Below are 44,743 nucleotides of genomic sequence, written 5' to 3' on the forward strand. Positions count from 1 at the left end.
CGCCCTTCGAGTAACCGGGGATTCTCGGGCACGCCTGGTACTTGTGAGGATTGATCTTGAAGTCATCTTTCGCCGCGAGCCAGCCCTTCCAGGCGTCGCCGACTATCTGCGTCATCCGTTGAGCCCCCGCCGAAGGGAGTAGCTGATAAACGTCCTTGTGCTCTTTCTTCAGCAGCTTGTCGGCCTGGCTGGCACTGATCGGTGCCTCGGCGAACAGCGCCTGACGCATGTGATAGAGCGTGGCGTTAGCCACTTTTCTCGCGGCCGAACAATACCGATGGCAGGCCAGGTAGTTGGCGTGGCCGGGACGGATCATGATGCGTTCGACGCGACGGACAGGCATGGATTGCTCCCCTGTGACGATTGAACTAACATTAGTGGCAAAAGAGATTAGTGTCAATGTCTAAGACTACGTTAAGATCAAACCCACATTGTGTTTTTAATCTAAAGTGCCATTTAGTGTTAGTGACCGCTTATCGGCGAGAGGTGATTACATCGGCGATCATGGAGGACCTGGAAATACACATCCGCCGCGTTTGCAAGATGTCCGACGTGGGTGTGCTGGAATTTTCGGGTGAAACGGATCATGTCCATATCCTGCTGGAACTTCACCCCTCCGTCATGCCGGCCAAGCGGGTCAACAGCATCAAGACCGTGACGAGCCGGCGGATCAGGAAAGACCATTGGGAAACCATTAAGACACAGCTCTGGGGCGAGCGCTTCTGGTCCAGGTCGTACTGCATGCTCAGCGTGGGCGATGGTGCGAACACGGAGATCATCAAGCGCTACATCCAGAACCAGACCAGGCCGTCCTGACGGACGGCGCGCTATCCATCCACGCCCAATGCGTGGCTTGGACGTGGAATTCCGCGCGAAATGTTAAAAGCGTTCAGCAGCAAAGCCTGGCTCTCCTATTTATTGGAGGACGCTATAGTAACGCTCATTAGGGTTCAGCGGCCTGCAGGCCCAAGGAGTCACTTCATGTCTTTTGCAACGTCTTCTCACGCAACGCCTTCTTCGGCGGCAACTATCCAACCGGTACTGTTTATACCGCACGGCGCCGGCCCCTGCTTCTTCATGGAGTGGAATCCACAGGACACTTGGCGTGGTATGGCGGACTTCCTCGAGAACGTTGCCGGTACCCTAGCGGCCCGCCCCCGTGCAATCCTGATGGTTTCCGCCCACTGGCAAACACCAGGCTTCAGCGTCACCGCCGGTGAAGCCCCTGAGTTGATCTACGACTATTATGGTTTTCCAGCGCCCACCTACGCCCTCACCTACCCAGCACCCGGTGCGCCGGCACTTTCCGAGAGGGTTGCCGGATTGCTGTCCCAGGCCGGCCTTTCCAGCCGCCTGGATGCCGAGCGGGGCTTCGACCATGGCATGTTCATACCGCTGAAACTGATGTTCCCCAAGGCGGATATCCCCGTGGTGCAACTGTCACTGCGCAACGATCTCGACCCTACAGCGCATCTCGCTGCCGGTGAGGCCTTGGCGCCGCTGCGTGATGAAGGCGTGTTGATCGTCGGCAGCGGCATGAGCTTCCACAACATGCGTGGCTATGGTGATGCACACTTTACCGCGCCCTCGGAAGCCTTCGATGAATGGCTGACCCACGCCGTAGAATCTGCACCAGAGCAGCGCCGCGCCAGCCTGAGCCAATGGCCACAAGCCCCTTATGCGCACCAGTGTCATCCTCCTGGTGACGAGGAGCACCTTATTCCGCTGATGGTCGCCGCAGGCGCGGCAGGCCAAGACCACGGCCGAAAGATCTATTCGGAACAGGTGCTCAAGACGCAACTTTCGGCCTATCGCTTCGGTTGAAGTGAAACAACCACACTTTTTTACTTCCACCATTATAACTAAGCCCGTGCTGCGACGGTGCGGTACTGCGCATGGAAGGCGGCATCGTCGAAAGCCTTGCCAGCTAGGCTTTTATAGCCCAAGAATCTCGCGCGCCTGCTGCCAGGTCGCCACCGGGCGTTCGTACTTCTCGCACAATGCCACGGTGCGCTCGACCAGCGCGGCATTGGAAGGGGCTAGTGTATCGCGATCTAAACGCACGTTATCCTCAAGCCCGGTGCGAGTGTGGCCTCCGGCGGCAATCGACCATTCGTTGAGCCGGTATTGGTTGGCACCGATGCCCGCACCGCACCACTGGGCATCCGGGGCGAGGCGCTTGAGGGTTTCGATATAGAAATCAAAGGTCGGTTTATCCGCCGGCATGGCGTTTTTTACACCCATCACAAACTGCACATACAGCGGTGCTTTAAGCTTGCCCTGCTTCGAGAGATTCACCGCCTGATGGATGTGCGACAGGTCGAACGCCTCGATCTCGGGCTTGATATCGTACTTAATCATCTCGTCGGCGAGCCACTCAACCAGCTTTGGCGGGTTTTCGTAGACGCGGTTGGGGAAGTTGTTGGAGCCCACCGAGAGACTGGCCATATCGGGTTTGAGCGGCAACATGCCGCCACGCTCCTCGCCTGCGCCGGAGCGTCCACCGGTGGAGAGCTGGATGATCATCCCCGGACAATGCTTTTTCAATCCCTCGACAAGGCGGGCAAATTTCTCCGGATCTGAAGAAGGCGTCTGATCAGCGTTGCGCACATGGCAATGGGCAATGCTGGCCCCAGCCTCGAAAGCCGCCTGAGTACTTTCGATCTGCTCTTCGAGCGTGATGGGTACGGCGGGATTGTTTTCTTTGCGTGGCAGGCTGCCGGTAATCGCGACACAAATAATGCAGGGGTTAGACATGTTGCCTTTCCTTGTACCGAGACGCTACATCGGCGTTGATAGACAAGCGTTTCCGACTCGTTGATGACCACCAGGAACCCCACCCACAGGCAGAGTTCGTGGTTAGAATCTGATTCGATCCTTTCTGGTCAAAAATCGAAGAAGACCGTCTCGCCCTCGCCTTGCAGACGGATATCGAGGCGATAGATCACCTTGCCATCGGCCTCTTCGCGTTTGGCGATCAGCGTCTGACGCCGGGTTGGGGATTCAATACGCGTGAGTACCGGGCACTTGGCGTTGGCATCAGCCTCGTCGTCGAAGTAGAGGCGCGTCTGCAGCTGAATATTGATCCCGCGGGCGAAGATTGACAGGTTGATGTGCGGTGCCATCGACTGACCGCTGGCGTGTGCCACCGGGCCGGGCTTGATGGTTTTCAACGACCACTCGCTACCGTTGTCAAACGTCGTCGCGGTACGCCCGAAGCTGTTGAACGGCTTTTGCTGGTCATATTCAAGCTGATACTTGCCATCGCTATCGGCCTGCCACGCTTCGATAAAGGCGTCACGCACTAGATCGCCATTGCCGTCAATCACGGTGCCGACTACTTCGATCAACTTGCCTTCGGCATCATCCCTGGCCATCTCGTTCCAGATTTCTTCATCGCGGGTCGGGTTACCGGCTGCCGCCAAGGCCAGGCCGATATGCACGTAAGGCCCTGCCGTCTGGGAGGCGGTTTCACGCAACATTAGCTCGCTGCTGGGTACGGAATTTGGTTGTTTCATGCTATTTACCCCTGTGCTGTCGCTGATTTTCGAATTGATCACTGTTTTCGAACTGATCACTGATTTTCGAAAAAGGTCTGCAGCTCGCCACGCACCACCAGATCGAAGCGATAGGCCAGGCAATCCATGGGATTGCTGCGGGCCAGGTCCAGACGGCCAATCATGGTCTCGACGGCGTCGGGATCCTTGAGGGTGTTGACGATAGGGCACAGCGGGATCAGCGGATCGCCCTCGAAGTACATCTGAGTAATCAGGCGAGTGGAGATCGATGGACCCATTACCGAGACGTGAATGTGCGAGGGACGCCAGCTGTTCATGTCGTTGGGCCAAGGGTAAGGGCCGGGTTTGATGGTACGAAAGCGATACCAGCCCTGATCATCGGTCAGGCAACGACCTACACCGCCGAAGTTGGGGTCCAGCGGGGCCAGGTAGTTATCGTTCTTGTGGCGATAACGGCCACCCGCGTTGGCCTGCCACATCTCCACCAGTGTGTGGGGCACCGGCTTGCCGAATTGATCGACCACACGACCGAACATGATGATGCGCTCGCCCTGGGGAAGACCTTGGCCTTGACTCTGATCTTGGCGAAAATTGAGCAAGAGGTCATTGTCATGAGGCCCCATGCGCAGTGCGCGAAAATCCGGGCCGGAAAGCTCCGAGACGCTAGGCTTTTGCATACTTACCAGCGCCTGCTGCGGCGAACGCGCCACGGATGTCTTATAGCCGGGCGCATAGGCCGGGGGATGCCAGTTACGGTCACGAGCTACGAAGCGTTTGTTGTCGTCCTGCATAGTGATTGTCTCTGTAATGAGGGGAATCTCAGTGAGTGTGGCGGCGTGTCGCAGGCCTGCCTATTGACGTCTTCAGCGCCCGACATAACCCTGGGGTTATGTCGTACTTCTCTCCAGCATCATGCCTGCCGCCACCTCTCGAAGAACCTCACAGAATTCCTCCAGCGCCAGCGAGGACTGCATGCTGGCATTGAAACAGAGCCCAACGGAGCCGCCCTGGGATTCCAGATCTACGCTGAGACGGCACAGCCGCCCCGCTGCCAGGTCCTCGGCGATGGCTTCCTCGGGTGCGACCCAGATCGCGTCGCTTTCCAGGGTGTAGCCTCGGCTGACGGGCAACGAAAGCGTCTCCAACCGCTGGCTCATCAGCACCAGCGAATGGCGCACGCAGAAGCTGTCGACCTGCTGGCGCAGGGTGGTCTGGGGCGGCGGCAGCACCCAGGGGAAGTCGCCCAGCCGGGCAGGGTCGAGGGGGGAGATGGCGGCCAGCGGATGGCCGCTGCGCACGCTGAGCAGCAACGGCTCGTAGTAGAGATGCTCGAAGGTCAGGTCGCGAATCTCGCGGGCCTCGGTCATGCGTCCCACCACCAGGTCCAGTTCGCCGCGACGCAAACGCGAGAGCAGGAAGGCGCTGGAGCCGGAAACCACGTGTACGCCCACGTCGTTCTGCCCGCCGGGTTCGGCGTGCCAGCGCCGAATGGCCTCGGGCAGCAGCCGGCTCTCCACCGTGGAGAGCGCGCCTACACGCAGCCTGCGGACGCCGCGGTGGGCGTCGCCAACCGCAGCCACGCCCTCCTCCAGGGCGCGCATGGCCGGCCCGGCGTGGCGCAGCAGGGTCAGGCCCGCCTGGGTCAGCGCCACGCCCTTGGGAGTGCGTTCGAAGAGCGAGGCGCCGAGGCTCTCTTCGAGTTCGCGAATCGTCTTGGACATGCCCGGCTGGGTAATTGCCAGACGCTCGGCGGCACGAGCAAAGCTGCGATGGCGGGCCACCTCGAGGAAGGCCTGCAGGTGGCGAAGTTTGATGCGGGCGTTGAGCATTCAGGCCTCCCGCTGCCGAGAGGCAAGCAGTCGGCGGGTGCTCGCCATGGCCGCCAGGCTAATCGCCAGAGTCGGCAAGAAGGCCAGCGCCACGACGCCCGAAAGATCGTAGAGCCCGCCACCCACTACTGTAATGACGAAGACCAGTAGATAGCCGAAGAACAGCATCCCACCCATCAACCGCGGCAACGCCTCGACACGCACCAACCAGGCGGGCAGCGCCAGCACGAAGATGAACAGCGCACTGGTAAAGAAGCCGAACAACCCGGCGGCCCAGACTACGTGGCGTCCCGGCAGCCACAGCATCAGCGGCAGCGCCAGCAAGGCCAGTGCCGTAATGGCAACCAGCGGACGGTAATGCCCCATCAGCCGATCGGCATAGAGAATCAACAGCGTCGAGGAAAGCATTTGGGCACCGTTGAGGGCCGTCAGGCTGGGCGAAAGCAGCGTCAGGCGCCCGCTGTCTTCGAGCAACGGCGGCAGGAAGACGTTACCGGTGAAGTAGAGCGCCGCGGCGGCACCGAGCAGCGTCACCAGACGCCACATGCGAGCATCGTGACGATCCGGCAACACCAGCGAGGCCGTGGAGGAGCCCCGCCCGGTCGCCGGAAGCCGACGACTCCCCGCAGCCAGAGCCAGCATCAACAGCGGCACCGGCGCCACCCATAGAGCGAAGGCCCACTGCCACTGCTCGCCCAGCCAGACCGCTACCAAGGGGCCGGTGGCCCCCGCAGCCAACAGTTCACCCAACAGCAGGCCGTTGGTATAGACCGCGGAGGCTCGGCCAACACGCCCCGGCGACCAGAGTTTGGCCAGCACCGGCATGGCCGCCTGCATGAAGGCAATGCCCACGCCCATGATCACGGTAGCCACCATCATCGCCAGAAAACCTTCTGGTAGGCTACGCAGTGCGCTGCCCCCTGCCATTATCGCCAGCCCCAACAACATGCTGGAAAGCACACCGACCCTGGCCAGCAACCAGCCGGCGGCCAGGCCGCCCAGGGCCAGCGTCACCAGCGGCAGGCTGGTGGCAATGGCCACCTCACCGCTGGTGAACCCCAGTACCGCCTTGAGTTGGGGGATCAGAGGCGGTACCACCAACACCGTCAGGCGCAGGTAGAGCCCCAGGCCCCACAACAGGCCATAGATCAGTAGTGCTTGCCGCCACTGACCCGGCGCATCCAGGGTCGCTGTCTCACCGCGCATTCTGTTCCTCCCGGCCTGCCATCAATGGTTGTCGCCCCACCCCAGTTCCTTGGCCATGGCAAACGCATGATTGGCCGCCGGCACACCGCCGTAGATGGCCACATGCATCAGCACCTGGCGCAGCTCGGCCTCGGAAAGGCCAATACGCTTAGCGGTCTTGAGGTGCAATTTAAGCTCCTCGCGACCCAGGGCGGCAAGAATGCCGGTGGTGATCATGCTGCGTTCGCGCCGAGTGAGATCGTCGTTGCTCCAAAGCTCTCCCCAGGCCAGGCGGGTGATCATCTGCTGGAATGGCGCATCCAGGCTGTTGGCGTTCTCGGTCGAGCGCGCCACATGCTCTTCGCCCAGTACCTCCTTGCGGGTTTCCAGGCCGGTGGCGTATGCCACGCCTTGATTGCCTACATCGCCGAGGTCCACCGCCAGCCCCAGCAGCTTCTCGGCGAACAGCCCCGGTGCTTCTACCGAAGGCACATGGCCGATGCCGTCGAAAATCTCCAGCGGCGCACCGTCGCATTCGGCACTGAGAGCCTCGAGAGTAGCAGGCGGCGTTGCCATGTCTTCGGTACCGCCCAGCAGCCGTACCTTGACCTGCTTGCCGGAGAGCTTGCCGGTGAAGGTATGGCTCCCCAGCATTTCACACAGCCTGGCATAGGACTCATCGTCGCCACGGCCCATCTGGATGCACCAACCCGCTTTGAGTGCGGGGCTGGCTTCAAACGCCTTTGGTGCAAACCAGCGCGGCACGATCTCCTCGGACATCGCCGCCAAGCCCTCTTCGCGCACCCGGCCGGCACGGGTATTCCACAGCTCGGGATTGCCGATCACCGCCCCCGTGTTGGTCAACGTCGCGGAAAGTAGGCGATCGCCATGCTCAGCAATCAGCTGCTGGCCAACCACACCGCCGATGGACGTGCCGACAAAATGAAAGCGCCTAGCGCCCGCATGGTCGGCCAGCGCCAAGGCTTCACCGGCAAGATCCTCAGGGGTGATCGCTCCGCCATCCTCGGGCCAGGCCTGGCTTGCGCCATGACCGGGAAGATCCCAGGTCAGCACCCGATAACGCGGCAGCAGCGCGGGAAGCATGTCATCCCACACCGCCTGGCTCATGCCCAGGGGATGCGCCAGAATCACCAGCGGCAGTGCCTCGGCACCCAGCAAGCGATAGGCGACGCTGCGACCATTAACCGTAAAAAATGCCATCTTCGTGCCTCCTCAAGCCCGTTCGATCAGTGTGGCGATACCCTGGCCCACGCCAATGCACATGGTACACAGCGCATAGCGCTTGCCGGTTTTCTGCAACTCGTGGGCGGCGGTCAGCAGCAGGCGAGCGCCGGACATGCCCAGCGGATGGCCCAGGGCGATACCGCCGCCGTTGGGGTTGACCCTGGGGTCGTCGTCGGCAATCCCCAGGTCTCGCAGGCAGGCCAGGGCCTGGGCGGCGAAGGCTTCGTTGAGTTCGATCACGTCGATCTCGTCCAGCGACACCCCACTGCGTTCCAGCAATTTCTTGACCGCGGGAACCGGGCCATAGCCCATGATGCGTGGCTCGACACCGGCGGTGGCCATGCCGATAATCTTCGCCATCGGCGTCAAGCCATGCTGTTTTACCGCCGCTTCGCTGGCTACCAGCATCGCCGCGGCGCCGTCGTTGACGCCTGATGCATTGCCCGCAGTGACACTGCCGCCATCACGAAACGGCGTGGGTAGCGCGGCAAGCTTTTCAAGGGTTGTTTCGCGCAGGTGCTCGTCGGCATCGAAGACCAACGGCGCTTTCTTGCGCTGAGGTATTTCGATGGCGGTGATTTCCTCGGCAAAGCGTCCGGCCTTCTGGGCCGCAGCGGCTTTCTGCTGAGAACGCAGCGCAAAGGCGTCCTGGTCTTCCCGGGAAATATTGAACTGCTCGGCGACGTTTTCGGCGGTTTCCGGCATGGAATCGACGCCGTAGGCCTTCTTCATCAAGGGGTTGATGAAACGCCAGCCGATGGTGGTGTCTTCGATTTTCTGGCTACGCGAGAAGGCGCTGTCGGCCTTGCCCATGACGAAAGGCGCCCGGGACATGGATTCCACACCGCCAGCCAGGGCCAGCGCCATCTCGCCGGCCTTGATGGCGCGAAACGCCGTGCCCACCGCGTCCATGCCCGAACCGCACAGACGGTTCAGGGTCGTGCCGGGAATGGAGGTGGGCATACCCGCCAGCAGCGTCGACATCCGCGCCACGTTGCGGTTGTCTTCACCGGCCTGGTTGGCGCAGCCCATGAAGACTTCCTCGATCGCCGCCGGGTCGAGCGCCGGGGCTTCGGCGAGTACCGCCTTGAAAATGGTCGCGGCGAAATCGTCGGGACGTACGCTTGCCAGGGTGCCGCCGAAGCGACCCACGGCGGTGCGTCGGGGGTGACAGATATAGACGTTGCTCATGCAGCTCTCCTTTAGGCGCCAGCGTGTTTGCGGTCGGTGCGTGCCTTGAGCTCACGCAGGATTTCCAGTTCGTTGGCCTCGGGTACCGGGGTGCTTTCCAGCGTCTCGGCAAAACGAATTTCCCAGCCGGTGGCCTGGATCACGTCGTCACGGGTCACGCCGGGATGCAGCGATACCACGGTAAGCTCCTTGGTCGCGGGGTCGGGCTTCATCACACACAGGTCGGTGATCACCCGGGTCGGCCCCTTGCCGATATTGGGCACACCGTCACGGCCCTTGCCGTCGCGGCCGAAGCCCAGGGTGGTGACGAAATCCACGTCCTTCACGAAGGCGCGCTTGGAGTGTTTCAGGGTGATGAAGACTTCGCCCGCGTTGGTGGCAATCTCCGGCGCCCCGCCGCCGCCCGGCAGGCGTACCTTGGGTGACTGGTAATCGCCGATCAGGGTGGTATTGAGATTGGCGAAGCGATCGATTTGCGCGGTCCCAAGAAAGCCTACATTGACCTTGCCGCCCTGCAGCCAGTAACGGAACATTTCCGGCACCGCCACGGTGGTCAGCGCCGATTCGCACAGCTCGCCGTCACCGATGGAGAGCGGCAACACTTCCGGCTTGGTCTGGAGGGTGCCGGATTCATAGATCAGCACCACGTCCGGGGCATGGGTCAGGCGTGCCAAATTGGCCGCCTCACTGGGCAAGCCGATACCCACGAAACAGGTCATGCCGTTTTCCAGCGCGCGGGCGGCGGTGACCGTCATCATTTCCGCAGAGGTGTAATCAGTCATCAGGCGTCTCCTTCTGCGCTGGATGAAGCGTTGTAAACGTTAGCGTCGAGCCAGGCGGTGAAGGTATCGCGGTCACGGGCGATGACATCCCACTCCTTGTAGAAGCGGTTGTCGCGATCGTAATAACCATGGGTATAGGAGGGATAGGCGCCCTTCACGGCCACCACCACGGCGCTGATCGCCCAGCCCGGAATGATGCAGGTGTTGGGGTGATAGTCCGGCTGCGTGGTCAGATCGTCGACGATTTCCTCGACAGTGACGATGCTGTGCCTGGCCGCCAGGACGGCTTCCTTCTGTACCCCGACGATCCCCTCCACCAGGACATTGCCTTTGCGGTCCGCCTTCTGGGCATGAACGATGGAAACGTCCGGACGTACCGAAGGCACTGCCGCCAGGCGTTCGCCGGTAAAGGGGCATTCGATGAACTTGATCTGGTCGTTGACGTTGGGCAGTTCACTGCCGACATAACCGCGCAAGACGGCCAGCGGCAGGCCGGCGGCACCGGCTTCGAAGGCACAGGCCATGGCCGCGTGGCTGTGTTCGAGAATCTCGATCTTGTGCGGCCAGCCTTTCTCGACGGCATCGCGCAACCGGTGCAGCGACCCGACACCCGGGTTGCCTCCCCAGGAGAAAATCACCTTCTTGGCGCAGCCCGCGCCGATCAGTTGATCGTAGATCAGATCCGGCGTCAGGCGGATCAGGGTCAGGTCACGCTTTTTCTGGCGGATCACTTCGTGACCCGCAGCAAAAGGGATCAAATGGGTAAAGCCTTCCATGGCCACGGTGGCGCCGTCTTCGACGTAGCGCGCCACTGCGTCATGCAAGCTGAGGAACTCGGCCATCTGGATTTTTCTCCTGGTAATTCGAGCCGATCTCGATGGTCACGCCAGGTGGACACCAAAGAGCTTGCAAAGAGTTCGGCCAGTGAACATAGGTTTGTTATACGAACAAATTAATCCTCCAGATCCCCAGCGTCAAATCCCGTTTACTCACCCAACAGGTTTGGTCATTTCAGGCATTCGAAATAAAAATATTCAAAACAAAAACTTAAACACTCATCAGCCAGTCAGTGGCACGTTTCACCTGGGCTTCACTACTACCAAGGTATAAAGCCGGATCACTGGCACGCTCAAGCTCGGCCAGCGATAAAGCGCTGGCAGTGGGGATTTTCAGCCAAATGGCAGGTAGGATTCAGCGTAAGGTGCGCTGCTGAAGGGCGAGGCAACATGCTAGAATAGTCAACTATTTTTTGATGGTATGAGCCCATGGCCGACAAGGATGCACTTTCCCCTTCCTTCTTTCCCCTCTCGGAAGAGTTTCGCTCCAAGGACTTTCCTTTCTACTGGGTCGCTCGCCTGAGTGCTAAATACAGCGCAGATATGGACAGCTTGCTCAAGCCTAAGGGACTAAGCTCCTCCAAGTGGCGCGTACTAATGATTCTTTACGAACATGGGCGGCTCAGCATGTCGGATATCGCCATCCATGCCGTGGCAAAGCTCTCTACTATCACCAAGATCGTGTATAAGATGCAAGAGGCCGAACTGGTTGTAACCGCTCATTCCAACGATGATCGTCGCGTCACGGAGGTCGAGCTGACCGAACAGGGAGAGGCTCAGCTTGTGGTGGCTCGTGAACTTACCCACCGGCTGGTGGAAAAGGCTTTCGATGGATTGACTACGGAGGAAATTGTGGCTCTCAACCGATGCTTGAGCAAGATGCTTACCAACCTTGGGAAACTTTGACACCATCAATTATCGAAGTTGCCTACGCGATTTTTTATCGTATATCGATGATGAATGAGAGCTGTAATGATTTCCTGTACGAGGGCTGATTTGGCTTCACCTTTACGGCGGCTGCAGATGACAGGCGTGGTGATGCTGTTATCAGCCAGACGAACATAGCTTATTCCCGTACGCTGAACATTTTGGACTTGCTCCGGTACCAAGGTAATACCGAGTCCCGAAGACACTAATCCTAGAGCCGTCTGTAACTCGTTAGTCTCCTGAACGATCTGGATTTTTATGCCACGGCGGTGAAAAAGCCCCTGCACCATGTCGGCCAGACTAGGCCGGGGCTTAGCAGGAAACAAGATCAGTGGAAACCGAGCTAGATCTTCCAGAGACGGCGTCTTTTTTTCCAAGAAGTGGCCTTCGGGCAAGGCAGCCAGCAACGGTTCGTCGAAGAGTAATTCCTGTTCTATTTCCGGATCGTCAATCCGCAACCGACCGAAACCTATATCGATGCGTCCGGTTTTCAGTGCCTGTACCTGTTGCACGGTCGTTAACTCGGCTAACGTTAACTCAACCTCATCCTTTCGTCGCAAATCTCTCGCTAACATTGGTAACTGGTCATAGAACACCGATGGAACAAAACCAATGCTGAGTAGTGGTTTGTTATGGCCTTCCAGACGTCGAATAGCCATCTTTGTGGCTTCCACCTTGTCCAAGAGCTGACAGGCTTGCTCGTAGAGCAAATGGCCGGTGGCGGTTAGCGCTAATCCTTGAGAACTTCTTACAAACAAGTTTGAACCCAGCTCATTCTCGAGAGATTTGATCTTACGGGAAAGCGGTGGCTGAGTTATATGCAATCGCTCAGCCGCTCGAGTCAAGTTGAGCTCTTCGGCAACAATGCAGAAGGTACGTAACTGACGTAGTTCCATGATACCTCCCAAGGTATAGCAAGGTGTCCAAACAATATTGGTTTCGTCTTCTAAACGCAATCAAACTGCGAGCCAGTAAAAAAGATTGCCTGACGCCGGAGAAACCATGTCAACCATCATCCAACACATTGAGACGCTGTTGGTCGATTTACCGACCATCCGTCCACACAAGCTTTCCATGACCACCATGGCCTGCCAAACCATGGTCATTGTGCGCATGCGCCACTCCGACGGTATCGAGGGTTTGGGCGAAGGGACCACCATCGGTGGCTTAGCCTATGGGCCGGAAAGCCCGGAGAGCATTAAACGCAATATTGACACCTACCTGGCACCGCTATTGATTGGCCAGCCGTCGAGCAATATTAATGCGTTACGTGCCCGCCTAAACCGTCATGTGCGCGGCAATATGATCGCGAAATCCGCGCTGGAAACGGCGCTTCTCGATGCCCAGGGCAAACGCCAGGGCTTAAGCGTAGCGGCACTTCTGGGCGGGGCACGCCGAGAGCATCTGCCGGTGCTGTGGACGCTGGCCAGCGGTGATACCACAAAAGACATCGACGAAGCGCTGCTGCGGTTGGAGCAGCGCCGTCACTGCGACTTCAAGCTCAAAATCGGTGCCAACCCGGTCGATCAAGACGTGCGCCACGTCGCGGTGATCAAAGAGGCGCTCGGCGAGCGTGCCAGCGTGCGCGTCGACGTCAACCAGGCATGGGATGAATCCACCGCCGTGCGCGGCATACAAATGCTACAAGATGCCGGTATCGAGCTGATCGAGCAGGCCATTCCCGCCCGTGAACACGCCGGGCTGATTCGTCTGGCGAAGCGTTTCAACGTCCCGATGCTCGCTGATGAAGCGGTGCAGGACGCGCGCGACGGGCTCGATCTGGTATGCGGCGGCTTTAACGGCGCTTTCGCACTGAAGATTGCCAAATCCGGTGGGATTTACGGCGTGTTGGAGCTTGCCCATGTGGCGCAAGCGGCCGGCGTGGGCCTTTATGGCGGCACGCTTCTCGAAGGCAGCATCGGCACCGCGGCTTCGCTGCATGCCTGGGCGACACTGCCGGAGATGGCCTGGGGCACGGAGATGTTCGGACCCCTGCTACTCAAAGATGACATTGTCGTCAAACCGCTAAACTACACCGAATTCGGGGTGGACCTGCCCCAAGGGCCGGGGCTTGGCCTCACCCTGGATGAAGACAAGCTGGCCCACTATTCACGCAAGTAGATACCCGACTATTTCTTTCGCGCCAAGCGCGATTGCTGAGGAGAAATTTATGCTGTTTCAGGTAGAGATGACCGTCAAGTTGCCACCCGACATGCCCGCAGAGCTAGCGGCCGAAATTAAAGCCACCGAGAAGGCGTATGCCCAAGAGCTACAGCGCCGAGGCAAGTGGCGCCACCTGTGGCGGGTTGCGGGTAGCTACGCCAACGTCAGTATCTTTGACGTCAAAGACAACGCCGAGCTGCAAGAGCTGGTCAGCAACTTGCCGCTGTTCCCTTACATGGACATCAGCGTGAAACCGTTGTGCCGTCACCCATCCTCCATTCGCGAGGATGATTCCTGAAGCGATGGTAAAGCACGCCAGCTCCCGCTTACATAGAGATAGATAACGCCTTGTAATCGCTTCTCCATTGACCGTCACGAAATCGGTCAATGGAGAAATCAGCGTTGATTAAGTTTGCTGCACCGTTTTGGAAAATCGCTGTTAGGTTTACTTCATCAACACTGAGGTCTTGACGAAATCCTCCGCCCAACCTTCGGTAAGGGGTGCCACGAAGACATTCTCGGTGCGAGTCCTGGTAATTTTCCAACTACCATTGGGCTCCCGGCGGAAGGCATTGTTTAGCCGCGACGAACGCAAAAGTGATTTGCCATTGGAAAATATCCATGGCTGGCAGTGCACCCACTGGCCCTCTGCTATATCACCATGCACATGGATCTGCTCGGAAGTCAGGTAGTGCACGTTTAGCAGCAGCTCGGGGTCACGCTTCTCGCCCCAGAAGTTCTCAAAATGGCTGCGGATAGCAGCTGCGCCCTCAAGTCGTCCAAACTGATTATCGTAATAATCGCCGACACCTTCCCAAATGGCGTCTTCAGTGTAGAGCTCCATGATCATGTCAATACGCTCAGCATCATCCTTCACGCCATACTCGGGAAGCGGCGTATCACAAAGAAACATGTAGCGCGCCTGGAGTCGGCGTATATCAGCCTCAGCTTCCAACGCCTCAATGCGTTTTACCAAAAGATTGAGTTCAGCACTCGATACTTCAGACATTTTTCTCTCCGGTTTAACTCTTACCACCGCTCTTGGTAGTTTTATTTTATCCGATGCGTTTTTAAGCCAGCTCAGTGTTAAACCGAGGCGCCAAGACGTTCGACTACTCGGCTCAACCCTGATTTAAGCGCTTTAACTTCCTCGGTTTCCAGAGACTCAAGCAAGCGTTTTTCGTAATCGTCAGCCATGGCCAATAACCTTAGTGCCAGCACTTGCCCTTCTTCACTAAGCATGACCCGGCGATCGCTGTCTAAATAAATCAGGTTGCGATCTTGAAGCCCGCTCAACGTATCCCCGATATCCTTCAAAGGCTGAGCCACACTCCTGGCTAAGACATCGACCTCCAAAGCCCCGCGATCCGCCAGCAGAGTCATGATTCGCCACTCTTTGTCGTTGACTTCCAAACTGCTGAGGCGTGGATAAAAATCGCTGCGATAAGCGGCAAGGGCCTGGCGCATTAGATAAAGCAAATGCTTGCCAAGGCGGCCATCCAGGGCACTGTGTTCATTTACGGGAAGCATCATGGGATGCGGCTCGGGCACTGCGTAGCGGCCGTTGTGGAACACAAGGGAGCTGCCCTCATCCCGGCATCCGTAATTCATTACTTCGCCGACAATAATCAGGTGGTCGCCACCCTCATAGATGTTCCAGGTCTTGCACTCGAAATATGCTGCCGAATCCCTCACTTTGGCGGCACCACCAAGGCCTTCCTCGATGGCAATACCGGCAAATTTATCCTCACCGCGGCTCGCAAAACGATTGGATATATCAACCTGGTCATTCCCCAGCACATTGACCACGAAATACTCGGCATCCCGATAAGTGGCCAAGCTGTGGGCGCCCTTATCAAGGCTCCACAGAATCAGCGGCGGGTCCATCGACACGGTGTTAAAACTACTCGCGGTAACGCCAAAATGCTCGCCTTCACTACTACGGGTGGTAACCACCGTGATTCCAGTGGCGAACTTGCCCAAGGCGCGGCGAAAATCTCTTTTATCAATACTCATCTAACTTCCTCCAGCACAGTTTATTTTTATATTCAGCGACCTAGCTTCTCGCCGGTAGTACCCGCGATGCCATAGTCACTCTTGGGAATCTCGCTGATGATCACCCGCACGTTTTCCTCAGGAGCATCTACGGACGTCGTGACAGCATCGGTCACCCGGCGGATCAAGGTTTCTTTCTGGGTCTGGGTACGACCCGACATCATGTAAACGTGAACGGTGGGCATTTCTTCTTGGCTCCTGTCAGGTTTTGCGAATCAGCCCCAGCCGAGGCCAGGACACACCACACTAAAATTCGGTCAGGTTCTTGTACTCTTCATAGTTCTCGCTGTAGGCACGGAAGGATTCGAGCACTTTGCGGAAATCGCCATCGGCTTGTGCATTCTCCTCAAGCACCTCGCGCGTCGCCTCGCTCAATGCCTCCAACACCTCGTCAGGGAAGCGTTCCACTTCAACCCCTGCCTCGCGGAATTCGTCAAGCACAGCTGATTGAGCCTGCATTTGCTGACCGTACATCTGGATACTCAAATCGCTGCAGGCATGGCGTACAGCTAGACGCTGGCCATCTGTAAGGCCACCCCATACATCAGCATTAACGATGAGTTCATTGAGACTGCCGGGCTGATGCCAGCCGGGGAAGTAGTAGTGTTCAGTCACTTCCTGAAAGCCTGCGCTGACGTCAATGGTCGGGAAGCTCAACTCGGCAGCGCCGATGCGTCCGGTGTCGAGACCTAAGAACGTCTCGCCTGCCGGGATAGAGACTGGCGACACTCCTAAACGGCTCATCACCTCGCCACCGAGTCCACTAATACGCATACTCATGCCGCGCAGGTCCTCAACGCTAGTAATCTCATCGATGAACCAGCCGCCTGCCTCGGAGACCATCGCGCCGCAGGGGATCGGCACAACATTGTGGGAGCGGTAAAGCTCTTCCCAAAGCTCAATCCCACCGCCGCTATATAACCATGCCAAGTATTGGGGTACGTCCGGCCCGAATGGAATACTTTGGAATAATGCCGCGGCAGGGATCTGCCCTGCCCAATAACTCGCCGCTGACCAGCCAGCATCCAAGCTGCCATTACCTACATTTTCGAGGATCTGGAAAGGGGGCGAGAAGGCTCCAGCATCGTAGGGTGTAAAGCTCAGCTCACCCTCCGTAGCGGTCTCGACATCCTGGGCAAAACGATGGATGGAATCATCGATGACCTTCAGGCTGAACGGAAAGGCCGACTGCAATGTCAGGGTCTGGGCCATGGCCCCGGTGGAGGCTAAAGCGGCCCCAGCGAGGATGAGGGAGCGAGTCAATGGCTTGTTCATTATTGGATTCCTTGATGTACTCGGGTTGATTAGAACAGTTGTTAAAGCAGCAATACCGCGGGAAACAGCAGGATGAGCAAGAGCACCAGCAGCTGTATCGCGATAAAGGGCACCACGCCGCGATATATATCGACAGTGGATACCCGATCTCCCATGGCGCCCTTGAGGTAGAACAGCGAGATACCGAAGGGTGGGGTCAGGAAGGAGGTCTGCAGGTTGATGGCAAAGAGCACAGCGAACCACACCATGAGTGCGCCGCCGGAAAGGCCATTGCCGAGGTCGAGTTGGCTAACGAGGGGAGCAAAAATCGGCATCAGAATTAGCGAGATCTCCAGCCAATCCAGAAAGAAGCCGAGCAGAAAGACCATCACTAGGATCAACAGGATCACGTTCCAGTCACCGGCCCCCATCAGCCCCAGTGTTGCGAGGATCAGGCGATCGCCCCCCACACCCTTGAAGATTAACGAGAAGCAGGTTGCGGTGATCACCAACAGCATGATCATGGCGGTGGCGATGCTGGTCTCCCGGGCCGCTGCCAATACTGAGACCAGTTTAGCTTTGCCGGTCAGCCCGGCGAACAGCAATACCGCCAGCACCCCGATACCGCTTGCTTCGGTAGGCGTGGCAACCCCAGTGATAATCGCCCCCAATACTAGGGGAATCAGTACCAGAAAGGGGGCGAGCGCCAGGGCATCCCGCCACGGGCCGGACGAGCCCTCACGCTGTTTTTTCGGTATAGGGACAGATGTATCTTCTTGGCGCGTTCTCCACCAGGCAGTAACTAGCGAGTAAAGGCCATAAAGCAGGATCAGCATGCCGCTTGGCACTAGGGCGGCGCGGAAAAGCTGGCCCACCGGCACCGCCACTAGGCTGGCGAGAACGATCAGCATGACCGAGGGCGGCATCAAGATTGCCAGGGTACCTGAGGCTGAGATCAACCCTGAGGAAGTACGGGCCGAATAGCCAGCCTCGAGCATTCGCGGCAGGGCCAGCACGGACAAGAGTACTACCGAGGCCCCGACAACGCCCGTGGTAGCTGCCAGTAGTCCACCAACAAACAAGACTGTCAGCGAGAGGTGGCCTGGTAAGCGATGCAACAGCCGCTCACTAACCCGGAAAGCATTCCGGGCCAGACCAGTGCGCTCCAAAAGTAAGCCCATCAGAATAAACATCGGTATTGCGATATACAGCCAGTTGTTCAAGGCATTGGCATATATGCGCGTCAACATCAGGTTAGAGAAAGCCAAGGGCAGATCAGAGGTTACTAGGAATAGCGTCGAGACTCCTCCCAGTACCAGCGCTACGGGATAACCGGAAAGTATTCCCGCGAATAGCAGTGCCACCATCAACAGTGGTATCCAATGCTCAACCATGGTTGTCCTCCTCTGGGGAACGCCCACGAAACAAGGTGACGATCACAATCAATACCGCCAACAGGAACATGGTGATCCCGATGGGAAGCATTGCTTTGATCACGTATATATCGTTTAGTCCGCCATCTGCAGATCGTTCACCTGTAAGGAAGGCACGCTCGACGAACCGCCAGGAGGGCAACAACAGAAACCCGAAGAAGGGGAGCGCGAAGCAAAGATGACCGACCAGATCGAGCCAGCGCCGTCCACGCTGCGAAAGCCGTGCGTTCAGGATATCCACCCGTACATGGCGATCCAGCAACAGTACCGGTGCAATAGCCAACATGATGGCCATGGAAAATAACAACACCTGAAGCCCCATGAGACTGTTGAAGGTGATTGATTCGCCCACCAGCCAATAGGAACGCTCGAAGTCGATCAGTCGGGACAGACCCAGCAGGTGCATCAACACGCCGACGCCAATAATAAAGGCGATGGCCAGTAGACACAGACCGCAGAAGTTCAACAACCTCTCGCACCAGCGAACAGATCGGACACCCATACCCTTCTCCTCAATCGCTCAGATATCGATAACTAGCCGAGGGGTTTTGGCCCGGGAGCAGCACACCGCAATCTGATCGTTGTCTTCTTTCTCTTCATCGCTGAGGAAGTGATCCCGGTGGTCGGGAACCCCCTCTAGTACCTCGGAGATACAGGTACCGCAAACACCCTCCTCGCAGGAAACGTTCACCTTGACACCGGCCGCCTTGAGCGCCTGAGCAATGGACATGCCCTCTTCCACCTGGACGGTAACACCGCTGGCCACCGCCTCTACCTCAAAGGCAGCGCCACTGGTGTCGACCTCGGCGGTGAAGTATTCCGAATGGACACGGGGCTTCGGCCAGTCAACCTTCTGAGTCACCCCGATGACCCAATCCATGAAACCTGTTGGGCCGCAAACATAGAGGTGTGTGTCAGCCGGCTGCGCAGCGAGCACGGTTTCTATATGCAGGTGCTGAGATGGCTCGCCGTCATCGAAGTGCAACACGAGCGCGTCACCGAAGGTACTTTCCAGCTCATCGATGAAGGCCGCCTTTTCCCGGGAGCGGCAGCAGTAGTGCAATTCGAAGGAGCGACCCTCCGCTTGCAGCGCGTACGCCATGGCGATCATCGGCGTAATACCGATACCACCGCCCAGCAACAAACTGTGTGGTGCCGACTCATCCAGCGGGAAAAGATTGCGTGGCACGCTAACCTTGACCTCGGTTCCTTCGTGCAGGCGTTCGTGTACTGCCTGAGAACCGCCCCGCGAAGCGGGATCGAGCAGAACACCGAGACGATAACGATGACGTTCGCCAGGGGGGTTACTTAGCGAATACTGGCGTATCATTCCGTCATCAAGGTGGATATCGATATGAGAACCTGCTTCAAACGCCGGCAGCTCACCGCCATCCACAGCCGCCAGGTCGATCACCGCGATCTCATTGGTGTGGGCGTCGCGGCGCACAACTCGTAGCGTTATGATGTCATCTTGCATGGTCATCTCCAGTGTTTCAGCGCATGTAAATGCCGCCGTTGACATCCCAGCAGGCGCCGTTTACGAAGGCGGCTTGAGGGCTTGCCAAAAAAGCCACCATCTGACCAACCAGGTCGGGCGATCCCAGTTGTCCAACGGGGATATTGGCCAACGCCTTCTCCAGATTGTCGCCAAGCACGCCACGCACCATTGGCGTGTCCAACGGCCCCGGCGCAATGGCGTTACAGGTCACCCCGTCAGCCGCCAGATCGCGAGCGAATATCTTGGTCAACGTCAGAATGGCCCCCTTGGAAGCCGCGTAATGCGCACCCGTGGCTGTGCCACCGTTCTGCCCTGCCAGCGATGCCAGGTTCACCAATCGACCATAGCCACGTTCTTTGAAGTGACGGCCGAATATCTGACAGCCGGCGAAGACACCGCCGGCGTTGATTGCCATGACCTCGTTGAAAAAGGCCGGGTCGATATCGAATAGGTCTTGAACCGCCGTGCGGGCAGCATTGTTGACCAGCACTTCGCAACTGCCCCAGCGCTCGACGACCCTGTCCAGGACACACTGGAAGTCGTCGGGGTTAGCAATATCCAGTGTCGCCGTCACCGCGGTCTCACCTGCCAGGTCTAGCTCAGACGCCAGTGCTTCGGCCGGTTCAGGGTCGACATCAGTAATGACGACGCGAAACCCCGCCTTGTGAAGCGCGCGCACTATATGGACACCGAGCCCACGTGCCCCGCCGGTAATCACCGCGGTCTGAAGCTTGTCGGGTAGTGGTTTAGTCATCAGTGCAAATAGCTGAACGAATTCAGCACTCCATCCGAGTTGAGTAGACGAACCACTTTCTCCTGAATCTTGAAGCCGGAATCGGTGGACTGGAGGGTGTAGCGCACGTTTGCCGCCCAGAGCCGCTGGCGCCCGAACTTGTCTTCGACCAGATGCTGGCCGCAGGAGACAACGACACTGTCACCGTCGACAACGTCGATAACGAAGCGCGACAAAGTGCGTACGGTGACCGCCGCCGGCGCTGAAGATATCGAGAATCCTTCCTGGAATCGTTTGATTCGGTCACGTCGCATCTTGTCGTCGTCGTAACAGAGATTCAGCACCTCCGCGTAATCTTCGGCGTCCTCGATAGGTATGATGTACAGGCCCTCCGGCTGCCAGAGATCGAGCCAGGCGTCGTACTGCCTCGCGTCCAGAAGCGCGGCTTCGTTCCAGAGGAACTGCGTGACCTGCCACAGTTGGTTATCGGTGTCGGTCTTGTTCATGTCATTCACTCCTGCATCATCCGTTTCCACATGGCATAGGCAGCACGCATCCCCGTTTCATCCGAAACGTGCCCTCTTGGACCCGCTTCACCGGGAACTTCCTTTTCTATGCCGCGATTGACCAGAATCGGCAGTTCGGGGCCACCGTCCACGCCACGCTGGATACGCTCCCAAACCTCGGCATCATCGGGAGAGCCAAAACCCATGGGACCCTGGAAATGCTCGTGCAGACGCATGCGCATCTGATTGGCGGCTTCCGGCCCACCCTCCATGCCAATAGCGATATGACGAATTTCGGTCTTGTCGACGGCAGCCGGCGTGAGTACCCGGAAGAAAGCCATCGAGCAGGCCACGTTGGGGAACAGGTTGAGGTTGAACCCCGAGCCCCCCACCGCACGCACGATCCGGCGTACCTGATCTTCGGGATAGTTCTCATTGCGCAACTTCTGGGCCAGTGCCTCGAAACGCTCGGGGATCTTGCGATCGAGATCCTCCTCGAGATCGACCAACTCGGGAATCATGACCATGACGGAGTGACCGTTACCCAGATCCTCGACGAACCCTTCGCCGTCGAGGAAACTGAAGGTCTCTTCGGCTTCCTCATCCAGGGACTGTATGAAGGATTTGTGGACGATCGGAAAATGATAGGCATCGGTGGTGTTTTCGAGTTGAACCTTCCAGTTCATCGGCACCGCGAACTGATGCTCGCCGAGAGTTTTCACCGGGAAACCGCCGCCCTGCTTCATGAACAGGTCGATCCATTTCTTGGCGGCGCCCAGGAATTCTTCCAGAGGCTCAATGTCTTCATTGAACGTAGCGAAGATCATGCCCTGATAACTTTCCGTGCGCAGCTTGAGCAGCCCATGCTGTGACTTGTCGAAATCGTCCCCGTACTGCTCGGGATACGGCAAGGCGCGCAGGCTGCCATCGAGCCCGTAGCCCCAGCCGTGGTAGGGGCACTGGAAGGACGATGTCTTACCCTTGTGAATCTCGCACACCGTCGAAGCCCGGTGGCGGCAACGGTTGACCATCACATGGATGTTACTTTTACGGTCACGTACCACGATGACCGGCTCAAGGCCCACTTTGGACAGCTTGAACGACCCCTTGTCGGGAACCTCGCTCGCATGCGCTACCCACACCCAGGTCTTGCGGAAAATCTTCTCCTGCTCTTTCTCAAAAAGCTCTGAGCTGGTGTACATCGGAGTCGCAATTCTATCTTTTCTCACCAGTTCGTCTGGATCGAGCGTAATGTTCTTGGCGTCAATAAGTTGATTCATCTTGTTATCCTCATGCATTGACCGGCGGATGCTGTCTTTATTATTCAGGGACCACCAGCTCGCGGCCGATGCGGGCCTCGACACGGGCGTATTTCCACAGCTTGTAGGTACCATCGCCCACCGGGGTGGTGCGGAAGAAGTTGCAGGCCGCCACGACGGTCTCGTAGTCCGGAACGTCGGCCATGATGTAGGCAGTCCAGGGAGCCGTAGCGGATGGACCGACCATGATGCGGTCATCGTCCATGATCCCCAGGATGTTGACCCCGGGCAGCTCGTCGATGCCTTTCATCATCTGGCTGAATGCCTGCCAGACCTGCTTGCCCTCGTCGGCGGTAGCATTCATGAAATTCTGGTTGATACCGATGCAAAACAGTACGCGATTCATAATGGTGATCTCCGCTAGTTCGTTTGGAACAGTTCGTTTAGGTCAGTTCGTTTGTGAATGGCCGGTCACAGGTAGCCCGGCAGGGGGTCATGGCCGAAGAAGATGGCTCCGGCGTTCTTCCAGGTAATCTCGCCCATGAAGGCATGCTGGGTGCACAGCTGGGAATCGCGCAGGATTCGCGACAGGGGGTGGCTGTTGTCGGCCCCGGTCATGCCGCTGATCTGGTATACGCTGCGAATCGAGTCGGCGCATTCATGGGTCAGATGGGTAGTGGATAGGCGCAGCAGGTTGATCTGCTCGCGGCTTGGCTCGCCACCGGCCTGAATGCTTGCCCAGGCGTCCTCGGTACTCTCGTAGAAGAAGGCACGGGCGGCGCGGACCCTGGCCTCGGCCTTGCCGAGGGCAATCTGGGCATACTCTCGCTCACCCAGGTTGGGGGCTCCGGTGACTGACTTGCGCCCACCCGCCATCGCACGGACGATATCCAGTGCCTCCCGGGCCAGTCCCAGAGTGGTCACCGCCAGTACCTGAGCGGCGAAGGAGAGCGAGGGGTAGCGAAAGAAGGGAGCATCGATATTGGGCTTGCCGCCGCGCACGAAGGTCCAGGCTTCCGGAACATAGGCGTCCTTGACCACGAGGTCGTGACTGCCGGTGGCCACCATGCCCAGCATGTCCCAGGTCGGGTCGATCTCCACCTGGTCGCGGGGCAGCACCGCCATGCGCGGCAGAGCGCCCTCTTCGTCGGGAAGAATGCCCACGCCACACAGCGAAGCGCCCATGCAACCGCTGGCGAATTTCCAGCGGCCTTTGATACGGAAACCGTTATCGACCCGCTCGGCGGGCTGGGGTGGGAAGATACCGCCGGCGAAGACGACGTCGGGGGAATCCCGCCACACTTCCTTCAGCGTTTCCTCGGGTAACGCGGCCAAATAGGCAGGGTTCATACCGAAGCTGGCCACCCAGCCAGAGGAACCATCCGCCGCCGAGACCGCTTCCACCATTTTCAGAAACTCGGCGGGTGACTTCTCGTCACCGCCGTAGGTGGCGGGCACCATGGCGCGATAGACGCCAATGGCCTGGAACTCCTCGATGATATCCTGAGAAATATGGCGCTGGGCCTCGAACTCCTCGCGGCGTTGGCGAATGGTATCGAGCAGTGCATCGAAGCGGGCTTCCCCGCCCCATTGGGACTTATCGACAGTGCTATGCATAAGTAACTCCTATTGTTTTGTTCAGCGGTGGTCTGTCTCGTTGGCTCCCGCTAGAACACGTGCAGCCCCGCAGAGGCTTGCGTCACCGCCTTTTCGTCCCACTAGCTGCATCGCTACCGGACGCCCCGCGTTGGGCACCAGTGGCATAGTCAGGGCGGGATGCCCAGAGAGGTTGAAAGGACGAAGCAGCGTAGAAATTGTCAGGTCCTGCTGTCCCGCCTCGGCTGCCGCACGGGTCAGTGGGGTGTGCGGCAGGGTCGGCAGGACCAGAACGTCGTGGAATTCGAGCAACCGATCCACTTCAGCGGTGAAGGCAAGACGAACCGCTTCGGCCTCACGAAGTTCTGCATCGGTGGTCTTTCCAGCGGCTTCCAGGCGTCGCTCCACATCGGCGCCCAGGCGCCCGCTGTCCAGCCACTTTGCACAGGCGTTATAGGTCTCGCGGTTAATCACCGCCATGGCCGCCCCATAGGCTTCGTCTATCAAGGACAGCTGGGCTTTCGCGGTAGGAAGCGATGTCATAGAGAGACTTTCTTCTACCGCAGCCTGAATGAAATCCTCCGCATCCACCTGCAGCCAGGCCAACGTCGGCGTCTCACCTTGATGTGCGGATGTGAAACCGTGATCTACCGCCGCCATAAAGGTGATCAACTCCTCCAGGTCGGCGGTGATGGGCCCAACGCAATCCAAGCTGCTGATTGTCGGCATCACGCCCCGACGATCGAGCCGCCCGAAGGTTGGCTTGAATCCATAAAGGCCACAGCATGCCGCGGGCAGGCGGATCGAACCGCCCGTGTCAGTGCCGATGCCGACCTCCGCCAGCCCTGCCGCCACTGCCGCCGCCGAACCGCTGGAAGAACCGCCCGGGATTAACTCGGGGAAGCGCGGGTTCTCCGGGGTGCCTGTCCAGGCATTGAGGCCGGTCATACCGAAGGCCAGCTCGTGGAGGTTGGCCTTGCCGACGATACGGTAGCCCGCCGCCTGGGTGCGCTCGACGATTTCAGCATGGCGCAGCGCCGGCAAGGCATCCGACAATGCCGCTGAACCCGCTTGAGTCGGGTAACCAGCGATATCTATTGTGTCCTTCACAACCACTCGCTTGGGGCCTCGGCCAAGCGCAAGAGATTCGATAAAAGTAGTCATCCGCACACCTTTATTTATTTTTCACATGAAAAATCATGTATATAGTCGTATACAAAGCCCGGCCAGACGGTTCCCTATCCCTACAGGACGAACAAGACCAGTTGGGGAATCAACAGCAACAGCAAGATGCAGGCCATATAGGGCAGTAAGAAATAGCCCACTCCGCGGAAGATATCCCCGAAACCCAGATCAGGATCAAGGCTCTTGACGATAAAGGCGTTGACCCCCACGGGTGGGGTAATCGCGCCCATGCTGGTAACGATGCAGACCATGATGCCGAACCAGATGGGGTCATAGCCCAGCGCAAGAGCTACCGGAAAGAAGATCGGAATCGAGATGATCAAGAAACCCATGGCATCCATCAGCGCCCCCCCGATCACATAGATCAGTAGCACACAGGCCATGATCAAGACGGCCGGTAACGGCAGGGCCGCAGCCCATTCGCCCACCAGATAAGGTAAACGCGTGACGGTGAGAAAACGTCCGAAGATCACGGCTCCGGCCACCAGCATCAAGATCATGGCAGAGGACTTGAGTGCGTTGGCGAGAGCCTTCTGGAGCACGTCCAGGGTCAGTCGCCCTTGTAAGGCAATTATGGCCAAAGCGCCAACGCAGCCCACAGCGGCGGCTTCGGTGGAAGTGAACCATCCGGAGAAGAGCCCCCCGAGTACCAGTGCGAACAGAACGACTATTTCCATCAGCCCCTTCAGGGAGCTGAATCGCACCCGCCACTCTGAGCGTTCACCCACGGGGGCTATCTCAGGCCGACGTGTACAGAGGTAAACGATGGTCATTATGAACAGCGCCACCAGAATCAGCCCTGGAATGATGCTGGCGAGGAACAGATCTCGAATGGCCAGTTCCGCCTGGAGGGCGATGATGATGAGCACCGAGCTAGGTGGAATGATTACCCCAAGGGTGCCTCCAGCGGCCACGCTACCGGCGCTCAAAGCCTTATGATAGCCAAACTTCTTCATCTCCGGCAGAGCGATGGTACCTACAGTGGCTGCGGTGGCGGTATTCGAGCCGCTCACCGCTGCGAAACCGGCACTGCTAAGGATAGTTGTAATGGCCATGGAACCGCGGCGGTGGCCAATCCAGGCATAGGCGGAAGCGAAGATCTTCTCGGTAATGCCCGAGCGAAACAGCAGCTCCCCCATAAAGACAAACAGTGGAATCACGCTCAGTGAATAAGCAGACAGCTGTTCCCATATACCGGAGCTAATGATGTTATAGGCGGCTATCGGGCTGGTCATATGCAGCATGCCGAAGAAACCGACGACAAACATCGCGAAGCTGATTGGCATCTTGAGCAAGATCAGCGCAAAGAGGGCTAGGATGCCGATCATAGCTATCAGAGTCATGCTCATTTCATCACCAATCGTTTCATGCTGCCGAAGACGTCCGTCAACAGCACCAGGCAGAAAGCGGAGAAACCCAAGGCCACCACATAAATCATTGGGTAGATGGCTATTCGCAAGGTCTGAGAAACCATCCCGCGCTGCATGACGCCGTAGCCATATTCCCACAGCTTGACGGCCACCATGGCGAAGAACAGTAGGCTGGCTATCGCCACTAGAGTCTCGAGCAAGGCCTGCAGGCGATCAGGGAAATGCGCCACCAGGATATCCAGTTCCACATGGGCCTTGTTTAGCTGTGCATAGGCCAAAGAAAGGGAGACCACCACTGCGGTGAGCCAACCGACGATCTCAGTGGTGCCACCATAGGAGGATGCCAGCTGTCGCATGAGGATATTGGCCGTAACCAGGAGGACTATGGCCAGCAATGCCAGACCGGCGATACCCAGCAATCCACGGCTGATCAGAAGATTGAGTTTATACATGAGTGGAATGCCTTACTGTGTCAATCACTCCCGGCTGCAGTGTCCTGCAACCGGGACCTAAACCCTATCGTGCTCAGGGTTGGCGATAGTCTTCAATCAGTTCCAGCATGCGTTCGTGAAACTCATGCGCCGGCAGACCCATTTCGGCCACCGCAGCCAGGCGCGATTCGTTGATTGGCTCGAGCTGCTCAGTCCATCGTGCCGCTTCCTGATCGCTCAGCGTCACGGTCTCGACGTCATGTTCCTCGGCGGCCCAGGTCAGCGACTCTTCTATATGGCCATCCAGGTAATCACCGGCGAAATGAGCCATCTCGGCACCCAGTTCATCGATCACCTGCTGGACGTCTTCGGGGAGGGACTCCCAGCGCTGACGGTCCATCACCGCCACGAAGACCACGTTGGTCAGGGGGTAGTCCGTGATGTATTGGACGCTACGCGCATACTGAAGATCCATCAGGGTCTCGCGGGAGCCCACATAGCCATCGACCACCCCCGCCTGCAGGGCCTCGCCGGTCTCGGCCTGTCCCAGGCCCACGGGAACACCGCCCAACGCTTCCACCACTTCGGTCGCGTCACCGGGGACGCGAATCTCTTGTCCCTGGATATCATCGAGGGAATCCACTGGAATCTGGCTATGCAGATAGCCCGGCTCAGAGGTAAAGGCAGTGATGACCTTGAAGCCCTCGAGACCCAGTTGGTCGGCGGGAAATTCCTGGATTAGGTCGTAGACGACTTGGCTGGCCACCGTCGAGTTGACATCAATCCCGGTAAGGCTACCGGCTAGATTGAGCAGTGGAAAACGGGCGGGTTCATAGGAGGTGGCGGAGAGGCCGATATCGGCGACGCCACTTTGCACACCATCATACATGTTGCTGGCGGACAGCAGGGTCCCACCGGGAAAGGTATTCACCGAAACTTGGCCATCGGTGCGGCGATGAAGCTCCTCAGCCCAGCGGTCCATCTGCACCGCTGGGAAGGTCTGAGCCGGGGCGAAGAAGGCATAATTTAATTTGATTTCATTGGCCTGTGCACTCGTCACCATAAGAGCGCTCAAACATGCGGCACCAACGATCTGCTTAGAAAACAGAGACTGGATAGTTTTTTGCTTCGTCATTATAGGTTGCCCTCATGATTATTATTGTGCTGGGCATTACCACAATGCCCAGATGCATCCAATATCACATGAATTTTCCAGCAAATCACGTGAAATAAGATAAGGCTCTATCTTTATCTCGACCATTCATTAATATAAGCAAACATCATTTCATATATGTTTAATACAAAAAACTGCTTAAATATCTCTATATTAAGAATGCGCTTACCCATCTATCATTAACATGCTAAACAAAACTAAGCCCGATAGCATGATAGGTTAAACTTGGGCAGTACCAGCTTGCTGGCTGGATTGGTCTTGTTCGTCTTCTTTGGCGCGCGGACGGGCATGACGCGTCTGCAACTCTGCCGCGTCGGTCTTGTTCAACTCGATGTCGAACACGACTTCGGAGAACGGGCCGTCAAGCTCACGCTTAGCGATGGCGGCTTGATCGTCGATTCGTTCAGCCGGAACGACAAGTTCTTCGCGCGTGGCGAAAGCGAAGTCGTCAAAGGTGTAGGGGTCGCCGGCGAGGTTGATCTGGGTGGTCAAGTGCTGATGACCCGGCGCGGAGACGAAGTAGTGGATGTGCGCCGGGCGTTCGCCGTGGCGGCCCAAAGATTTGAGCACGACATCGGTCGGGGCACCCTCGGGCACGCCATAGCCGGACGGGATGATACTGCGCGCGGTGTAGCGGCCATCGTTGTCGGTGTAGATGGTGCGGCGCAAGTTGTATTCGCTTTGGGTTTTATCAAAGAAGGAATAATTGCCTTTAGAGTTGGCGTGCCAGATCTCGACCTTGGCATTGGCCACCGGGTTGCCTTCGGTATCACGCACCTGGCCGGTGAGCCACATGGTCTCGCCGTCGTTATCCTGGCCATCGTCCATGCGCGCGAAGCCTTCGGCCTCCGGGGCGCCGGCGACGTACAGCGGGCCTTCAATGGTGCGCGGAGTACCACCGGTACGCTTGGCTTGGGCGTCGATAGCGTCTTGGCGCATATCGAGGAAGTGGTCAAAACCCAGCCCCGGCGAGAGCAGACCGAACTGGGTCTGGCTGCCCAAGGCATTGAGCAGGCTGACGGCAGACCAGAACTCTTCTTCGGTGACGTCAAAATCGTCGATCAGCTTGAACAGGTCCGAGACTAGGCGATGCATGATCTTCTTGGCGCGCTCGTTGCCACCATCCTGGTCGAACCCGGCGATCGTGTTGATGAAGTCTTGGACTTCGGGGGTGTCGAAAATCTGTATTGTCATTGTTTTGATCTCTATCGTTGTCATTATTCCCCAGCTACTGGGGAGTGGCCAAAGCTACGAAGCACTCCATGGCAGTTAAAAACTACACTTTTCCAGTATATTGGTACGCCATTTCACTTCATTCCAATACTCTTTCAGCACCTAGGTATACTATTTTCGGTATGCATCGGCCGCAAATAAATTCGCCATAAACAATGAGAAATGACAACAAGCCCGCACACAACATGTGCCAAAAACAAAATAATTTAATAAAATCAATGAATAATAGATATATTTTTTTGAAGGCTATCTAATACCTGAATCCGTGAGACAGCCCCCCTGTAGTACTTCTAACCCCCTGATCTTCATGGCAAGATAGCGGATATCGCCATCGAAAACGTCCGCCGCGACAAGCCCTTCCAACAGCTGCTGACTCTGCAGAAGGTGCCGAGCACGGCAACGTTGCGACAGCGGCTGGATAAACTCGCCGCCAACGACCTGCAGGCGCACACTGCCGCCTGGTCCACTACCCTGCTGTCACTGGTGGAGGCACCGATCACCGCCGAGACGACGCACGTCTGCCTGGATATCGACACCTTCGTCATGGACAACAGCAACTCCAAGAAGGAAGGCGTCTCGCGGACCTACAAGAAGGTCGACGGCTACACTCCGATCGCCGCTTATCTGTGCAACGAATGGCGGTGTCTGGGCCTGGAACTGCGTCCTGGCAAGCAGCACATCATGAAGGAGAGCAACGCCTTCCTGGGGCGGGTGCTGCCCCACGCCCAGGGCCTGACGGAGAACCCCATCTTGCTACGTGAGGACAGCGGCTTCGACAGCCAGGCACACACCTGGCTCTGCTCGAACGGCAGCGGCAGCGGCAGCGGCAGCGGCAGCGGCAGGCCTTTGCTGACATGGGCCGCCAGCTCGACTATCTCGTCAAATGGAACCCGCGTGGCTCGGCCACGGCCGATCAGGACACCTGGCGGGCAGTGGCGGCGGACTATTGGGAAGAGTGCGCCCTGGCAAACGCCCGGCGTTGTGGGCACAGACTGTCTCAATCCGCGACGACAACAAGGTCGGCTATGTCGTCAAACGCGTGATGCGTCTGGTGGAACGTACCGCCGATCGCGATGGCCAGCTGCTACTCGAACTGGCGTATGAGCTGGAAGGCGGGTGGACCCGCCTGGACGAGTCGCCGGAGGCGGTGATCAAGCGCTATCAGGCGCATGCCACCCACGAGCAGTTCCATAGCGAGATCAAGACCGATCTTGACCTGGAGCGGCTACCGTCGGGCAAGTTCGCCACCAACGATCTGATCCTGCATCTCGCCAAGCGGCGCAGGCTACGAACGGTGTTGCAGAAATTGGTGCATCGTGCGGCTTTCGTGATTCACAAGGCGCGACAGATCATCCTCGACGTCGGGCAGGATATTGGGCGCATGACGGTGCTGAACAGCCTGCGACGTCGCCTGCGCTATCCGCGTGGGACACCATGCTGATCACCTGGCGGACAACGCCACCCAGCAGAGGAGTGATGGTCACCAGCGGCCAGCATCACCGAGCCTGGCGGATAGAAATGCATGACAAAACGGGGCATTGTCGCCGGCCGACGCAACAATGGTCGGCCGTGGTCAACATGCGTTCGACGATTGAGACGGGATCGGAGGTCAAAAATGCTCGCTGGCGGTGATAGGGAAAGTGGCAGCGCCGGCTTCACGGATTCAGGTAATAGATAGCTCACTCTGTCTTCTTGGCAGCCTCTATGGTGTTCTGGCTAGGGCCTGTTGATGTTTCATCACGAATCGCAGTACCGAGCCTATTAAGGCGTCAGATACGTCATCAAACACCGATAACAGTGAAGCGCCTACTCATTTTTGCAACACTTTACAGCGTTTTGGCGCGCCAAAACGAAGGAAAAGTGCTTTTGGCTTGGCCTTGAGCAAACGTCAACAGGCCCTAGCAATAAATACCTAAATGAGGTTCTAGATAACTGCGACGAAGGAAGAAGGGGGTCATACTCCTCACACGAACAAACAAATCCTCCACGACCCCAGCGTCAATTCCCGTTTACTCACCCAACAAGTTTGGTCATTTCAAACATTCTAAATAAAAAACATTAAAAACAAAAACTTAAACACTCATCAGCCAGTCAGCGGCACGTTTCACCTGGGCTTCACTACTACCAAGGTATGAAGCCGGATCACTGGCACGCTCAAGCTCGGCCAGCGATAAATGCCCCTTTACCTCTGAATGTTCGGCCAGCACCGTGGCATAGTGCCGGCCACTCTGACGAGCGGTTTCCGCTGCCTCGGCACTGATTCGCTTGGCAGTGTCCTGCCCCAGAACGGGAGCCAACAGCCGTGATACGGGCTCGGCCATGATGCCGCCACCGGTGGCCGCCAGGTTGCGTTGCATTGCCTCGGGATGAACCTCCAGACCTTCGAGCACTACCGCCGTTTGCTCCAGCGCACCTTCCAGCAGGAGGGTGCTGTCGATTAAGGGTGCCCATTCGGCGTGCCATTCGCCCAGGCCACGTTCGAGTGGCTGAGCGGCGGTATTCAGCAGCACCGTGGTATGCCCATGTATCTGGCGAGCGGCACCACGGATCAGCGCACAGCGAACCGGATTACGCTTGTGCGGCATTGAAGAGGATTCACCCATCCCCTCCTCCGCGGGCTCAGCGACTTCACCTATTTCGGTCTGGGTCAGCAGGGCCACGTCCAGCGCCAGCTTTTCGGCGGCACCGGCCACGCCGTCCAACGCGGTGCTTAACGCATGGATGGGTTGCCGGTCGGTATGCCAGGGCAACACGGCGGGAGCCAACTCAAGTTTTGCGGCCAAGGCATCCATGAAGTCGAGCCCCAGCGAATCCCAGCCGGAATGCACCCCAACAGCCCCGCCGAATTGCACCGGCAGGCCGTTTTCGGCCAGTGGCGACAAGCGACGACGTCCCTGTTCCAGGCCCAGCGCCCAGTGGGCGACTTTGACCCCGAAGGTAATGGGTAACGCCTGCTGCATCAGGGTGCGCCCCACCATCGGGGTCGCAGCATGCGCCTGCATCAGGGTGTTGGCAGCTGTTCGACAACGCCTCAGCAGCGTATCGATGGCTTTCAAGCGCGGCTTGAGCAGCAACATCAGAGCGCTGTCCACCACATCCTGACTGGTGGCTCCCTGGTGCCAGTAAGGCTTAAGCGCATCAGGCAGAGCAGCGCGCCCTTGCTTGACGAAGGGAATCGCTGCATTACCTCCCTTGGCAATGCCTGCAGCAATCGCCTGAGTGTCAAATACATGCGCTTCGAGATGCTCACGCATCCTTTGGCTAGCGCCTTCAGGCACGGCGCCCAGTGCTTCCTGGACGTCGGCCAACGCGAGTTCAAAGGTCAGCATGGCGTGAACCATGGCCTGGGTGTTAGAAGCATTCAGGGCTGACGGGCTCATGAAGGGGTGCTGGATCAAGGCAGCGGGCATGACACTTCCTTATAATGCGTACTTTAATAGGGCATACAGTTAAAATGCTCGGCCGAGCTGGACGAGCCTTCGACGTGAAACGAAATAGATACAACCAGAGCTACATTCGCACAAGTGTTCGCGAAACGAACGCTATGCTAGATTGTAAACTAGATGTCTTATCATACGACTTGGAGAAACGAACGGATGGATGTGGTAACGCGAGAAGAAACGCTAACGACCGATGACCGTGATTTCGTCACGGCCTTGGCCAGTGGGCTCGAAGTGATCCTGGCGTTTGACGAAACCCACCCACGCATGACATTGAGCGAAGTGGCCGGCCGTACCGGCATGAATCGTGCGCGGGCCCGGCGCTTTCTGCTGACGTTGCATGCCTTGGGTTACGTCAGCAAGCACCAGCGCCACTTCGAGTTGTCGCCCAAGGTGCTGCAACTGGGCTATGCGTTTCTCTCGGCCAACAATTACCGCAGCGTGATTCAGCATATTCTCGAAGATATCACCGCCGAATGCGGTGAGTCCTCGTCCCTGGGGGTGCTGGAAGGCAACGACGTCGTCTATGTGGCCCGCTCCGCCTCGCGCCAGCGGCTGATGGCGATCAGTTTGTCGCTGGGCACTCGGCTCCCCGCCGCCCACACTTCCATGGGGCGGGTGTTGCTGGCCCAACTGCCGGAAGCCGAGCTCGATGCCTACCTGAAGAACCTGGTCTTGGAGCCGCATACCGATAAAAGCATTACTGACAAGACCGAGCTCAAGAAATGCATTCTCCAGGTACGTAGGCAAGGCTATGCGATTGCCGATCAGGAGCTTGATTCCGGGCTGCGCTCTTTGGCGGTGCCCGCCTTCGATGCGCATGGAAAACTGCTCGGTGCCATCAATATCAGCACCAATGCCGCCCGAATCGACCTCGACACCCTCATGAATCAGTACTTGCCGCTACTCCAAGAAAAAGCCCGCCAGATTCGCGACACCGTCAGTTGAATGACCCCCACTTCATGGGCCTTCTTGCGCGAGTTTTCAGTCACAGGAAGGCTTTTCGATGGATTCGTAGGGGAGTCCCACATAATTCTCGGCGATGGTCGTCAGGCCTGCTTCCGAGCTCGTGATGTAATCCAGTTCCGCCTGTTGCATACGGGTATCGAAATCATCTTCTTCCGAGAACTTGTGCAACATGGACGTCATCCACCAGGAAAAGCGTTCGGCTTTCCAAATACGCTTGAGGCAAGTTTCGGAATAACGGGGTATCAGGTCGGTACGCCCTTCTTGATAGACCTTGGCCATCAAGCGGTAAAGGGTATTCACGTCACTTGCCGCCAGATTGAGTCCCTTGGCGCCAGTAGGCGGCACGATATGCGCGGCATCCCCCACCAGAAACAATCGCCCGTACTGCATGGGTTCGACGACGAAACTGCGTAACGGAGCGATACTCTTCTCGATCGACGGCCCGGTCACCAGGGCGGCGGCGACTTCATCCGGCACGCGACGCTTGAGTTCCTCCCAGAACCGTTCATCCGACCAGTCTTCGACTTTTTCGTCGAGCCCCACTTGGATGTAATAACGGCTACGGGTTGCGGAGCGCATGCTGCATAGAGCGAAGCCGCGCTCATGGCGGGCATAGATCAGTTCGTCGGCCACCGGCACGGTGTCCGAAAGCATGCCCAACCAACCGAAGGGATACACGCGCTCGAATTCCTTGATTCTATCGGCGGGGATGGATCGACGCGAGACGCCGTGAAAGCCATCACAACCGGCCACATAATCACATTCCAGGCGATGCGTCTCGCCACCCTTTTCGTAGGTGATATAAGGGTTGTTACTCTCAAGGTCATGCGGTTGAACGTTGTCAGCTTCATACAGGGTGGTCGCGCCGCTGGCGTCGCGCGCTTCCATCAGGTCGCGGGTGACTTCCGTCTGGCCGTAAACCATCACGGTTTTGCCGCCGGTCAGGCCCGCCAGGTCCACTCGCACACGGCGATTGTCGAAGGCCAGCTCGACACCATCATGAGGCATGCCTTCCTCGTCCATCCGCTTATCGACACCCGCTTCACGCAACAGGTCTACCATGCCTTGTTCCAGCACACCGGCACGAATGCGACTTAGGACGTACTCGCCGGTTTTACGCTCTAAAACGACGTTATCAATGCCCTGACGGGTTAACAGCTGTCCCAGCAACAGCCCGGAAGGGCCAGCGCCAATAATCGCGACCTGCGTTTTCATGGTCATCTCCATTATTCTATGTGTCGTCAGCGTCTAATTAAATCGCACAAATGTTCGTTATACGGATTGTATTTTTCACTGAAACACCCGCGCAGATAAGGCACTATTGGTAGACATACTTGGACTATTGGAATATAACACATCGACTTTCGTCGCAACTCCTCTCACCGGAGGCCCTATGGAGCGCGCAACCGTCCCGATATTTAAGCTCTATGGCGAGACCCGGCACTGGCCGACACCGGATTTACTCCATTGTGAGTCGATACCGGAACGCAGCCGCCTGCACAACTGGCACATTCACCCGCACCTTCACGCCGATCTGGTCCACCTGTTGCACCTTTCGGCAGGTGAGGTCACCTTGGAGCTGGAGGGTAACCGGCAGCCCTATAAAGCGCCGCTGTTCATCGTGGTGCCCGCCATGAGCATTCACAGCTTTCACTTCTCTTCGGATACACAGGGCCATATCCTCACGCTGGCGCAGCCGCTGCTCGAACGCCTCGATGTCCAGCTGGGGCCTCAAGCGCAGGCACTTTATCAAGGCGGCGCCCACCCACTGGACGCCTCCACTTGCCGGATCGCCGCGCTGGTGGCGCAGCTCGATGCGGAGTACCGTCACCCAGCACCGGGGCGCGAATCTCTGCTTGACGCCTTGATAACCGCGCTCACCGTGGAGACGTGGCGGTTAACGCTCGACCGGTCATCGCCAAGCACCGCGCCCCGCCATCACGACCGTGCTCACGCCCATTTGTACCGCTATCAAGCGCTGATTGAGGCGCAGTTTCGCCAGCAACCCAGCGTCGAGCAGTTTGCTCACCAGCTGGGCGTTACCAGTGCGCATTTAAACCTGCTCTGCCGTCGTTTGGCCGACCGCAGCGCGCTGCAGGTGCTGCACGAGCGCTTGCTGCTGGAAGCCAAACGCCAGCTGACGTACACCAACATGACCGTGGGGCAGGTGGCCGATAGCCTGGGCTTTTCCGAACCGGCCTACTTCACGCGCTTTTTCAAGCGGCTGACAGGGCTTTCGCCGCGCGATTTTCGCTTACGCCAATCCCAAGAGGAGTAATCGATGCGGAATCGGACGTGAGAAAAGCCGCCACGGCCACTTCCAACTCTCGGGCCTGATCCTCGAGGTCGGCTGCCGCTCGCGCGCTTCTCTGAACACGGATCGAGTTCTGCTGGGTGATCTTGTCCATCTCCATAATCGCCTGATTGATCTGCCCGATGCCATTGCCCTGTTCTTCGGAGGCTCCCGAGATATCGCGTATCAAAAGATTGAAGCGCCAGGTGGCCGCTACCGCGTCTTCAATGACCGCACCTGCCTGTCCGACCACGTCAGTACCGCTGTTAATCTGTTGAGCGGAGTGGTCGATCAACCGGCGAATATCCTTGGCTGCCATTGCACTGCGCCCGGCGAGGTGGCGCACTTCGTTAGCCACCACGGCAAAGCCGCGCCCCTGCTCACCGGCTCTTGCCGCTTCCACTGAGGCGTTTAACGCCAGGATATTGGTCTGAAAGGCAATAGAATCGATGACATCGATGATCTCAGACATTTTTCGCGAACCGGCGGTGATCTGGGCCATGGTAGTCACGACTTCCAGCATCAAGTCCCCGCCTTGTGTGGCTAGGCGAACGTTGTCGTCACTCAGTTTCCCGACTTGATGGGCGTTGTCGGTATTATGCATCACGGTGGTGGTCATCTGCTCCATGCTTGAAGCCGTCTGTTGCAGGGAAGCCGCCTGCTGTTCGGTGCGAGCGGCCAGGTCATCGTTTTCGCCAGCAATCGCCTGGGCCGCCGGGGTCACGACCTGAATGCCCGCGTTGACGTCGCCGACGATGCTACCCAGGCTTTTGCGCATGACATTCAGCGCATCCATCAGCTTGCCTACTTCGTCTCTGCGCGTCACCGGCATACGAGCGGCCAGGTTTCCAGCGGCAATCTGAAGTGTTAAGGCCATGGCTTCGTTCAAGGGACGAATCATTCTGCGCAATGTCAAACCGCCCAACAGCACGAGTAGCATCAGCCCCACTCCCAACACCAGGAGTTGCATCGTCTCAACATCAGGCGCTGGTCATGGCGAGCCGGGGTTGCCATCAGGGCGGCGGCTTGCTGCTTATTTCCGATCAGGTCGTTGGCTCCGGTCGCCAAGCGGTTGGAAGCTTCCATCAGAGCGTCCAATTCATGATGTTCCGAACCGTTTCTTTACGGCACCCAACATCTATTTTCTTCTACTTTTGAACGTTCAAAAAGTAACTTTACTTTCCATTCAGATAACCAACTTCTTTCTTTCTCGAAGATTCAGTTCTTGAGGGCGTTGACACCTCCCTTTCTCCTCCCTAATATCAATCGACAGTTTGCAAAACTGGATACCGCACAGCGAAACACAAGATCCGACCCACAATCACAACAAGGAGCGCCTCATGCGCCGAATCGCTCAGCGTCTCGCTATCACCACTTTGCCTCTCACCCTGCTTGCTGCCTCGCTCAGCCATGCAAGTGAAATCTCTCTACCCAATACCATGGCCTGGACAGCGTATGGCACCAATTCAAGTGGCTATGCTCAAGCGGTTGCGCTTGGCAACATGCTTCAGTCTGAATACGGCACATCGGTGCGTGTATTGCCCGGTGACAATGACGTTTCACGTATGACTCCGCTCAAACAGGGCCGAGTCGATTTGTGTGCCTGCGGGATTTCCAGCTACTACGGCGTGGAAGGGGTCATGATGTTCGCTCACGAAGATTGGGGGCCCCAGCCGCTGCGTGTCATTACCACATCAACGGCTTCATTTGGTTTATCTCTGGCTGTCGCAGGAGATCTTGAGGTTAAAACTCCAGCCGACCTCAAAGGTAAGCGTATCGCTTATATTCGAGGTGATGATGCATTGAATAAGGGAACGGAAGCTTATTTGGCTTTTGGCGGATTGACTTGGGACGATGTTGAGCGAGTGGATTATCCCGGTTATTCACGTTCTTTTGATGGCATCATTGCCGGTAATGTAGATGCCTCTTTCACCACCACTGTCACTCCACCAGCACAGCAACTTGCCAGCAGTCCCCGTGGGATCAGTTGGCCGGAGCTGGACCCTAATGACACAGAGGGCTGGGAGCGTATGAAAACCGTTGCGCCCTACTTCCGTCCTCATGAAGTAACGTCAGGCGCCGGCAATGTGAGCAGTGACAATCCTGTATCTAGTGCCAGCTACCCTTACCCCATCATTGTTGCCAATAGTGATATTGAAGATGACGTGGCTTATGGCTTGATAAAAGCCATGCAGGATAATTACGACCAATATAAAGATTCTGCTCCTGGTGCAGTCGGTTATGCCTTGGAATATCAAGATCTTCAGTGGGTAATCCCATTCCATGACGCAGTGGTCGATTACTACAAGGATATCGGTGTTTGGACCGATAAAATGCAGTTGCATCAAGAGGAGCTCGTCGAACGTCAACTGTTATTACTTGAGACGTGGGAAAGTTTTGTGAGTAGTGCGCCTAGCGATGAAGAAGACTTCAAAAAGGCATGGATGAGTGTCCGCGCCAATGCCTTAACTGAAGCAGGCTTCGATCCTATTTTTCAGTAATAGCCAATGGGGCGGCTAACGTCGCCCTTTCTTGACGCATGGATTTTCACATGACCACAGCGAATGACGTCCCTGATGTTCAGCAAGCCAAAGAGAAAATCAGTCATGTACGCAGGCTACCTCCGTTACTGAGTTGGATTCCAGCTGCCGTTACTGTGGCACTGATGTTGATGACGCTGGATTACCTGTTCAATCTTGGATTGCTGCACTTTGTCACCAATCTAGAAACACGCTTCTATTATGCCGTGGTCGCCCTGTTGCTACCTTTGGTATATCTGCTCTGGCCAATGCGTGCCACTCACCATTCTCGTCCAATTCCCTGGTATGACTATGTGCTCAGTGCCATCACTCTGGGGGTCGGGGGGTATTTTGTTTATAACGCAGAGTCGATTTTAGAGCGAGGCTGGGCGTTTTCCGCTCCTGATACGGCCATCATAGCCAGCTATGCTTACTGGATATTGATTATTGAAGCGGCAAGACGCGCCAGTGGTTGGCCGATTGCGATTATTGTTGCCGCCTTTTCGCTTTATCCCCTGGTGGCCGATGTGATGCCTGGTCCAATTCAGGCATTTCCTTCAACCCTTGAGCAAGCAGCCATGTATCACACCATGAGCACGGAGAGCATCATGGGGGTACCACTGCAGGCCTTTGCCGGCCTCGTCATCGGATTTTTGGTATTCGGTGTGGTGCTGCAAAAAAGTGGTGGCGGCAAATTTTTCATCAATCTCGCCTTTGCCCTGCTGGGTCATGTTCGTGGAGGGCCAGCCAAGGTATCGATTTTCTCCAGCGGTTTGATGGGGTCGATGAGTGGTAGTGTGATCAGCAACGTTCTGACTACCGGCGTTCTCTCAATCCCCGCCATGCGGCGCATTGGCATGAGCCGCTCCTTCTCTGGAGGTGTGGAAGCCTGTGCATCCACCGGTGGTGTCTTGATGCCCCCTGTCATGGGCGCCACAGCCTTTGTGATGGCGATGTTTCTTGATGTTCCCTACTCTGCGGTTGCTTTGGCCGCGGTAATTCCCTCCATCCTTTATTTTCTGGGCCTGTTTATCCAGATTGATGCTTATGCTGCGCGCAATGACATCAAGGGATTGCCCACTATTGAGCTTCCATCGCTATGGACCACCCTTAAAGAAGGTTGGTATTTCATCTTCGTATTTGCACTGCTGGTATGGATGCTTTTAATCATGCAGCGTGAAGCCGTAGCGCCGTTTTATGCCACGGCACTTCTGCTGGTGCTTAATCAACTGTCAAAACACAATCGCTGGGGCTGGAAAGATGTAAGCGAAACGTTGTCATCAGCCGCTAGATTGTTTGCTGAACTGATTGCGATCCTTGCTGGTGTCGGCATGCTGGTGGGTTCTCTGTCGATGACGGGGTTATCCGGCACCATCGCCAACGACTTCATCCATCTAGCAGGAGGTAGTGTGCCGCTACTTCTCCTCATGGGTGCAGCCACTAGCTTCGTGCTGGGCATCGGTATGACCGTGACGGCTGCTTATATCTTTCTTGCCGTGGCACTGGCTCCTGCATTGATCAATGGAGGTGGGCTTGATCCGATGGCAGTTCATATGTTCATTCTCTATTGGGGAATGCTCAGCTTCATCACTCCTCCCGTTGCATTGGGTGCCTTTGCTGCTGCGACCATAGCCGGTGCGCGCCCCATGGCCACCGGATTGCAGGCCATGCGTCTGGGCAGTGTCATCTATTTCATTCCCTTCCTGTTCGTACTGAATCCGGCTTTGATAATGCAAGGAGAGCCACTGCAAATCGCGATGGTCTTCGTTCAGGCTGTAATTGGAATTGTGCTATTCGCTTCCGCCATGCAGGGCTATCTCATTGGTGTTGGACGCTTGGGTCGTGGCATTTTTCAAGAAGCCACCATCCGGACATTAGTACTGCTGTCCGGCCTGACGCTTGCTCTCCCAGGGGGCGGCATGATTCCACTTAGCCAAATTGAACTGCTGGGCATTTCCATTGCCGCCTTGATTCCTGCCGTTATATTTGCCCGTTGGGGACAGCGGCATGCCACTAGAATCACATTACCGGTCAATCCATGAAATGACTGCCGTCCGACAAGGACGGCAGCCTTATTGCCTGAGTGATGCTTTCTCACATTTCTAAATAGTCACTATTTTACCTATCGCATTATCTGGAGATGCCTCCATGTCAGCCCCTGTCCATTATCGACGCATTGATGAGATCGGTGTCATCTGTATTGACAACCCGCCGGTCAATGCACTCAGTCAAGCTGTTCGAGCCGGTCTGCTCGCCACCTTAAAACAAGGCCTGAAAGATACGGATGCAAAGGCCTTGGTTATCATGGCAAAGGGGCGCACCTTTATTGCCGGGGCCGATATCCGGGAATTTGGCAAGCCGGCACAGTCTCCGTTATTGCCCGAAGTGATCACTCAATTGGAAGCCAGCCCGAAGCCGATTATTGCGGTGCTGCATGGCACTGCCTTGGGCGGAGGGCTGGAGGTAGCGCTTGGCTGTCACTTGCGCGTCGCGCTACCGGATACCTTGTTAGGGCTTCCTGAAGTCAAGTTGGGCCTACTGCCCGGTGCAGGTGGAACGCAACGTTTGCCGCGCCTGGTGGGCATTGAAGCAGCGCTTGACATGATTACCAGTGGCCGATTCGTCAATGCCGAGGAAGCTCATGAGTTAGGCATAATCGACATCATCAGCGAGACATCAGAGCCGCTGCAGGCAGGACTTGCCGCAGCAAGTGATGTGTTGGCTGGCAAGCGCGAGACACGGGTCACAGGGCAATTACCTACGCCTGATGCCAATCCCGCAGCAGTGGCTGACTTTCGAGTGCGCCTGGCAGACGAAGCACCCGCGTTATTCTCGCCTTTTCGGTGTATCGATGCCGTTGAGGCAAGCGCTCAAGGTACGCTTGATGAAGGGCTGAAGCGCGAGCGAGAGCTGTTTCTCTTATGCATGGAGTCCCCACAGCGAAACGGTCTGATTCACTCTTTCTTCGCTGCCCGCAATATTCATAAAGTACCTCAAGCCGAAGAGGCTACTCCGCTGCTACAGATTGCCCTGATTGGCAAACACCCGCTGTTTGAGCGGCTGCAGCAACACGCCAAGCGTGCGGGCATCACCTTTTCCACCACGATCACTGCCGATACCCAAGCATGCTTATTAGCGCCAGGTGACACCGTTGATAATGACATACCCGACCACTGCATCACCGTCAGCATCATCGCCGCCGATACGACCGACATGCCTCAGACGCCGTTAGCGTTAGTGCTGTCTCCCAATCTGGCGGTAGCTGAGCTTGTAGCCCTCACTTCCGAGCGGACTCAACAACAAGCTGTTGCCAATGCCCTAAAGGCCTTGCGCCAACCCGTAGTGGTTAGCCAAGGAAACAGCATGCTGTCAGCAATGACACGAGCCATTAAAGGACGACCCGTCAATCAACAAACCAAAGCACTGGAAGCTATCAGTCATTCCATCGCAGAAAATGAACTTTGTTATCGCGTCAGTGATATCGACCTTTTGGCTATCGAAGGACTGGAGTACCCGCGCCATCTGGGTGGGCCTCACTACCAGGCAACACTACCTGCCTCATCAAGAGTGGAGACTTCTTAATGAAACTTAATTTTACTCCGGAGGAGCAGGCGTTTCGCCAAGAGGTTCGACGCTTCCTTGAACACTCGCTACCCGAAGACATCAGAGAGCGGGTCAGGCTCGGCCGGCGATTGAGTGCAAAAGATCATATCCGTTGGCAGAACATTCTCAACGATCAGGGGTGGCTGGCTCCCAACTGGCCGAAGCAACATGGCGGTCCCGGCTGGGGCCCCGTTCAAAGGCATATCTTTGATGAAGAATGTGCTGCCGCCCATGCACCGACAGTGGTGCCTTTCGGCATCAACATGGTTGCTCCGGTGATCATGCATTTCGGCAATGAAGAACAACAACGCCATTACCTGCCACGTATCCTCAACAACCAGGATTGGTGGTGTCAGGGGTATTCCGAACCAGGGGCAGGTTCGGACTTGGCTAGCGTCAAGACGCGAGCCGTACGTGACGGCGAGCATTATGTGGTCACTGGCCAGAAAACCTGGACCACCCTGGGGCAACACGCCAACATGATGTTTTGTCTGGTGCGCACCGATCCCGATGCCAAGAAGCAAGCCGGTATCAGTTTTTTGCTGATTGACATGGATAGTCCAGGCATCACGGTTCGTCCCATCATCACCCTGGATGGAGCACATGAAGTCAATGAGGTATTTCTAGATCAGGTACGTGTGCCGATCGAGAATCGCGTGGGCGAGGAAGGTCAAGGATGGACTTGCGCCAAGTTCCTGCTGACTCATGAGCGCACCAGCATTGCAGGATTGGGGCATGCCAAACAAGCCCTACGCCACCTCAAGTCACTCGCTGCTCGCTTACAGCACCGTGGACGACCTCTCATCGAATCGCCCAGCTTTCGTCAGCGAGTCGTGCGTGCCGAGATCGAATTGATGGCACTCGAAGTCACCAATTTACGGGTAATCGCCGCTACCAGCGAGGGCTGTGCACCCGGTGCGGAAAGCTCACTGCTCAAGGTGCGAGGCTCGGAACTGCGCCAGGAACTCAGTGACCTGACACGCCGAGCGCTGGGCCCTTCCGCTTTGCCATTCCTCGACGACTTTCTGTACGGCAGTGGTGAGTTAAACGATACCCACCAGGCGGACAGTGCTGCTGGTGCCGCGCAGTATTTTAATCGCCGCAAGCTTTCGATCTATGGCGGTGCCAATGAAATCCAAAAGAGCATTGTCGCCAAGACAATCCTCAACATGTAAGGAGTCGCCCCATGGACTTTTCTTTGTCCGACGAGCAACGCATGCTCGCCGACACGTTGAACCGCCTTGGCATTGATCGAGTATCTCCCGAACAACGCCGCCAGATGCTGGAAGCCCCGGCTAAAGGGGCAGCATCCCCGCTGTGGCAAACGTTCGCAGACCTTGGCCTTCTGCATATGCCTTTCAGCGAAGCTGTCGGTGGGCTGGGGGGTGAGGGTACCGATCTAATGCTCATCATGCAGGCATTCGGCCGTTGCTTGTCACCGGAACCCTACTTAGCCGGTTTGGTGCTACCGGGCAAGCTACTGGCCCGCCTGGGTGATGCTGAGCAACAGGCACGCTGGCTTATACCTTTGCTGGAAGGCAAGCATCAGCTGGCCCTGGCCTGGCAGGAAACGTTGGCACGTTACGATGCCCATGGAATCACTACCACGGCGCGCCGCACGAATACTGGCTGGGAAATCGAAGGAAGCAAGCAAGTAGTGCTCAATGCAGCCGCCGCCGCAGGCATACTCGTCACTGCTCGGCTTGATGACGGTCAATTAGGCGTGTTTATCGTGCAGCAAGGTGACGTTGGCGTTAGATACCATGACTACCTCACCATCGATGATCAACCGGCGAGTGACATGACCTTTGATACGGTCAATTTACCGTTTGAGGCTTGCCTGAGTGCCAATGCTGGCGAAGCGCTGGATGCTACCTTAGCGATTGGGCGCGCCGCGCTGTGTGCCGAAGCACTTGGTGCCATGGAGGTTGCTTGTGACCAGACTCTTGAGTACCTCAAGGAGCGTAAGCAGTTCGGTACTCCCTTGGCGAGCTTTCAGAGCCTGCAGCATCGTATGGTCGATATGCATCTGCACCTTGAACAGGCGCGCTCCATGACCATACTGGCTTCCACCTGCCTTGAACAACCGGCTGAGGGACGTGATTACCGAATTGCGGCTGCCAAGGCTTATTGCGGTGAAGCGGCCCGCTTCATTGCCGAACAGGCCATCCAACTGCACGGCGGCATGGGCATGACCGAAGAGTGTTATGTATCACATTATGCCAAACGGTTGATCATGTTTGATCACTACCTTGGAGATACAGACCACCATCTCGAATATGTCAGTGAGCATTTAAGTGCTGTAGCTTGATTACTAACAAAATTTGAACATCTCCCGCCCAATAGACTCAGCCGCAGGTGATGCGACTGAGTCATCTCAATGAACGGCTGTCACAGCTTGCTTTCAAGCTCCGGCAGGATCTCGAACAGATCCCCTACCAGCCCGTAATCCGCCACCTGGAAGATCGGCGCTTCCTCGTCCTTGTTGATCGCCACGATCACCTTGGAGTCCTTCA

General features: G+C 57.1%; 44 protein-coding genes and 2 pseudogenes. 13 read left to right on the forward strand and 33 right to left on the reverse strand.

The genetic code is table 11. The features are described from left to right. On the reverse strand, positions 1 to 343 hold a 343-nt coding region (locus DU506_RS14810; protein ID WP_220254403.1), incomplete at its 3' end, for a hypothetical protein. A gap of 56 nt (positions 344 to 399) precedes the next feature. Here DU506_RS14810 and tnpA point away from each other — a divergent pair. Together tnpA and DU506_RS14820 are read left to right on the forward strand one after the other, a co-directional pair. Further along, positions 400 to 816, forward strand: coding sequence for an IS200/IS605 family transposase (gene tnpA / locus DU506_RS14815; RefSeq protein WP_114487681.1), 417 nt, complete (start codon positions 400 to 402; stop codon positions 814 to 816). Positions 817 to 981: 165 nt separating this feature from the next. Then, the gene (locus DU506_RS14820) at positions 982 to 1,824 is read left to right on the forward strand and encodes a DODA-type extradiol aromatic ring-opening family dioxygenase (protein WP_114487682.1); all 843 of its coding nucleotides are present in this window, start codon (positions 982 to 984) and stop codon (positions 1,822 to 1,824) included. A 111-nt stretch (positions 1,825 to 1,935) separates the two neighbouring features. Here DU506_RS14820 and DU506_RS14825 read toward each other — a convergent pair whose 3' ends face one another. The 9 genes from DU506_RS14825 to DU506_RS14865 all read right to left on the reverse strand — a co-directional run bounded on the left by DU506_RS14825 (position 1,936) and on the right by DU506_RS14865 (position 10,592). Beyond that, positions 1,936 to 2,757, reverse strand: coding sequence for a 3-oxoadipate:acetyl-CoA acetyltransferase (locus tag DU506_RS14825; protein ID WP_114487683.1), 822 nt, complete (start codon positions 2,755 to 2,757; stop codon positions 1,936 to 1,938). Positions 2,758 to 2,885: 128 nt separating this feature from the next. Then, positions 2,886 to 3,518: a protocatechuate 3,4-dioxygenase subunit alpha gene (pcaG, locus tag DU506_RS14830; protein ID WP_114487684.1), complete on the reverse strand. Its 633-nt coding sequence runs from the start codon at positions 3,516 to 3,518 to the stop codon at positions 2,886 to 2,888. A 56-nt stretch (positions 3,519 to 3,574) separates the two neighbouring features. Then, complete coding sequence (gene pcaH, locus DU506_RS14835) at positions 3,575 to 4,309, reverse strand: protocatechuate 3,4-dioxygenase subunit beta (protein ID WP_114487685.1); 735 nt, start codon at positions 4,307 to 4,309, stop codon at positions 3,575 to 3,577. Positions 4,310 to 4,405: 96 nt separating this feature from the next. Next, positions 4,406 to 5,347 carry a pca operon transcription factor PcaQ gene (gene pcaQ, locus DU506_RS14840; protein WP_114487686.1) on the reverse strand — a complete coding sequence of 314 codons (942 nt, stop codon included), beginning with the start codon at positions 5,345 to 5,347 and terminating at the stop codon, positions 4,406 to 4,408. Then, positions 5,348 to 6,553, reverse strand: a complete 1,206-nt coding sequence (locus DU506_RS14845) for an MFS transporter (protein ID WP_114487687.1) — start codon at positions 6,551 to 6,553, stop codon at positions 5,348 to 5,350. 21 nt (positions 6,554 to 6,574) lie between these two features. Then, positions 6,575 to 7,753, reverse strand: coding sequence for an alpha/beta fold hydrolase (locus tag DU506_RS14850; RefSeq protein WP_114487688.1), 1,179 nt, complete (start codon positions 7,751 to 7,753; stop codon positions 6,575 to 6,577). A gap of 12 nt (positions 7,754 to 7,765) precedes the next feature. Continuing rightward, the gene (pcaF, locus tag DU506_RS14855; protein WP_114487689.1) at positions 7,766 to 8,968 is read right to left on the reverse strand and encodes a 3-oxoadipyl-CoA thiolase; all 1,203 of its coding nucleotides are present in this window, start codon (positions 8,966 to 8,968) and stop codon (positions 7,766 to 7,768) included. An 11-nt stretch (positions 8,969 to 8,979) separates the two neighbouring features. After that, positions 8,980 to 9,753: a CoA-transferase subunit beta gene (locus tag DU506_RS14860; protein ID WP_114487690.1), complete on the reverse strand. Its 774-nt coding sequence runs from the start codon at positions 9,751 to 9,753 to the stop codon at positions 8,980 to 8,982. Continuing rightward, complete coding sequence (locus DU506_RS14865) at positions 9,750 to 10,592, reverse strand: CoA transferase subunit A (protein WP_114487691.1); 843 nt, start codon at positions 10,590 to 10,592, stop codon at positions 9,750 to 9,752. Before DU506_RS14865 ends, DU506_RS14860 begins: the two co-directional genes overlap by 4 nt. 423 nt (positions 10,593 to 11,015) lie before the next feature. On the opposite strand from DU506_RS14865, the gene DU506_RS14870 reads away from it, so the two are divergent. Then, positions 11,016 to 11,492 (forward strand): MarR family winged helix-turn-helix transcriptional regulator, encoded by a 477-nt coding sequence (locus DU506_RS14870; protein ID WP_114487692.1) that lies wholly within the window; start codon positions 11,016 to 11,018, stop codon positions 11,490 to 11,492. Between the two features lie 5 nt (positions 11,493 to 11,497). Here the strand turns inward: DU506_RS14870 and DU506_RS14875 are convergent, their stop codons facing one another. Then, entirely contained in the window at positions 11,498 to 12,409 is a 912-nt protein-coding gene (locus tag DU506_RS14875) for a LysR family transcriptional regulator (RefSeq protein WP_114487693.1), read from the reverse strand. A gap of 106 nt (positions 12,410 to 12,515) precedes the next feature. Between DU506_RS14875 and DU506_RS14880 the strand changes: the two genes are divergently transcribed. Continuing rightward, positions 12,516 to 13,634, forward strand: a complete 1,119-nt coding sequence (locus DU506_RS14880; RefSeq protein ID WP_114487694.1) for a muconate/chloromuconate family cycloisomerase — start codon at positions 12,516 to 12,518, stop codon at positions 13,632 to 13,634. A 49-nt stretch (positions 13,635 to 13,683) separates the two neighbouring features. Further along, the gene (gene catC, locus DU506_RS14885) at positions 13,684 to 13,974 is read left to right on the forward strand and encodes a muconolactone Delta-isomerase (RefSeq protein ID WP_114487695.1); all 291 of its coding nucleotides are present in this window, start codon (positions 13,684 to 13,686) and stop codon (positions 13,972 to 13,974) included. Positions 13,975 to 14,121: 147 nt separating this feature from the next. On the opposite strand, the gene DU506_RS14890 is transcribed toward catC, so the two are convergent. From DU506_RS14890 to catA, 17 genes are all read right to left on the reverse strand, one after another. Further along, on the reverse strand, positions 14,122 to 14,685 hold the full coding sequence (locus DU506_RS14890) for a nuclear transport factor 2 family protein (RefSeq protein WP_114487696.1): 564 nt from the start codon (positions 14,683 to 14,685) through the stop codon (positions 14,122 to 14,124). Positions 14,686 to 14,762: 77 nt separating this feature from the next. Then, positions 14,763 to 15,692: a flavin reductase gene (locus DU506_RS14895; protein ID WP_114487697.1), complete on the reverse strand. Its 930-nt coding sequence runs from the start codon at positions 15,690 to 15,692 to the stop codon at positions 14,763 to 14,765. 32 nt (positions 15,693 to 15,724) lie between these two features. Next, on the reverse strand, positions 15,725 to 15,916 hold the full coding sequence (locus DU506_RS14900) for a 2-hydroxymuconate tautomerase (protein ID WP_114487698.1): 192 nt from the start codon (positions 15,914 to 15,916) through the stop codon (positions 15,725 to 15,727). Between the two features lie 61 nt (positions 15,917 to 15,977). Beyond that, entirely contained in the window at positions 15,978 to 17,006 is a 1,029-nt protein-coding gene (locus tag DU506_RS14905) for a TRAP transporter substrate-binding protein (protein ID WP_114487699.1), read from the reverse strand. A 41-nt stretch (positions 17,007 to 17,047) separates the two neighbouring features. Continuing rightward, positions 17,048 to 18,379, reverse strand: a complete 1,332-nt coding sequence (locus tag DU506_RS14910; protein WP_114487700.1) for a TRAP transporter large permease — start codon at positions 18,377 to 18,379, stop codon at positions 17,048 to 17,050. Continuing rightward, a complete protein-coding gene (locus DU506_RS14915) occupies positions 18,372 to 18,920 on the reverse strand; it encodes a TRAP transporter small permease subunit (protein ID WP_114487701.1) in 549 nt (182 codons plus the stop codon). The genes DU506_RS14910 and DU506_RS14915 overlap by 8 nt, the downstream gene beginning before the upstream one ends. Positions 18,921 to 18,938: 18 nt before the next feature. Then, positions 18,939 to 19,895 (reverse strand): PDR/VanB family oxidoreductase, encoded by a 957-nt coding sequence (locus tag DU506_RS14920; protein WP_114487702.1) that lies wholly within the window; start codon positions 19,893 to 19,895, stop codon positions 18,939 to 18,941. Between the two features lie 16 nt (positions 19,896 to 19,911). Next, entirely contained in the window at positions 19,912 to 20,670 is a 759-nt protein-coding gene (locus DU506_RS14925; protein WP_114487703.1) for an SDR family NAD(P)-dependent oxidoreductase, read from the reverse strand. After that, entirely contained in the window at positions 20,670 to 21,155 is a 486-nt protein-coding gene (locus DU506_RS14930; protein ID WP_114487704.1) for an aromatic-ring-hydroxylating dioxygenase subunit beta, read from the reverse strand. Before DU506_RS14930 ends, DU506_RS14925 begins: the two co-directional genes overlap by 1 nt. A gap of 5 nt (positions 21,156 to 21,160) precedes the next feature. After that, positions 21,161 to 22,435, reverse strand: coding sequence for an aromatic ring-hydroxylating oxygenase subunit alpha (locus DU506_RS14935; protein ID WP_114487705.1), 1,275 nt, complete (start codon positions 22,433 to 22,435; stop codon positions 21,161 to 21,163). 40 nt (positions 22,436 to 22,475) lie between these two features. After that, the gene (locus tag DU506_RS14940; RefSeq protein ID WP_114487706.1) at positions 22,476 to 22,820 is read right to left on the reverse strand and encodes an IacB protein; all 345 of its coding nucleotides are present in this window, start codon (positions 22,818 to 22,820) and stop codon (positions 22,476 to 22,478) included. A gap of 65 nt (positions 22,821 to 22,885) precedes the next feature. Beyond that, positions 22,886 to 24,031 carry an acyl-CoA dehydrogenase family protein gene (locus DU506_RS14945; protein WP_114487707.1) on the reverse strand — a complete coding sequence of 382 codons (1,146 nt, stop codon included), beginning with the start codon at positions 24,029 to 24,031 and terminating at the stop codon, positions 22,886 to 22,888. A gap of 21 nt (positions 24,032 to 24,052) precedes the next feature. After that, positions 24,053 to 25,174, reverse strand: coding sequence for an amidase (locus DU506_RS14950; RefSeq protein ID WP_114487708.1), 1,122 nt, complete (start codon positions 25,172 to 25,174; stop codon positions 24,053 to 24,055). 80 nt (positions 25,175 to 25,254) lie between these two features. Continuing rightward, positions 25,255 to 26,538 carry a TRAP transporter large permease gene (locus DU506_RS14955; protein WP_235825660.1) on the reverse strand — a complete coding sequence of 428 codons (1,284 nt, stop codon included), beginning with the start codon at positions 26,536 to 26,538 and terminating at the stop codon, positions 25,255 to 25,257. 2 nt (positions 26,539 to 26,540) lie between these two features. Next, complete coding sequence (locus tag DU506_RS14960; protein WP_114487710.1) at positions 26,541 to 27,017, reverse strand: TRAP transporter small permease; 477 nt, start codon at positions 27,015 to 27,017, stop codon at positions 26,541 to 26,543. Positions 27,018 to 27,090: 73 nt separating this feature from the next. After that, a complete protein-coding gene (locus DU506_RS14965; RefSeq protein ID WP_235825662.1) occupies positions 27,091 to 28,059 on the reverse strand; it encodes a TRAP transporter substrate-binding protein in 969 nt (322 codons plus the stop codon). 330 nt (positions 28,060 to 28,389) lie between these two features. Next, positions 28,390 to 29,364, reverse strand: coding sequence for a catechol 1,2-dioxygenase (gene catA, locus DU506_RS14970; protein ID WP_114487712.1), 975 nt, complete (start codon positions 29,362 to 29,364; stop codon positions 28,390 to 28,392). 366 nt (positions 29,365 to 29,730) lie between these two features. Between catA and DU506_RS22835 the strand changes: the two are divergent. After that, a pseudogene (locus DU506_RS22835) lies at positions 29,731 to 30,844 on the forward strand (IS1380 family transposase); the annotation flags it as partial. A 631-nt stretch (positions 30,845 to 31,475) separates the two neighbouring features. Here the strand turns inward: DU506_RS22835 and DU506_RS14985 are convergent. Beyond that, positions 31,476 to 32,813, reverse strand: a complete 1,338-nt coding sequence (locus DU506_RS14985) for a class-II fumarase/aspartase family protein (protein ID WP_114487715.1) — start codon at positions 32,811 to 32,813, stop codon at positions 31,476 to 31,478. Between the two features lie 186 nt (positions 32,814 to 32,999). Here DU506_RS14985 and DU506_RS14990 point away from each other — a divergent pair, with 186 nt between their 5' ends. After that, positions 33,000 to 33,791: an IclR family transcriptional regulator domain-containing protein gene (locus DU506_RS14990; RefSeq protein WP_114487716.1), complete on the forward strand. Its 792-nt coding sequence runs from the start codon at positions 33,000 to 33,002 to the stop codon at positions 33,789 to 33,791. A 36-nt stretch (positions 33,792 to 33,827) separates the two neighbouring features. Here DU506_RS14990 and pobA read toward each other — a convergent pair whose 3' ends face one another. Continuing rightward, positions 33,828 to 35,027, reverse strand: a complete 1,200-nt coding sequence (gene pobA / locus DU506_RS14995) for a 4-hydroxybenzoate 3-monooxygenase (protein ID WP_114487717.1) — start codon at positions 35,025 to 35,027, stop codon at positions 33,828 to 33,830. A 178-nt stretch (positions 35,028 to 35,205) separates the two neighbouring features. On the opposite strand from pobA, the gene DU506_RS15000 reads away from it, so the two are divergent. Continuing rightward, on the forward strand, positions 35,206 to 36,090 hold the full coding sequence (locus tag DU506_RS15000) for a helix-turn-helix domain-containing protein (protein ID WP_114487718.1): 885 nt from the start codon (positions 35,206 to 35,208) through the stop codon (positions 36,088 to 36,090). On the opposite strand, the gene DU506_RS15005 is transcribed toward DU506_RS15000, so the two are convergent. Both DU506_RS15005 and DU506_RS22255 read right to left on the reverse strand, forming a co-directional pair. Continuing rightward, positions 36,029 to 37,045, reverse strand: a complete 1,017-nt coding sequence (locus DU506_RS15005) for a methyl-accepting chemotaxis protein (RefSeq protein ID WP_235825664.1) — start codon at positions 37,043 to 37,045, stop codon at positions 36,029 to 36,031. The two genes, DU506_RS15000 and DU506_RS15005, sit on opposite strands and share 62 nt — an antisense overlap. Next, complete coding sequence (locus tag DU506_RS22255; protein WP_235825667.1) at positions 37,045 to 37,191, reverse strand: hypothetical protein; 147 nt, start codon at positions 37,189 to 37,191, stop codon at positions 37,045 to 37,047. The genes DU506_RS15005 and DU506_RS22255 overlap by 1 nt, the downstream gene beginning before the upstream one ends. 254 nt (positions 37,192 to 37,445) lie before the next feature. Between DU506_RS22255 and DU506_RS15010 the strand changes: the two genes are divergently transcribed. The 5 genes from DU506_RS15010 (at position 37,446) to DU506_RS15030 (ending at position 44,538) form a co-directional block, all read left to right on the forward strand. Then, entirely contained in the window at positions 37,446 to 38,606 is a 1,161-nt protein-coding gene (locus tag DU506_RS15010) for a TAXI family TRAP transporter solute-binding subunit (RefSeq protein ID WP_114487719.1), read from the forward strand. A 50-nt stretch (positions 38,607 to 38,656) separates the two neighbouring features. Then, positions 38,657 to 40,666: a TRAP transporter permease gene (locus DU506_RS15015; protein WP_114487720.1), complete on the forward strand. Its 2,010-nt coding sequence runs from the start codon at positions 38,657 to 38,659 to the stop codon at positions 40,664 to 40,666. Between the two features lie 106 nt (positions 40,667 to 40,772). Then, the gene (locus DU506_RS15020) at positions 40,773 to 42,206 is read left to right on the forward strand and encodes an enoyl-CoA hydratase/isomerase family protein (RefSeq protein WP_114487721.1); all 1,434 of its coding nucleotides are present in this window, start codon (positions 40,773 to 40,775) and stop codon (positions 42,204 to 42,206) included. Continuing rightward, on the forward strand, positions 42,206 to 43,402 hold the full coding sequence (locus DU506_RS15025) for an acyl-CoA dehydrogenase family protein (protein WP_114487722.1): 1,197 nt from the start codon (positions 42,206 to 42,208) through the stop codon (positions 43,400 to 43,402). Before DU506_RS15020 ends, DU506_RS15025 begins: the two co-directional genes overlap by 1 nt. An 11-nt stretch (positions 43,403 to 43,413) precedes the next feature. Then, a complete protein-coding gene (locus DU506_RS15030; protein ID WP_114487723.1) occupies positions 43,414 to 44,538 on the forward strand; it encodes an acyl-CoA dehydrogenase family protein in 1,125 nt (374 codons plus the stop codon). 80 nt (positions 44,539 to 44,618) lie between these two features. Here the strand turns inward: DU506_RS15030 and DU506_RS15035 are convergent. Further along, a pseudogene (locus DU506_RS15035) lies at positions 44,619 to 44,743 on the reverse strand (electron transfer flavoprotein subunit alpha/FixB family protein); the annotation flags it as partial.

This window comes from Vreelandella rituensis, from assembly GCF_003336665.1.
GTDB classification, from domain to species: Bacteria; Pseudomonadota; Gammaproteobacteria; order Pseudomonadales; family Halomonadaceae; genus Vreelandella; species Vreelandella rituensis.

Bases quoted from the DNA above. Each gene is read 5' to 3' on its own strand.
- catA (WP_114487712.1), bottom strand. From the start codon at position 29,364: ATGACAATACAGATTTTCGACACCCCCGAAGTCCAAGACTTCATCAAC.
- DU506_RS14880 (WP_114487694.1), top strand. From the start codon at position 12,516: ATGTCAACCATCATCCAACACATTGAGACGCTGTTGGTCGATTTACCG.
- DU506_RS14850 (WP_114487688.1), bottom strand. From the start codon at position 7,753: ATGGCATTTTTTACGGTTAATGGTCGCAGCGTCGCCTATCGCTTGCTG.
- DU506_RS14910 (WP_114487700.1), bottom strand. From the start codon at position 18,379: ATGGTTGAGCATTGGATACCACTGTTGATGGTGGCACTGCTATTCGCG.
- DU506_RS15030 (WP_114487723.1), top strand. From the start codon at position 43,414: ATGGACTTTTCTTTGTCCGACGAGCAACGCATGCTCGCCGACACGTTG.
- DU506_RS14935 (WP_114487705.1), bottom strand. From the start codon at position 22,435: ATGAATCAACTTATTGACGCCAAGAACATTACGCTCGATCCAGACGAA.
- DU506_RS15020 (WP_114487721.1), top strand. From the start codon at position 40,773: ATGTCAGCCCCTGTCCATTATCGACGCATTGATGAGATCGGTGTCATC.
- DU506_RS14925 (WP_114487703.1), bottom strand. From the start codon at position 20,670: ATGACTAAACCACTACCCGACAAGCTTCAGACCGCGGTGATTACCGGC.
- DU506_RS14940 (WP_114487706.1), bottom strand. From the start codon at position 22,820: ATGAATCGCGTACTGTTTTGCATCGGTATCAACCAGAATTTCATGAAT.
- pcaF (WP_114487689.1), bottom strand. From the start codon at position 8,968: ATGAGCAACGTCTATATCTGTCACCCCCGACGCACCGCCGTGGGTCGC.
- DU506_RS14990 (WP_114487716.1), top strand. From the start codon at position 33,000: ATGGATGTGGTAACGCGAGAAGAAACGCTAACGACCGATGACCGTGAT.
- DU506_RS14875 (WP_114487693.1), bottom strand. From the start codon at position 12,409: ATGGAACTACGTCAGTTACGTACCTTCTGCATTGTTGCCGAAGAGCTC.
- catC (WP_114487695.1), top strand. From the start codon at position 13,684: ATGCTGTTTCAGGTAGAGATGACCGTCAAGTTGCCACCCGACATGCCC.
- DU506_RS14825 (WP_114487683.1), bottom strand. From the start codon at position 2,757: ATGTCTAACCCCTGCATTATTTGTGTCGCGATTACCGGCAGCCTGCCA.
- DU506_RS15005 (WP_235825664.1), bottom strand. From the start codon at position 37,045: ATGCTACTCGTGCTGTTGGGCGGTTTGACATTGCGCAGAATGATTCGT.
- DU506_RS15010 (WP_114487719.1), top strand. From the start codon at position 37,446: ATGCGCCGAATCGCTCAGCGTCTCGCTATCACCACTTTGCCTCTCACC.
- pcaH (WP_114487685.1), bottom strand. From the start codon at position 4,309: ATGCAGGACGACAACAAACGCTTCGTAGCTCGTGACCGTAACTGGCAT.
- DU506_RS14865 (WP_114487691.1), bottom strand. From the start codon at position 10,592: ATGGCCGAGTTCCTCAGCTTGCATGACGCAGTGGCGCGCTACGTCGAA.
- DU506_RS14845 (WP_114487687.1), bottom strand. From the start codon at position 6,553: ATGCGCGGTGAGACAGCGACCCTGGATGCGCCGGGTCAGTGGCGGCAA.
- DU506_RS15025 (WP_114487722.1), top strand. From the start codon at position 42,206: ATGAAACTTAATTTTACTCCGGAGGAGCAGGCGTTTCGCCAAGAGGTT.
- DU506_RS15000 (WP_114487718.1), top strand. From the start codon at position 35,206: ATGGAGCGCGCAACCGTCCCGATATTTAAGCTCTATGGCGAGACCCGG.
- DU506_RS14985 (WP_114487715.1), bottom strand. From the start codon at position 32,813: ATGCCCGCTGCCTTGATCCAGCACCCCTTCATGAGCCCGTCAGCCCTG.
- DU506_RS14820 (WP_114487682.1), top strand. From the start codon at position 982: ATGTCTTTTGCAACGTCTTCTCACGCAACGCCTTCTTCGGCGGCAACT.
- DU506_RS15015 (WP_114487720.1), top strand. From the start codon at position 38,657: ATGACCACAGCGAATGACGTCCCTGATGTTCAGCAAGCCAAAGAGAAA.
- DU506_RS14890 (WP_114487696.1), bottom strand. From the start codon at position 14,685: ATGTCTGAAGTATCGAGTGCTGAACTCAATCTTTTGGTAAAACGCATT.
- DU506_RS14895 (WP_114487697.1), bottom strand. From the start codon at position 15,692: ATGAGTATTGATAAAAGAGATTTTCGCCGCGCCTTGGGCAAGTTCGCC.
- DU506_RS14965 (WP_235825662.1), bottom strand. From the start codon at position 28,059: ATGGTGACGAGTGCACAGGCCAATGAAATCAAATTAAATTATGCCTTC.
- DU506_RS14870 (WP_114487692.1), top strand. From the start codon at position 11,016: ATGGCCGACAAGGATGCACTTTCCCCTTCCTTCTTTCCCCTCTCGGAA.
- DU506_RS14915 (WP_114487701.1), bottom strand. From the start codon at position 18,920: ATGGGTGTCCGATCTGTTCGCTGGTGCGAGAGGTTGTTGAACTTCTGC.
- tnpA (WP_114487681.1), top strand. From the start codon at position 400: ATGTCTAAGACTACGTTAAGATCAAACCCACATTGTGTTTTTAATCTA.
- DU506_RS14905 (WP_114487699.1), bottom strand. From the start codon at position 17,006: ATGAACAAGCCATTGACTCGCTCCCTCATCCTCGCTGGGGCCGCTTTA.
- DU506_RS14900 (WP_114487698.1), bottom strand. From the start codon at position 15,916: ATGCCCACCGTTCACGTTTACATGATGTCGGGTCGTACCCAGACCCAG.
- DU506_RS22255 (WP_235825667.1), bottom strand. From the start codon at position 37,191: ATGGAAGCTTCCAACCGCTTGGCGACCGGAGCCAACGACCTGATCGGA.
- DU506_RS14955 (WP_235825660.1), bottom strand. From the start codon at position 26,538: ATGACTCTGATAGCTATGATCGGCATCCTAGCCCTCTTTGCGCTGATC.
- DU506_RS14930 (WP_114487704.1), bottom strand. From the start codon at position 21,155: ATGAACAAGACCGACACCGATAACCAACTGTGGCAGGTCACGCAGTTC.
- DU506_RS14920 (WP_114487702.1), bottom strand. From the start codon at position 19,895: ATGCAAGATGACATCATAACGCTACGAGTTGTGCGCCGCGACGCCCAC.
- pcaG (WP_114487684.1), bottom strand. From the start codon at position 3,518: ATGAAACAACCAAATTCCGTACCCAGCAGCGAGCTAATGTTGCGTGAA.
- DU506_RS14945 (WP_114487707.1), bottom strand. From the start codon at position 24,031: ATGCATAGCACTGTCGATAAGTCCCAATGGGGCGGGGAAGCCCGCTTC.
- DU506_RS14960 (WP_114487710.1), bottom strand. From the start codon at position 27,017: ATGTATAAACTCAATCTTCTGATCAGCCGTGGATTGCTGGGTATCGCC.
- pobA (WP_114487717.1), bottom strand. From the start codon at position 35,027: ATGAAAACGCAGGTCGCGATTATTGGCGCTGGCCCTTCCGGGCTGTTG.
- DU506_RS14950 (WP_114487708.1), bottom strand. From the start codon at position 25,174: ATGACTACTTTTATCGAATCTCTTGCGCTTGGCCGAGGCCCCAAGCGA.
- pcaQ (WP_114487686.1), bottom strand. From the start codon at position 5,347: ATGCTCAACGCCCGCATCAAACTTCGCCACCTGCAGGCCTTCCTCGAG.